The sequence below is a fragment of the Flammeovirga sp. MY04 genome (assembly GCF_001682195.2).
GTDB classification, from domain to species: Bacteria; Bacteroidota; Bacteroidia; order Cytophagales; family Flammeovirgaceae; genus Flammeovirga; species Flammeovirga yaeyamensis.
In genome coordinates, this window is record NZ_CP003560.2 from 4,487,501 (window position 1) to 4,545,171 (window position 57,671).

The 57,671-nt window shown below is 34.6% G+C and carries 50 protein-coding genes and 2 rRNA genes (1 of these 52 cut by a window edge); 28 read left to right on the forward strand and 24 right to left on the reverse strand.

Going from position 1 to position 57,671, the window contains the following annotated elements; translation table 11 throughout:
* Positions 1-1,571: ribosomal RNA gene (locus tag MY04_RS17790) — 23S ribosomal RNA — on the forward strand (it extends 1,306 nt beyond the left edge of the window).
* A gap of 68 nt (positions 1,572-1,639) precedes the next feature.
* A 5S ribosomal RNA gene (gene rrf, locus MY04_RS17795) occupies positions 1,640-1,751 on the forward strand.
* Positions 1,752-1,825: 74 nt separating this feature from the next.
* Here the strand turns inward: rrf and MY04_RS17800 are convergent.
* Together MY04_RS17800 and MY04_RS17805 are read right to left on the reverse strand one after the other, a co-directional pair.
* Positions 1,826-2,179 carry a hypothetical protein gene (locus tag MY04_RS17800; protein WP_066211903.1) on the reverse strand — a complete coding sequence of 118 codons (354 nt, stop codon included), beginning with the start codon at positions 2,177-2,179 and terminating at the stop codon, positions 1,826-1,828.
* A gap of 550 nt (positions 2,180-2,729) precedes the next feature.
* The gene (locus tag MY04_RS17805; protein WP_066211905.1) at positions 2,730-3,728 is read right to left on the reverse strand and encodes a hypothetical protein; all 999 of its coding nucleotides are present in this window, start codon (positions 3,726-3,728) and stop codon (positions 2,730-2,732) included.
* Positions 3,729-3,888: 160 nt separating this feature from the next.
* On the opposite strand from MY04_RS17805, the gene MY04_RS17810 reads away from it, so the two are divergent.
* Positions 3,889-4,461, forward strand: a complete 573-nt coding sequence (locus tag MY04_RS17810; protein WP_066211906.1) for a hypothetical protein — start codon at positions 3,889-3,891, stop codon at positions 4,459-4,461.
* A gap of 34 nt (positions 4,462-4,495) precedes the next feature.
* On the opposite strand, the gene porT is transcribed toward MY04_RS17810, so the two are convergent.
* Positions 4,496-5,308 (reverse strand): type IX secretion/gliding motility protein PorT/SprT, encoded by an 813-nt coding sequence (gene porT, locus MY04_RS17815; RefSeq protein WP_084005954.1) that lies wholly within the window; start codon positions 5,306-5,308, stop codon positions 4,496-4,498.
* On the reverse strand, positions 5,257-5,982 hold the full coding sequence (gene ubiE, locus MY04_RS17820; protein WP_066211910.1) for a bifunctional demethylmenaquinone methyltransferase/2-methoxy-6-polyprenyl-1,4-benzoquinol methylase UbiE: 726 nt from the start codon (positions 5,980-5,982) through the stop codon (positions 5,257-5,259). Before ubiE ends, porT begins: the two co-directional genes overlap by 52 nt.
* Before the next feature lie 187 nt (positions 5,983-6,169).
* Between ubiE and MY04_RS17825 the strand changes: the two genes are divergently transcribed.
* Positions 6,170-8,524 (forward strand): OmpA family protein, encoded by a 2,355-nt coding sequence (locus tag MY04_RS17825; protein ID WP_066211911.1) that lies wholly within the window; start codon positions 6,170-6,172, stop codon positions 8,522-8,524.
* A gap of 26 nt (positions 8,525-8,550) precedes the next feature.
* On the forward strand, positions 8,551-11,325 hold the full coding sequence (locus MY04_RS17830) for an OmpA family protein (protein ID WP_084005955.1): 2,775 nt from the start codon (positions 8,551-8,553) through the stop codon (positions 11,323-11,325).
* A gap of 51 nt (positions 11,326-11,376) precedes the next feature.
* Here MY04_RS17830 and MY04_RS17835 read toward each other — a convergent pair whose 3' ends face one another.
* From MY04_RS17835 to MY04_RS17850, 4 genes are read right to left on the reverse strand one after another with little or no spacing between them, the layout of a single operon-like run.
* Positions 11,377-11,790 (reverse strand): BrxA/BrxB family bacilliredoxin, encoded by a 414-nt coding sequence (locus MY04_RS17835; RefSeq protein WP_066211915.1) that lies wholly within the window; start codon positions 11,788-11,790, stop codon positions 11,377-11,379.
* Between the two features lie 32 nt (positions 11,791-11,822).
* Positions 11,823-12,173 carry an iron-sulfur cluster assembly protein gene (locus tag MY04_RS17840; protein WP_084005956.1) on the reverse strand — a complete coding sequence of 117 codons (351 nt, stop codon included), beginning with the start codon at positions 12,171-12,173 and terminating at the stop codon, positions 11,823-11,825.
* A 9-nt stretch (positions 12,174-12,182) separates the two neighbouring features.
* Positions 12,183-12,620: a SufE family protein gene (locus MY04_RS17845; RefSeq protein WP_066211917.1), complete on the reverse strand. Its 438-nt coding sequence runs from the start codon at positions 12,618-12,620 to the stop codon at positions 12,183-12,185.
* A gap of 18 nt (positions 12,621-12,638) precedes the next feature.
* Positions 12,639-13,859, reverse strand: coding sequence for an aminotransferase class V-fold PLP-dependent enzyme (locus MY04_RS17850; RefSeq protein ID WP_066211919.1), 1,221 nt, complete (start codon positions 13,857-13,859; stop codon positions 12,639-12,641).
* A 286-nt stretch (positions 13,860-14,145) separates the two neighbouring features.
* Between MY04_RS17850 and MY04_RS17855 the strand changes: the two genes are divergently transcribed.
* Positions 14,146-14,604, forward strand: a complete 459-nt coding sequence (locus MY04_RS17855; RefSeq protein ID WP_066211921.1) for a MerC domain-containing protein — start codon at positions 14,146-14,148, stop codon at positions 14,602-14,604.
* A gap of 103 nt (positions 14,605-14,707) precedes the next feature.
* Here MY04_RS17855 and MY04_RS17860 read toward each other — a convergent pair whose 3' ends face one another.
* The 3 genes from MY04_RS17860 to MY04_RS17870 are packed head-to-tail and all read right to left on the reverse strand — an operon-like array spanning position 14,708 to position 17,053.
* Complete coding sequence (locus MY04_RS17860; protein WP_066211923.1) at positions 14,708-15,145, reverse strand: hypothetical protein; 438 nt, start codon at positions 15,143-15,145, stop codon at positions 14,708-14,710.
* Positions 15,146-15,147: 2 nt separating this feature from the next.
* Positions 15,148-16,404 (reverse strand): ABC transporter permease, encoded by a 1,257-nt coding sequence (locus MY04_RS17865; RefSeq protein WP_066211925.1) that lies wholly within the window; start codon positions 16,402-16,404, stop codon positions 15,148-15,150.
* 7 nt (positions 16,405-16,411) lie between these two features.
* On the reverse strand, positions 16,412-17,053 hold the full coding sequence (locus tag MY04_RS17870; protein WP_066211927.1) for an ABC transporter ATP-binding protein: 642 nt from the start codon (positions 17,051-17,053) through the stop codon (positions 16,412-16,414).
* Positions 17,054-17,564: 511 nt separating this feature from the next.
* Between MY04_RS17870 and MY04_RS17875 the strand changes: the two genes are divergently transcribed.
* Genes MY04_RS17875 through trpC form a run of 4 tightly spaced genes read left to right on the forward strand, consistent with a single transcriptional unit; the run spans position 17,565 to position 21,356 of the window.
* Positions 17,565-18,971 (forward strand): anthranilate synthase component I family protein, encoded by a 1,407-nt coding sequence (locus MY04_RS17875; RefSeq protein ID WP_066211929.1) that lies wholly within the window; start codon positions 17,565-17,567, stop codon positions 18,969-18,971.
* An 18-nt stretch (positions 18,972-18,989) separates the two neighbouring features.
* The gene (locus tag MY04_RS17880; RefSeq protein WP_066211932.1) at positions 18,990-19,562 is read left to right on the forward strand and encodes an anthranilate synthase component II; all 573 of its coding nucleotides are present in this window, start codon (positions 18,990-18,992) and stop codon (positions 19,560-19,562) included.
* A gap of 10 nt (positions 19,563-19,572) precedes the next feature.
* A complete protein-coding gene (gene trpD / locus MY04_RS17885; RefSeq protein WP_066211934.1) occupies positions 19,573-20,559 on the forward strand; it encodes an anthranilate phosphoribosyltransferase in 987 nt (328 codons plus the stop codon).
* 14 nt (positions 20,560-20,573) lie between these two features.
* Positions 20,574-21,356: an indole-3-glycerol phosphate synthase TrpC gene (gene trpC / locus MY04_RS17890; RefSeq protein ID WP_066211936.1), complete on the forward strand. Its 783-nt coding sequence runs from the start codon at positions 20,574-20,576 to the stop codon at positions 21,354-21,356.
* On the opposite strand, the gene MY04_RS17895 is transcribed toward trpC, so the two are convergent.
* Together MY04_RS17895 and MY04_RS17900 are read right to left on the reverse strand one after the other, a co-directional pair.
* Positions 21,340-21,759, reverse strand: a complete 420-nt coding sequence (locus tag MY04_RS17895) for a hypothetical protein (protein WP_066211938.1) — start codon at positions 21,757-21,759, stop codon at positions 21,340-21,342. The genes trpC and MY04_RS17895 overlap by 17 nt on opposite strands.
* Before the next feature lie 36 nt (positions 21,760-21,795).
* Positions 21,796-22,470 carry a hypothetical protein gene (locus MY04_RS17900; protein WP_066211939.1) on the reverse strand — a complete coding sequence of 225 codons (675 nt, stop codon included), beginning with the start codon at positions 22,468-22,470 and terminating at the stop codon, positions 21,796-21,798.
* A gap of 37 nt (positions 22,471-22,507) precedes the next feature.
* On the opposite strand from MY04_RS17900, the gene MY04_RS17905 reads away from it, so the two are divergent.
* From MY04_RS17905 to MY04_RS17955, 11 genes are all read left to right on the forward strand, one after another.
* Positions 22,508-23,179: a phosphoribosylanthranilate isomerase gene (locus MY04_RS17905; RefSeq protein WP_066211940.1), complete on the forward strand. Its 672-nt coding sequence runs from the start codon at positions 22,508-22,510 to the stop codon at positions 23,177-23,179.
* A gap of 6 nt (positions 23,180-23,185) precedes the next feature.
* Complete coding sequence (trpB, locus tag MY04_RS17910) at positions 23,186-24,370, forward strand: tryptophan synthase subunit beta (protein ID WP_066211941.1); 1,185 nt, start codon at positions 23,186-23,188, stop codon at positions 24,368-24,370.
* A gap of 168 nt (positions 24,371-24,538) precedes the next feature.
* Positions 24,539-25,405 (forward strand): hypothetical protein, encoded by an 867-nt coding sequence (locus MY04_RS17915; protein WP_066211942.1) that lies wholly within the window; start codon positions 24,539-24,541, stop codon positions 25,403-25,405.
* A gap of 146 nt (positions 25,406-25,551) precedes the next feature.
* Positions 25,552-25,953, forward strand: coding sequence for a nucleoside 2-deoxyribosyltransferase (locus MY04_RS17920; protein WP_066211943.1), 402 nt, complete (start codon positions 25,552-25,554; stop codon positions 25,951-25,953).
* 594 nt (positions 25,954-26,547) lie between these two features.
* Positions 26,548-27,303 carry an HlyD family secretion protein gene (locus MY04_RS17925; RefSeq protein ID WP_169055542.1) on the forward strand — a complete coding sequence of 252 codons (756 nt, stop codon included), beginning with the start codon at positions 26,548-26,550 and terminating at the stop codon, positions 27,301-27,303.
* A gap of 19 nt (positions 27,304-27,322) precedes the next feature.
* Positions 27,323-29,518, forward strand: a complete 2,196-nt coding sequence (locus tag MY04_RS17930) for a peptidase domain-containing ABC transporter (protein ID WP_066211946.1) — start codon at positions 27,323-27,325, stop codon at positions 29,516-29,518.
* An 8-nt stretch (positions 29,519-29,526) separates the two neighbouring features.
* Entirely contained in the window at positions 29,527-29,796 is a 270-nt protein-coding gene (locus tag MY04_RS17935; protein WP_066211948.1) for an HTH domain-containing protein, read from the forward strand.
* A 2-nt stretch (positions 29,797-29,798) separates the two neighbouring features.
* Positions 29,799-31,127 carry a TolC family protein gene (locus MY04_RS17940; RefSeq protein WP_066211949.1) on the forward strand — a complete coding sequence of 443 codons (1,329 nt, stop codon included), beginning with the start codon at positions 29,799-29,801 and terminating at the stop codon, positions 31,125-31,127.
* Positions 31,128-31,284: 157 nt separating this feature from the next.
* Entirely contained in the window at positions 31,285-31,425 is a 141-nt protein-coding gene (locus MY04_RS17945) for a hypothetical protein (RefSeq protein ID WP_158297759.1), read from the forward strand.
* An 8-nt stretch (positions 31,426-31,433) separates the two neighbouring features.
* A complete protein-coding gene (locus tag MY04_RS17950) occupies positions 31,434-31,574 on the forward strand; it encodes a hypothetical protein (RefSeq protein ID WP_158297760.1) in 141 nt (46 codons plus the stop codon).
* Positions 31,575-31,622: 48 nt separating this feature from the next.
* The gene (locus MY04_RS17955) at positions 31,623-32,513 is read left to right on the forward strand and encodes a CPBP family intramembrane glutamic endopeptidase (RefSeq protein WP_084005957.1); all 891 of its coding nucleotides are present in this window, start codon (positions 31,623-31,625) and stop codon (positions 32,511-32,513) included.
* An 86-nt stretch (positions 32,514-32,599) separates the two neighbouring features.
* On the opposite strand, the gene MY04_RS17960 is transcribed toward MY04_RS17955, so the two are convergent.
* On the reverse strand, positions 32,600-34,840 hold the full coding sequence (locus tag MY04_RS17960; RefSeq protein WP_158297761.1) for a caspase family protein: 2,241 nt from the start codon (positions 34,838-34,840) through the stop codon (positions 32,600-32,602).
* A gap of 225 nt (positions 34,841-35,065) precedes the next feature.
* Between MY04_RS17960 and thrC the strand changes: the two genes are divergently transcribed.
* The 5 genes from thrC to MY04_RS17985 all read left to right on the forward strand — a co-directional run bounded on the left by thrC (position 35,066) and on the right by MY04_RS17985 (position 40,826).
* A complete protein-coding gene (gene thrC, locus MY04_RS17965; protein WP_066211957.1) occupies positions 35,066-36,388 on the forward strand; it encodes a threonine synthase in 1,323 nt (440 codons plus the stop codon).
* A gap of 118 nt (positions 36,389-36,506) precedes the next feature.
* A complete protein-coding gene (locus MY04_RS17970) occupies positions 36,507-37,535 on the forward strand; it encodes a helix-turn-helix domain-containing protein (RefSeq protein WP_066211958.1) in 1,029 nt (342 codons plus the stop codon).
* Positions 37,536-37,958: 423 nt separating this feature from the next.
* A complete protein-coding gene (locus MY04_RS17975) occupies positions 37,959-38,273 on the forward strand; it encodes a DUF3302 domain-containing protein (protein ID WP_066211959.1) in 315 nt (104 codons plus the stop codon).
* 27 nt (positions 38,274-38,300) lie between these two features.
* On the forward strand, positions 38,301-39,419 hold the full coding sequence (locus tag MY04_RS17980; protein ID WP_066211965.1) for an HlyD family secretion protein: 1,119 nt from the start codon (positions 38,301-38,303) through the stop codon (positions 39,417-39,419).
* Between the two features lie 15 nt (positions 39,420-39,434).
* Positions 39,435-40,826: a TolC family protein gene (locus MY04_RS17985; RefSeq protein WP_066211966.1), complete on the forward strand. Its 1,392-nt coding sequence runs from the start codon at positions 39,435-39,437 to the stop codon at positions 40,824-40,826.
* Positions 40,827-41,065: 239 nt separating this feature from the next.
* Here MY04_RS17985 and MY04_RS17990 read toward each other — a convergent pair whose 3' ends face one another.
* From MY04_RS17990 to MY04_RS18010, 5 genes are all read right to left on the reverse strand, one after another.
* Positions 41,066-43,237 carry a S9 family peptidase gene (locus MY04_RS17990; RefSeq protein WP_066211968.1) on the reverse strand — a complete coding sequence of 724 codons (2,172 nt, stop codon included), beginning with the start codon at positions 43,235-43,237 and terminating at the stop codon, positions 41,066-41,068.
* Between the two features lie 124 nt (positions 43,238-43,361).
* Positions 43,362-43,760 (reverse strand): hypothetical protein, encoded by a 399-nt coding sequence (locus MY04_RS17995; protein ID WP_066211974.1) that lies wholly within the window; start codon positions 43,758-43,760, stop codon positions 43,362-43,364.
* Positions 43,761-43,964: 204 nt separating this feature from the next.
* Positions 43,965-46,502 (reverse strand): TonB-dependent receptor plug domain-containing protein, encoded by a 2,538-nt coding sequence (locus MY04_RS18000; protein ID WP_066211976.1) that lies wholly within the window; start codon positions 46,500-46,502, stop codon positions 43,965-43,967.
* Complete coding sequence (locus MY04_RS18005) at positions 46,486-47,439, reverse strand: FecR family protein (protein ID WP_066211980.1); 954 nt, start codon at positions 47,437-47,439, stop codon at positions 46,486-46,488. The genes MY04_RS18000 and MY04_RS18005 overlap by 17 nt, the downstream gene beginning before the upstream one ends.
* 53 nt (positions 47,440-47,492) lie before the next feature.
* Complete coding sequence (locus tag MY04_RS18010; RefSeq protein ID WP_066211982.1) at positions 47,493-48,074, reverse strand: RNA polymerase sigma factor; 582 nt, start codon at positions 48,072-48,074, stop codon at positions 47,493-47,495.
* A 301-nt stretch (positions 48,075-48,375) separates the two neighbouring features.
* Here MY04_RS18010 and MY04_RS18015 point away from each other — a divergent pair, with 301 nt between their 5' ends.
* The gene (locus MY04_RS18015; RefSeq protein ID WP_066211985.1) at positions 48,376-49,422 is read left to right on the forward strand and encodes a hypothetical protein; all 1,047 of its coding nucleotides are present in this window, start codon (positions 48,376-48,378) and stop codon (positions 49,420-49,422) included.
* A gap of 169 nt (positions 49,423-49,591) precedes the next feature.
* Positions 49,592-50,593 (forward strand): hypothetical protein, encoded by a 1,002-nt coding sequence (locus tag MY04_RS18020; protein WP_066211987.1) that lies wholly within the window; start codon positions 49,592-49,594, stop codon positions 50,591-50,593.
* Between the two features lie 97 nt (positions 50,594-50,690).
* On the opposite strand, the gene MY04_RS18025 is transcribed toward MY04_RS18020, so the two are convergent.
* The 5 genes from MY04_RS18025 to MY04_RS18045 all read right to left on the reverse strand — a co-directional run bounded on the left by MY04_RS18025 (position 50,691) and on the right by MY04_RS18045 (position 57,301).
* On the reverse strand, positions 50,691-52,340 hold the full coding sequence (locus MY04_RS18025) for a glycoside hydrolase family 43 protein (protein ID WP_205960483.1): 1,650 nt from the start codon (positions 52,338-52,340) through the stop codon (positions 50,691-50,693).
* Positions 52,341-52,454: 114 nt separating this feature from the next.
* Complete coding sequence (locus tag MY04_RS18030; protein WP_066211990.1) at positions 52,455-53,891, reverse strand: MFS transporter; 1,437 nt, start codon at positions 53,889-53,891, stop codon at positions 52,455-52,457.
* Between the two features lie 24 nt (positions 53,892-53,915).
* The gene (locus MY04_RS18035) at positions 53,916-55,451 is read right to left on the reverse strand and encodes a glycoside hydrolase family 10 protein (protein ID WP_066211992.1); all 1,536 of its coding nucleotides are present in this window, start codon (positions 55,449-55,451) and stop codon (positions 53,916-53,918) included.
* A 51-nt stretch (positions 55,452-55,502) separates the two neighbouring features.
* Complete coding sequence (locus MY04_RS18040) at positions 55,503-56,300, reverse strand: hypothetical protein (RefSeq protein WP_066211995.1); 798 nt, start codon at positions 56,298-56,300, stop codon at positions 55,503-55,505.
* Positions 56,301-56,386: 86 nt separating this feature from the next.
* The gene (locus MY04_RS18045) at positions 56,387-57,301 is read right to left on the reverse strand and encodes a hypothetical protein (RefSeq protein ID WP_066211996.1); all 915 of its coding nucleotides are present in this window, start codon (positions 57,299-57,301) and stop codon (positions 56,387-56,389) included.
* Positions 57,302-57,671: the final 370 nt, after the last annotated feature.

Below are 57,671 nucleotides of genomic sequence, written 5' to 3' on the forward strand. Positions count from 1 at the left end.
CCCGCCGATAGACCAAGGTTTCCTGGGCGACGCTAATCGTCCCAGGGTTAGCCGGGACCTAAGGGGATTGCCGAATGGCATACTCGATGGATATCAGGTCAAAATTCCTGAGCATCCTATATCATCGACGGAGTGACGGAGTGATGAAGTATCTGCGTACTGACGGATTAGTACGTTGAATTGCGTACCTATAGGTTGTGTAGTTAAATGCGCACGACTTGGGGAAACAAGACAGTACAGAGCGGCCACGGCCAATCTGATAACGATATGAAACGCTTCCAAGAAAACCTTCTAAGATTATGTTATAGGATCCCGTACCCCAAACCGACACAGGTGGTCAGGGTGAGTAACCCGAGGCGCTCGAGTGATTCATGGCTAAGGAACTAGGCAAATTAGCCCCGTAACTTCGGGAGAAGGGGCGCCTACTTACTTTGTAAGAGGCCGCAGCGAAGAAGTCCAGGCGACTGTTTAACAAAAACACATGGCTATGCGAACTCGAAAGATTCAGTATATAGCCTGACACCTGCCCGGTGCTGGAAGGTTAAGAGGGGGAGTTAGTGGTAACACGAAGCTCTGAATTGAAGCCCCAGTAAACGGCGGCCGTAACTATAACGGTCCTAAGGTAGCGAAATTCCTTGTCGGGTAAGTTCCGACCTGCACGAATGGTGCAACGATCTGGACGCTGTCTCGGCCATGAGCTCGGTGAAATTGAAGTAGCGGTGAAGATGCCGCTTACCCGCAACGGGACGAAAAGACCCCATGAACCTTTACTGCAACTTAACGTTGGCCGTTGGCCAGGAGTGTGTAGGATAGGCGGGAGACTGTGAAGGAGCGTCGCCAGGCGTTTTGGAGTCATTGTTGAAATACCGCCCTCTCCTGTTCGACGGTCTAACGGGTTTTGAACCCGGACATTGTTTGGTGGGTAGTTTGACTGGGGTGGTCGCCTCCAAAAGAGTAACGGAGGCTTTCCAAGGTTCCCTCACGACGGTCGGCAATCGTCGGAAGAGCGCAATGGCATAAGGGAGCCTGACTGCGAGAGAGACATCTCGACCAGGCACGAAAGTGGGACATAGTGATCCGGTGGTACCGCATGGAAGGGCCATCGCTCAAAGGATAAAAGGTACTCTGGGGATAACAGGCTGATCTCCCCCAAGAGCTCATATCGACGGGGAGGTTTGGCACCTCGATGTCGGCTCGTCACGTCCTGGGGCTGGAGAAGGTCCCAAGGGTTGGGCTGTTCGCCCATTAAAGTGGCACGCGAGCTGGGTTCAGAACGTCGTGAGACAGTTCGGTCTCTATCTGTTGCGGGCGTTGGAAATTTGAGAGGCTCTGACTTTAGTACGAGAGGACCGAGTTGGACACACCTCTGGCGTACCGGTTGTTCCGCCAGGAGCATCGCCGGGTACCTATGTGTGGAGCGGATAAGCGCTGAAAGCATCTAAGCGCGAAACCCACCTCGAGATGAGATTTCCTTATGAGGGTTGTTATAGATGATGACGTTGATAGGCTTCAAGTGTAAGTTCAGAGATGGATTAAGCTGAGAAGTACTAATCGCCCAAAAGCTTTTCTTCGGTTGGTGTCCCCTTAGTGGGGCACCGACAAAGTTTTTACTGTTCACAGTCAATGATATTAAGACATTGATGGTGCCAATGACGTAGGTGTTCACCTCTTCCCATTCCGAACAGAGCAGTTAAGCCCTACAGTGCTGATGGTACTGGGTTAACCCCCGGGAGAGTAAGTCGGCGCCACATTCATTAAATATAGAAGGTTAGTTAACACGAGATGTTGGCTAACCTTTTTTTGTTTACAGTGAATTGAATAATTTTTATTCTTTTGGGTCAACATAATATTTAATAGCAGTTCCGATAAGTATTAATTCTAAAGATAGAAACATAAATAATACCTCAGTATCCGTTTGACTTATAAAATTATCATTCATATAATAGCCGATAAAAAGAATAATTGAGGGAAAGGCAACAGCTAAAAAAGCAAATATATATTTCTTGTTCTTGGCAAATAAAGAACTCAACATTACACAAAAAAATATAAAGCTTGTAGCCAGTAGAATCTCAGCAATAAAATATTCTTCCATAAAATAAGAATACGCTGCTCCTGTAAAAGAACAAAAAAAGATTATGACTATGTTAGAGATTGCTTCATGTTCAAATTCTTCGTTCATAATTATAAAATAATTTGCTTGTTTATTATAGTTTATTTCTAGACTGTATATCTAGTCTAGCTTACAGTAAATATAGAAATTTTCAAAAATATAGAAAATCATAAGGGTGTTGCTATCCAACGTATGAGTTTCTGCTAAAACTGATAGTACTAGAGAGGTCGACCTCCTTTATATAGAGACAGAGATGTAAATAGTATTTCTTCGAAAACAAACTAGAAATGTTAGATGCCATTGTTTTAGATGGAACTTCACTCTTCATTCGTATCCTCAACATTTCACGTTTTTCATTTTTAACTTTTCATTTTTAATTTAAAAAACGCTCTTCACTCTTAAAAAAAAGACCCGATAGAAAAATCAATTTCTATCGGGTCTTTTTTCCATGTAGCCAAACCTAGTTTTTAGTCTGATCTACAGCTTGCTTTGAAGCTAAAATTTCTTGTTTGATGTCGTTTTTAGCGTAAGTAGGACATGTCTTATATGTTCTGCACGAAGACAGCGCAAATAAACCTAGGCAAGAACAGAAAATTAAAAAGCGTTTCATATGATTAATTTATTGTACCATCAAATTACAACCTCTAATATCGGTATTATCAAAGCGACCTAAAACATAAAAATGATTAAAGTCTTTGCCTGGAGCACCGATGTCTTTTGTTTCAATAAAACAGCAAGATTCAATATTGCCTAAATCAACAATATTAATTCCTCCTCTTTTATTGGTAGTTAACGAAAAAGGATCATTAATTTCTCTAAAGTAGATTCTCATCCAAGGTGGAGTAATAAACTGTTCGTCACCTAAAGAGTATCCTTGAGAAAGCAATTCGGTCATACCGTATTCTGAGTGAATTTTGTCTGAATTGAATGCTTTTTTTAATTGATCGTGTACCTCACTTCTTGTCAATTCTTTTCTTCTGCCTTTCATTCCGCCAGTTTCCATGATAATCACATTAGAGTAATCAGCGGGATGTTTTTCAGCAAAATCAAGAAGAGCAAAGGTCACACCAAATAGGATCACTTTTTCACCACTATTTTGTAAATCCTGCAATTTGTGAGCCAATGTTTCTAAATTATCAAGATAAAAGTCTGAATCACTTGTAGAAAACTCCATAAAGTCAGAAACCATGCGAATTAAGGAGGCATCGTTACGTTCTAAATAGCTTGGTAAAAGGGCTAGAATATGGATTTTATCCAATGGACCATAGATTTTCTCGAAGTATGTGGTGGTAATTTTTTTATAGTGATTAAGGTCGGCTACATAGTGCTGACTCTTCACGCTTCCGGTTGTACCGCTACTTCTAAAAATTTGTTCTTCCGTTATATTTTCACAAATTACCTTTTGAGTCTTAAAAAACTCGATCGGCATAAATGGAATTTCAGTAATCTTATGTATATTATTAATAGAGATTCCTAAATGCTTTAAGTACTCAGCATAAATAGGATTTTGAACAGCTTGAAATCTAAAGGCAGCTAATGTAGCCTCTTCAAAATCTTTTTCACTTTTAATGGTGAATATTTTTTTCTTGAATTGTTCAATAAATTCTATGGATTGCATTCTGAGATACTTTAGATTTAATTATCTTGATACTTAAAAGTAAAGGAATTTACTAAAAGTGACGTAGATCCACCTAATAAATTAAGTTCATCTGTCTATGACTTCGCTAAAATATATAACACAACAAATAAAATATGTACCTTATCTGTTAATACTTCTCATGTTAAGTTCATGTTTTGGAGAACCTGAGTTTCCAAACGAACCTGAGATTGAATTTGCGTGGATAGAAAATAGGGCAGGTGGTGATGGAGATTCGGATTCTGGGAAACAAGATTCTATTTATGTAGGTCTAAATTTCAGAGATGGGGATGGCGATTTAGGATTAAGTTCTGATGAACAAGATCCAAAGTATGATGCAACTATTCCCGATCCTGATAATCCTGATACTACTATGGTAAATAAGTATCACAACAATTATTTTGTTGATATACTTTTAAAACGTCCTGATGAAACAGAATTTTCCATGATCACATTTGATGATGGAACTTCATACAATGGTCGTTTCCCATTGTTGAACAATTCAGGAAGAGATAGACCTTTAGAAGGTGAGTTGAGGTACTTAATACTACTACTTGTTGATGAAAGAATTCAAGATATATTTTCAGAAGGAGACTCTATAAAGTTTGAAATTCATATATGCGATAGAGCATTAAATGAAAGTAACTTTATTACTACGGAAGGTGTGGAAATAGGAACATCAAAAGGTAAAGACGAAGAAGCCCCTACTGATTAACAGTAGAGGCTTTTTATATAATCTTTTTTTGATATTAACCTTCAAAGTTGATCACAAACGATATTTTGTGTGTTCTAATGGCATCGACCGTATGCATAATCAAAGAGTTCTCTGGTTGAGCTGCAACGTTCATTAAACCATGTGAGATTCTAATCTCTGGAGATAAGCAGAACATACTATTGTAAATATGGAATCCAAAACCCCAAGTCAAAGACATATTAAACTCGTTTAAAGTAATAAAATACTCTTTTCTTGATGATTCATGTTTTGTAGCTACCATATATGAAGGTGTAATACCTCCTAATAAATACATTCTATGATTCTTTCTTCTATCTGATTGATATTTCAACAACAATGGAATCTCCAAATTGGTATTCGATTGAAGCTGATCAACATCTCTACTATCTAGTGTTCCTCCGTCTAATAAATCAATAGAAAATCTTCTAGAAAAAAACGAAACGTTAGGAGAGGTCCTAAAGTGCCAGTGATTATCTTGAGATAATTTGATGTTCATGATGAAGCCAAGTAAAAAACTGGCAGTCGTCTGAGGAGTTATGTAAGTAAGATATTGGTTAGTAGTTCCATCTTCATTCGGTATGATTATGTAAGGATCGCTCGATGGATCCATTCCTACCGGAGAGGAAATATACCCTATCTGAAAACCATAATGAAAAGTTCGGTTGTCGAAATTCATTAGGTTGTAAACGGTACTACTCGTCTGTTTTTTCTTCTTTAATTGAGCAAATGATGTATTTGAACAAAATGTGATCAATAAAATAGAGAAAAATAAAAAATTTATTTTGTTCCTGTATATATAGAACTTATCCCAAAAGTGAGTGTTGTACATGTGGCCGATTTGTAACCTAGTTTACTTAGAATATCAGTAAAAGCTTTTCCGTAAGGGAATTGTTCTACAGATTCAGGTAAGTAAGTATAGGCTGAGTTATCTTTAGAAACTAATTTTCCTATCAAAGGTAATACTCGCATAGAATAGAATCTATATAAATGTTTGAATAGGAAATTTGTAGGTTGTGAGAATTCAAGTACAACTAATGTGCCATTAGGTTTTAATACTCTCTTGATTTCTGCCAATCCTTTCTCCAAATTTTCAAAGTTACGAACACCAAAAGCAACTGTTACAGCTTCAAAAGAATTATCTTCAAAAGGTAAGTTTTCTGAATCTCCAATTTGAAGGTCAATAACATCTGATAAACCTTTTTTAGCAATCTTTTCACGACCAACTTCTACCATACCTGAAGAAATATCAGCTCCAGTAATTTTTTCTGGTTTAAGTGTTGCCCATGCTTGCAATGCTAGGTCACCTGTTCCTGTTGCTACATCCAAAATGGTTTTTGGTTGTTGTTTCTTTAATTTATTGATAGCTACTTTTCTCCAATAAATATCTATTCCACCACTAAGAACACGGTTAAGTAAATCGTACTTTGCCGATATGTTATTAAACATATTTGCCACCTGTTCTTTTTTGCCGTCTCCGCTATCTTTATAAGGTAATACCGTCATGTTTTTATCTAATTGATGTTTTCAGTAAATTGTACTGAATTGATCTCGGAAAATTCTGAGATTATATTTTTTGCAAAATTACAATTTTCAAAGTTTAGACCAATGCTTTTTGCATTTTAACTTATAATTGTATGATATTGTTTGCATTATCTAACTAAGAATATATTACAAAGCGACATTTTTTAACATGAAACTTCATTTACACCCACTTTTTACTGTCTGTATCATACTATTTTCTATCAATTTATCTTTTGGACAAAAAGTAAAACATACTTCTGAGTTTAAAAAGGCTATTCGATACGCCAAAGAGTACATGAAATACGAAGAATTTCATCATGCAGAAGAAGTTCTTAAACATGTAGCTGATGAAGGGGCTTCTGATACTGAATGGAATTATCTTATGGGATATGTCTATATACATTCTCAGACTTTAAATAAAAGTCATGCACTCGCCTATTTCGAAAAAGTAAATGATGAAGTGACTTACCCTGAGTTGAAACGTTTAAAAGCAGTTTCTTTACAATACAATCATCGTTTTAAAGAAGCATATGATTTATATGATCATTACTTATCGACCACAAAAACCGATAAAAAACTAACCAAAGAACTGGAGCTTTTAAAGAAACAATGTTTAAAGAGTATGGAATTAATGGATGATTCTTTAGAAATGATCATCGTTAATTTGGGACCTAATATTAACTCCGAATATCAAGATTTCGCCCCCGTGCTTTCAGCAGATGAAAAAACATTAATCTTTACTTCAAGAAGACCAGATAGTAAAGGGGGAGATATCGACCCGATCGATGGTTTATATTATGAAGATGTCTATATCGCTCACCATGATGAAGAGGGTGTTTGGCAAAAAGCAAAAAATATTGGAACAACAGTAAATACAAAAGGTCATGATGCCGCTGTAGGTATTTCCCCTTCAGGTAATTCTTTGTTTTTGTATAGAAACACAGGAAGTCATTCAGGCGATTTATATTTAAGTCAGTGGAACGGAAAGGATTGGTCAAGACCACTAGAGTTATCAAAAGATATTAATTCGGATAATTGGGAAACACATGCCTCTCTAACTGCCGATGGTAAATCGCTTTATTTTACTAGTAACCGATCTCAAAAAGATGCCCACGGCGGTAAAGATATTTATGTTATCCATAAGGAAGAGGATGGTAGTTGGGGAAAGGCTGAAAATTTAGGCCCAGTGATTAATACAGAGTATGACGAGGAATCTCCGTTTATTCACCCAAGTGGAAAAGTATTGTACTTTAGTTCTAAAGGACACAATGGTATGGGAGGTTACGACATTTATTCTTCGGAATGGAATGAAAGTACTAAGGCCTGGTCTACCCCCAAAAATATTGGCTACCCTATAAACACAGCAGGAGACGATGTTTTTTATTCAATTTCTTCTGATGGACAAAGAGGCTACTTCTCTTCTATTAGAGAAGATAGTTATGGTGGACAAGATATTTATATGGCTATTGTTCCATCGGAAACAGTACAGTCAATTGCCTTGGTAGGTGAAGTACGTGATGCAACATCAAATAATTTGGTGGAAGCAGGATTGTCGGTAGTAGAAAATGATGTGAAAGAAGAGATCATTACGGCTAGTGCTGAAGGAGGTAAATATTTATTCTATTTAGAGCCTGATCATAATTATGGATTTAGGGTGCTACAAAGTGGTTATTTATTTCATTCAAAGAATATCAATATCAAAGAAATCGATCAGTATCTAGAAATTAATGATATTGTAAAGTTGAAAAGAATCGCCCCTCAAGAAAGAGAAGAGTTAAATAACATATTCTTTGATGATCAATTGAATATTACAGAACAATCGGAGGCAGAATTGAATGATTTAGCCAACTTCATTAAAAATGTAGAGGAATATAAAATAGGTATTCACGTGCATGAAGCATTATCTGATAAAGACTCTGCAAGTGTGATGGAATATACTCAAGATAAAGCGGACAAAATTGCTAAAGAATTAATAAGTAGAGGGGTAGATGTAGATAAATTAGAAGTAGAAGGGTTCGGTTGGCAACATCCAATTGCCTCTAATAATTCTAAATTAGGTAGACTAAAGAATCAGAGGATTGAATATGTGATTCTTCCAAAAGATATAGAAGAAGTAGCTTTTGTAGAAGTGGTGGTAGAAGATACAATTCCAGTATTAGAGCCTACTTTAGGTGAAGTTTTGGATGTTATCGGAACAATCAATTTTGCTTTTAATAGTAATGTAATTACATCAGAAAGTTTCCGTGTAATCGAACAAGTTTTTGATGTAATGGATAGATATCCGGATCTATTATTAGAGGTTGGTGGACATACAGATAATAAAGGTACAGCCGCATTTAATACTATTTTGGGAGAAAAAAGATCTAAAGCTGTGGTTCAGCAATTGATCATAATGGGGATAGAAAAAAGTAGGTTAACACATAAATCTTATGGATTTAAACAGCCGATTGCTGACAATAACACGGAAGAAGGTAGAAAAAAGAATCGTAGAATTTCATTTACTCCTCTAGAATTTCGAAATTAGTAGTTTAATAATCAGATACTCTCAAAATGATCTACTCCCAAAATAAACTGTTACTATTACTACTTTTTATAATAACTTCATTGCATAGTATTGGGCAGACAGTTAGCTCAAAAGACAAAAAAGCGCTCAAAGAAGCAGAAAGATATTTAAAAATTGAAGAATATCATTTTGTGGAAGATGAAATGCTTGTTGCTACTAAGACAAGTCAGAATAACGCTTTAATGTGGTATTATTTAGGTATAGCAACTTTTCATTCACCTACTAAAAATAAGGTTGACGCTCTTCCTTATTTCCAAAAAGCGAATATTCTACAACCCGATATACGTCAAATCGATTATTGGTTGGGAAGAACTTACCATTTAGTTATGGAGTTCGATTCTGCCATAATCAAATTTGAGAAGGCAAAAGCTATTCTTCAATCAGAAACCGAAGAAACTTTAAAAGAGAAGAAAAAGTTAGCCGGTTACACTGTTTTTACAGAAGAGGAATTGGATAGATATATTGATCAATGTAAAAGGGGACCTGCATTTTTTGCTAAAGCAGATAATAAATTGATGCTTAATCTCTCTTTAGCCAATACATATCTTCCAGATTTAGCACCAATTATTACAGTGGATGGTTCCCGTTTATACTTTACGTCACACCGTCAGGATATCTCAAGTCATCATGAATTAGACCCTCACGACCAACTTCCATATCAAGATGTATTTTACATGGATAGAAGAGAAGATGGATTTTGGCATTCACCGAAAGAATTTAGTGAGATCAATACAGATGAACACGATGCAGCAATTGCTTTGTCTTCCGATGGAAATCAACTTTTCTTGTACCGTAGTTACGGAAAAAGTACAAACAATCCAGGAAACATCTACGAAGTGAATTATAGGGATGGAAAATGGTCTGAACCAACATCAGTTTCTGCACCGATTAATTCTACTGCTCATGAAACACACATGAGTATGTCTGCCGATGGTAAAGCAATTATTTTCGTAAGTGATAGAGAAGATCCTGAAGCACAAGGAGGAAAAGACTTATACATCATTAGAAAGCTACCTAACGGTGAGTGGGCTGAAGCACAAAACCTAGGAGGAGTAATTAACTCTGACTTAGACGAGGAATCGCCTTATATACATCCGAATGGTAAGACTTTATACTTTAGTTCACAAGGGCATCACAGTATTGGTGGTTTTGATGTATTTAAAATCGATATCGATTTAATGACTGGTGAACTAGGTACATTAGAACAGTTAAATTATCCAGTAAACTCACCAAGCGATGATATTTTCTATGTAATGTCTGCTGATGGTGAAGAATCATATTTTTCTTCAGTAAGAGAAGAAGGAATGGGTGGATTCGATATTTATTGTGTGAAAAACAACGAAGCCAATATTCAAAAAGTAGTTTTCTTTAAGTTTGCAGCTACCACAGAAGACGAGAAAAATGCAGCAATTAATTTAAAATTGATCAACATTAAAACTCAGGAAATAGAAAGAGAACTTGATTTTATTAATATCAATACACCTGTAGAATTTATGCATCGTTGTTATGGAAACTATGGAGTTATCTTAACTGCTGATAATTATCTATTGAAGTCTGAAAGAATTGATTTTAGTAAATATAATTCAGGAACTGTAAACTATACGAAAACATATACCTTACAACCTTTTGCTGAAAATAGATCAGAGGATCTGAACAATATCTATTTCAAAGAAAATGAATTGGATATGGCAGCCTCGGCAATAGAACTTAAATTATTAAAAGAGTTTATTGAAAAGCACCCTGATCAGAGTATAGAGGTGGTAGGACATAGTAATTACAATGATGATAAAAGTGACCTTGTTTTAGAATTTGAATCTAAAACTAGATCTATGGAGTCTTTAGAAGGTATGCATACTGTTGGATATACAGATGATGCCCTAGTGGATCAAAATATTGGTTACGGTACTAGATTTCCTCTTTATTTAGCAGATGATGAAGAGTCTTGGAAAAATGAACGTATGGAGTACATCATTCGTCCCAAGGGATATCAAAAAACATTGTCAAGAGCAGCCAATTGTCAGCATTACGATGCAGACTTAAGCTATAATGAACTGTTGGTCGAAGAAAGTAATGATGATGTGATTGATATCAATAAAGACCTTTTAAATAACTTACTTGCAGAACTTAAAAACTGTGCAGTTTTAGAATTAGTAATTACTGCAGATGAATCGAAAAAAGGATTAGCTGATATTAATGCAATTATTGATTATATGGTTGATCACGGTGTAGAAAGAGAACAACTGTCTTCTAAATTTGTAAAAGGGGCGAAGACAGGAGTGAACTTGAGATACATTGAAAATACAGGTGGTTCTGAGGATGGTTATGTAAATTATGATCCTGAACACGATCATGAGGAAATTCATCAAGAAATTGTTGGAGAAAACACAAGTAATGAGGACTTGGAATTTGAGAAACGAGTAGAAGATATGACTATTCAGTTTCCATTTGATTCAAAGGAATTCTCCACAACACATCATAAAATCTTATCCGAAATCAAAGAGTATTTAACGAAAAATCCGAAAAAATCTTTAAAGATTACAGGACATACAGATAGTAGTGGTCCAGCGGTTTATAATACTTATTTAGGTATGGAGAGAGCAAAATCAGTAGGATTTTTCTTTAAAGATATCGAAAACCCTAATCGTATTATTGTAGATAGTAAAGGTGAGGATGAACCACTTGTTAGTAATGCTACAAAAGAGGGAAGACGACAAAACAGAAGAATACATTTTAAGTTTGCCTACGTAGGAAACTCTAAATAAAAAAAATGCTGATCGAATTAACGATCAGCATTTTTTTTGTTTTCATTCTGACTAGCAGAATTCTTTATAAACAGCCGTAAGGTGTTCAGCGATCATTTCAGCAGAACGGCCTTCGATGTGGTGTCTTTCGATAAAGTGAACTAACTCACCATCTTTGAACATCGCAATACTGGGCGACGATGGAGGATAAGGTAACATTAACTCTCTAGCTTTAGCTACTGCCTCAGCATCAACACCAGCAAATACTGTTGCCAATTGAGTTGGTTTTACCTCTGATTGTTGAAGCGATTGTAAAACGCCTGGTCTACAAGTACCTGCAGCACAACCACAAACTGAGTTGATTACCAATAAAGTAGTACCTGCTTTCGCAATAGTTTCTTCTACTTCAGTAGCAGATGTTAGATCTGCAAAACCATTATCAGTCAACTCCAATTTCATAGGAGTAGTCAAATGTTCTGGATACATAATTTCCGTTATTGTTTATACGTTTGTATTCTCTATAAAAAGCCGAGTTCCAACTTTGCTTCTTCAGACATCATGTCTGTAGTGTAAGGAGGCTCGAAAGTAAGTTCAATTTCTACATCACTCACTCCTTCAACAGCTTTTGCCACTTGCTCAATTTCACCAGGGATTTGTTCCGCAGAAGGGCAAGATGGTGTAGTAAGTGTCATTAAAATATGCACTTTGTTTAGAGGAGGAATAATATTGATATCATAGATTAATCCCAATTCGAAAACATCTACAGGGATTTCAGGATCATACACTGTTTTGATCGCTGCAATGATATTATCTTTTAATTCATCTGTATTGCTCATAGTATTTACAGATTCGTTTTTATTTTCTGACATGATTGAATATTAGTTTTTCGCACTGTAAGCCAATGCATAAAACTTCATTTGTTTGATCATTGAGGCAAAGCCATTAGAACGTTGAGAGCCAATTACTCCATTCATACCAATTTTTTCAAAGAAGAATAAATCAGCATTCATAATTTCTTGAGGAGTTCTACCATTAAGCACTCTAATTAGTAAACTGATTAACCCTTTTGTGATATCAGTATTACTATCTGCATTGAAAATAACATGACCATCTACAAAATCGGTAGTTAGCCACACTTTCGATTGACACCCTTTGATTAAGTTTTCGTCAACCATGTGTGTTTCATCAATTGCAGGAAGTTCTTGTCCTAATTCCATGATATAAAAGATAGTAGACTCTCTATCTCCATCTAACAAATCGAAATCATCGATGATGTCGTTTTGTACTTCTTCTATGCTTTTTGTTGCCACTGACATATTTATATCTAATTCTATTTATCCAAACATTTTTACAATCCTTTTTAGTGCTTCGATAAAGTTATCGATCTCTTCAAAGGTATTATACACAGAGAATGATGCTCTTACTGTTCCTTCCAAGCCATAACGTGCCATTAAAGGTTGTGTACAGTGATGACCAGTTCTTACTGCAATGCCTCTAGCATCCAACATCATCCCAATATCATAATTGTGGATATTCTCTATAATAAATGATAGAACGCTTACTTTGTTTGATGAGGTACCAATTATTTTTGCCGTAGGTACTTCTTCAATCAATTTTTTTGTAGCGTAATCCAACAATTCTTTTTCTCTTGCAGCAATGTTTTCCTTCCCGTATCTATTGATAAATTCAATAGCTTCAGCATAAGCTACTGTATCAGCAATATTTGGGGTACCTGCCTCAAATTTATAAGGTAAAGTATTAAATGTAGTACCATCAAAAGATACTTCTTTAATCATTTCTCCACCGCCCATAAAAGGAGGCATATCATTTAAAATATCTTCCTTACCATACAAAAAGCCCATACCTGTTGGTCCAAACATTTTATGCGCTGAGGTAACGAAGAAATCACAATTTAGAGCTTGTACGTCAATCGGTAAGTGAGCTGCAGATTGTGCACCATCGATTAAAACTACGGCACCAATTTCGTGTGCTTTCTCGATAATACGTTCTACAGGGTTTACTGTACCCAAAGCATTTGATGCATGAACGATAGAAACGATTTTCACTTTGTCTGAAAGCATTTTTTCAAATTCCTCGAAGATAATTTCACCTTCATCAGAAATTGGAATGTTTCTAACAGTTGCCCCTTTTTCTTGGGCCACAATCTGCCAAGGAACAATATTGGAGTGGTGTTCCATAGTAGAAACAATCACTTCATCGCCTGCTTGTAAATTAGCTCTACCGTAAGTATTTGCTACAAGATTGATTCCTTCTGTAGTTCCTTTTGTGAAAATGATTTGCTCTGTTTTTGGCGCATTGACAAACTCTTTAAGCAATTCACGAGTATGCTCAAAAGCTTGAGTTGCTTTGTCTGCAAGTGCGTGTGCCCCTCTATGAACATTAGAGTTGTATCCTTTATAATATCCTGAAAGCGCATCAATGACCGATTGGGGTTTTTGATTTGTCGCACCATTATCAAAATAAGTAAGAGGATGACCGTTTACCTCTGTGGCCAATATTGGGAATTCGCTTCGAAGTTGTTCAATGTCAATCATTATCAAAAAAAAGTTATTTAGAATAAATCTATATACATATTAACTGCAAATTTGAACAAAAGTTCTACTTATTCAAAGTTCTTGACGATTTGATCATTAAATATTTGATTTTTTACATGAAAATATGATAAATCATTAATGTTTAAACGAATGTTGGAGATTTTATGGAATATATTTTCGCAAATAAATATTGATATATGCTGAATTAGGATAATTTTTGTAAATGCAACTACATCTTTGTTGCAACAAGTTTGCAAAAAAAAGAATCGAGATATAATTTTGTATCATGATCAATTCCTTACGATTAAGACTAGAAAGATATGCCGATCAAATTGGCTTTACTGGATCCTTGTTTTGTTTAATACATTGTATTCTTACTTCAGGAGTAATTATTTTTACTTCTGCTTTATCTCATGCACATGAGGGACATGATCATGCACACTCGCATACCATGGATTTTTTTGGAGTTCTAGATATCTCAATGGTTTTAATAGGAGGTATTGCGGTTTATTTTGCTTCCAGAAAATCTTGTATCCGTTGGATGAAAGTAGGAATGTGGATGTCATATTTAGTGTATGCTACTACCATGTTAGTAAAATATGCAGGTTTTGAACCTATGTGGTTAGCAGTCATCTCTTACTCCGCATCATTTTCATTGATCGCACTTCATTTTATGAATATGAAAAAAACACATGGAAAGGATCATTCATGTGATTCTGAATTGTGTGTGGTAAAATCAAATTAAGAGAATAAGGCATTTATAGTCGTTACGATAATTAAAAAAGAGTTAGCTCAATTACACTGAACTAACTCTTTTTTATATCCATTCGATAAATGAATATCAAATACTATTCGACTTTGATGAGTTCTGTATTTTTAAGTTTATAGATTAAACTATAAAAATCATCTCTGTTTAATTTTAACTGTCCTCTCACCGTCACTTTTTTATTTACCTGACTTTGCACTTTGGGAATATCCAATTCCATCACTGTTTCAGGGCCTGCATTTCCACAAAAGAAACAACTAGCGAAAGGCATAAAAGAGATGATACTTGTCCCATCTTCACTATCCACCGGTAAAATATAACCCGATAAAGTGATAAAAGACCCGTCAAGCATTTCTACTTCAGGGCCGAAAATAGGTTCTGAAACCTCAAAGCCTAAGGTTTCGTCCATGTAGGTTTTCATTTCTACATGACTTAAAGTCTTCCAAGGATTGTTATCATCTTGTGCATATGAAGTAGTCAAGAATGAAAAAAGTAGTAAGACGGAAGTGATATATTTCATGTTTATTCTGATAAAGCTTTTGATATGTTAGTACGTGCTGCTTGAAGTGCAGGGAGTATAGAAGCTAAAAATCCAATACCGATTGTACTTGCAAATAAAACAATTTCTCCCGAGTTAAATGATGTACCTCCAATATTTAATGCTAATAAAGTATCATTTTGAGTGGCCGCAATATAAATACTTCCATGACTTAGTAACATACCAAGAGCGAAACCAATAAAAGAACATAATAACCCTTCAATTAATAAAAGGCTAAATATGTAACCTTGAGAAGTACCTAAAGATCTGAGATAAGCTAACTCGTATTTTCTCTCTTTTAATGAGTTATAAAGGGAGATGAAAATACTCAAGCCAGAAACAATCATAATAGCAACAGCCAATGCTTTTAATGCTTTGATCGCATCACCTAATAAAGACAATAATCTTGATGTTTCATAAGCAGGAGAAGCGGCTTGCATAGAGGTTTGTTCGTTTACCATTCTAGGTAAAGTGATTGCCCCCATTGGGTTTCTAAACTTAATCAGAAGGTTTGTGATTTCTCTATCTTCCTCATGATCATGGTCGTGATCATGATCATCATGATGATGTTCCTCTTTTTTACTAGATAAATTCCCATAATTGGCTCCACTTGGTTTTTCGTGTTTATGCACATCCCAAATAGAAGACAAACTCGTTAATAACAATTGATCGATCACTGTTCCGGTAGGTTTTAAAATCCCGACTACTTCAAAATGTTCATGATCGTGTTCGTGTCCACCTTCTCCAATGCCATGGGCTGAATGAAAATCATCTCCAAGTTTTAAACCTAGTTTTTTAGCCACAGCAGATCCAACAGTTACTTCTAATGATTTGTTTTCATCAAACATTTTTCCTGAAGCGATTTCTGCTTTATATAATTCAGGGTATTCATGAGTAGTACCTACAATTCGATAGCCTTTATAAGAATCACCTAAAGATTGAGGGATAGCTTTTGAAACCAAAGGATGTTTTTTTAAACGTTTGGTTTCAGATAAAGGGATATTTCCGGTAGGAGTATCTACTTGATAAATGGCACAGAGAATAAGTTGTAAAGGACTTCCTTTCGCACCGACAACCATACCAATACCTGCTTGATTTTTCTTTAGTGTTTTCTCAAAATAATCTTGAGAGAGTAATAAAGCAGAAATAATACTTACCCCAAAGGCAAAAAGGATAAGATTTAATGATGTATTTAAAGGCTTATGCCATAAATTTTTCCAGGCAAACTTAAAGATATTCATAATTGGCTTAGTGAAGTTTAGATAAGGTAAGTGTTCTTTCGGCAAAGGCTTCTTTTAATCGACTGTCGTGAGTGACAATCGCTAAAGCTGAATTTTCTTCAGAAGCCATTTCTCTTAATAATTGAATTACCTCATTGGCATGTTCATCGTCTAAACTCGCAGTGGGTTCATCGGCCAATAATAATGCAGGCTTATTGATGAGTGCCATAGCGACACTCAAACGTTGTTTTTCCCCCTCACTCATATTACTTGGACTATTATCAATATGTTGGGCAATACCCAATCTTTCCAATAACTGTTTGATTCTACCACTATCTACTTTTTTGCCTCCAGCTTTCTGAGCAAAAGCTAAATTTTCTTTTACTGTTAATGCTCTAGCAAAATGCGGCTTCTGGAAAATCACACCAATATTTTTCCCACGGAATTGATCTACTTTACTTCCTGTAAGTTGAGTAATATCCGTGTCGTTGATAATCACTTTACCTGACGTTGCAGGAAGCAAACCTCCCAATACATGCAGTAAAGTGGTTTTTCCACATCCGGATGCACCAAGAATCAAAATTTCTTCTCCAGATTTAATTTCAAAATCTGGAAAACTGATTTCAACACCCTTAGGGTATTTATATATAAGTTGATGTATTTGAATCATTTATTCGATTAGCTTAGATCGTTCAATTAGTGTGATCACTTTTGAGACTTGTGAGATATTTGGCTAAAAATACTATAAACTTTGAAGAATAGATAGTGATAACTTTCGTGGAAATCTTAAACAAATCAAAATAACAGAGAGTTTTTGATAGCTAAATAGTTAATCAAATATTAATCGTTGAAAGATTGATTGGTTTTGTTTGAAAATTTTCAATAAAAAGCAATATTTGTTAATAAAATACTTGTGATTATTGTTTTTTTGTTGATGTCATCGAAAAAATCAATAATTCGTTGGGAATTAACTTTCTACTCACTACTTTTATCGCATAATGAAAAATGCAATCAAAAATATCGTTTTATCGTGGTGGTGGCGCTCAGTTAATTCCAATTGAGTGAACAGTCGCGTATAGCTATATTTTTCAAGATATATATTATAAAAAAAGCTCGCTGATCACTCAGTGAGCTTTTTTTATGTTCATACTTTTTGCAGTCAAAAAATAAATTAAAATAACATGTACCGTTTCATCAACACACACGCTGAATTACTAGCCGATACGGTGACTCCAGTAAGTATTTACTTGAGGGTGAGAGACCGTTTTGCCAATAGCTTACTATTAGAAAGTTCGGATTACCATGGGGCTGATAACAGTTACTCTTTTATCTGTTGTGAACCTGTTGCCGAGTTTTCAGTAAATGATAAAGAACTAAGAATTCAGTATCCTGGAGAAGAGGAGCAAAAGCGAAAACTCGATAATTATGAGGAAGCTTTAGCGGCATTATCGACCTTCTCGAAGTCATTTGAATACAAAAATGAGGAACACCAAAAGTTCGCTTCTCATGGTTTATTCGGATACATGACTTACGATGCGGTACAATCGTTCGAGGAAATTACTTTTGATAAGGATAAAGTAGATACAGAGATTCCTCAGATTCGATATCAAGCATTTAGATATGTGATAGCGATCAACCACTTTAAAAATGAGCTGCATATTTTTGAGCACATTCCTGAGGGGGAGGCATCAGAAAGTAATATCGAAGAAATTAAGACATTGATCAAAAGTAAAAACTACCCTGCTTATCATTTTTCGAGAGTGGGAGAGGAAACGACCAACTTCACTGATCAAGAATTTTTAGATGTGATTAAGAAAGGAAAAGATCACTGTTTTAGAGGAGATGTTTTCCAAATCGTTTTATCAAGACGTTATCAACAAAACTTCCAAGGCGACGAGTTCAATGTATATAGAGCCTTGAGATCAATTAACCCATCACCTTATTTATTCTATTTCGATTACGGTACTTACAAGATCTTTGGTTCATCGCCGGAGGCACAAATTATTATAAAAGATAAGCAAGCAACGATCCACCCAATTGCTGGTACATTTAAGCGTACAGGTAATGATAAAAAGGATGCGGAAATCGCTCAAGAGTTATACAACGATCCAAAAGAAAACTCAGAACACGTCATGCTAGTTGATTTAGCTAGAAACGATTTGAGTAGAAATGGAGATGAGGTAGAAGTAGAAGTATTTAAAGAAATCCAATATTATTCTCATTTGATTCACTTGGTATCTAAAGTGAATGGTCAGCTTACAGAAGGCACAGATCCTTTGAGAGTGGTGGCCGATACTTTCCCTGCAGGTACATTATCTGGATCGCCTAAATACAAGGCTATGGAATTAATTGATAAGTACGAAAACGTGAGAAGAAGTTTCTACGGAGGTGCGATTGGTTTTATGAGTTTTGATGGCGATTTCAACCACGCAATTATGATCCGTTCGTTCTTAAGTTTAGATAATCAGTTAACGTATAGAGCGGGTGCAGGTGTAGTGGCACAATCATCGGAAGAAAGTGAATTGCAAGAGGTGCACAACAAATTGGCAGCACTAAGAAATGCAATGGACAAAGCGGAGAATTTATAATAGAGAAGAAAAGAAGAGATGAAGAATAAGATATTAGTGCTCGATAATTACGACTCGTTTGTGTACAACTTGGTGCATTATTTAAGAGAGTTAGGGCAAGAGGTAGATATATTTAGAAACGATAAAATTACTTTAGAGAAAGTCGGTAAATACGACAAAATCCTTCTTTCTCCGGGACCGGGTATTCCATCAGAAGCAGGCATTATGCCGCAGGTGATTAAAGAATATGCCTCGTCGAAAAGTATTTTAGGCGTTTGTTTAGGGCATCAGGCCATAGGTGAAGCTTTCGGTGCATCATTAGAAAATAATTATCCATTGCATGGTGTACAAGACACGGCACAGGTAACGACTCCTGACGCTCGTTTGTTCCAAGGATTGCCTAACACATTTAAGATTGGACATTACCACTCTTGGGTGATTCAATCGGATAGCTTAGCAGGAACACCTTTGCAAGTAACCGCTAGAGACGAAAAAGGCTATGTAATGGCCGTTCAACATAAAGAATTTGATGTTCAAGGCGTACAATTCCATCCAGAATCGGTATTGACAGAACACGGTATGGAAATGCTTAAAAACTGGGTACAGGGATAAATCAAGGATTATGAAAAAGATTTTAAACAGACTTTTCGAGTACGGTTCTTTGTCGGAAGTAGAGGCAAGAGAAACCTTAACTAAACTGGCACAGGGAGAGTTTAACCCTTCTCAGATTGCTGCATTTTTAACGGTGTATTCTATGCGAAGCATCACCGTGGAAGAACTTACTGGTTTTAGAGATGCCATGTTGGAATTATGTCTAAGAATTGACTTAGACGATTTCGATGCCATGGATTTGTGTGGTACAGGTGGTGACGGTCAGGATACGTTCAACATCTCGACTTTATCATCGTTTATTGTAGCAGGTGCCGGACAAAATGTGGCCAAACATGGTAACAATGGTGTGTCTTCTGTGTGTGGATCGTCTAACTTGATGGCCCATTTCGGATACGATTTCACCAACGATGTCGATACACTGAAAAGAAATTTAGAGGAGGCAGGGATTTGCTTTATTCACGCTCCATTGTTCCACCCAGCGATGAAAAATGTAGCGCCGATTCGTAGAGAATTGGGTGTGAAAACATTCTTCAATATGTTAGGACCAATGGTAAACCCATCTTTCCCTAAGAAACAAATTGTAGGTGTATTCAGCTTAGAAATTGCTCGTTTGTATGGTTACTTATATCAGCAAACAGATAAGCAATTTGCCATCCTTCACTCGTTGGATATTTACGATGAGATCTCTCTAACATCTCCATTTAAGATGATTACTAAAGATGCTGAGAAGTTACTGAAGCCAGAAGATTTAGGATTGAATTATCAGACGAAAGAATCTTTATTTGGTGGTGGATCAATTGCAGAGTCGGCAAAGATCTTCACTGATATTTTGGAGAATAAAGGTACGGAACCTCAGAAGCAAGCGGTATTAGCCAATGCAGGTGTAGCGATTGCCACTGGTAAGGGTCTTCCATTAATTGAAGGTGTTGCCCAAGCGAAAGAATCCTTAGAATCGGGTGCAGCATTGAACTCATTCAAAAAATTAATAGCACAATAAAAGGTCGATATCAAATGACTATTTTAGATAAAATCGTTGCCCACAAAAAGATTGAGGTAGCAGCAAGAAAAGAAATTTTGACAGTGGCAGATTTACAATCAAGACCACTATTTGATAAAGAACCAGTATCAGCGAAAGCGTGGATTGGAAGTCCCACGAAATCGGGTATCATTGCTGAGTTCAAAAGACAATCACCTTCAAAAGGACTAATTAACGGTACTGCCAAAGTATCTGATGTTGCCGAAGGATATTTCAAAGCTGGAGCATCTGCGATGTCTGTTTTAACGGATCAGGAATTTTTCGGAGGAACAGTAGATGATTTATTAGCTGCTCGTTCAGTTTCTCCGGTGCCGATTATCCGTAAAGATTTCATCGTTGATGAATATCAGATTATTGAGGCAAAGTCGATTGGAGCAGATTTTATCCTTTTGATTGCTGCTTGTTTGACTCCAGAAGAGAGTAAGCAATATGCTGCAGTAGCTAGAAATTTGGGTATGCAAGTACTTCTTGAGGTACACAACGAAGAAGAGTTAAATGCACATGTTGATCCATGTATGGATTTAATCGGTGTAAATAACAGAAACTTGAAAACGTTTGAGGTAAGCATCGAAACGTCTAAGGCGTTGGCAGAGAAAATCCCTAACGAATTTGTGAAGGTATCGGAAAGTGGAATCAGTAATATCGAGAATATCAAAGAGCTGAAAACGTACGGTTATAAAGGCTTTTTGATAGGAGAGAATTTCATGAAAACGGAGAATCCAGCACAAGCGGCTATCGACTTTATTGGTCAACTTTAGTTTTCTTGAAGAAAGGCTGTTTCTTTTCAGAATGAAAGCGAAGTCGGTTCACCTGAGGGTAATAATCAAAAGGTCTGTAGAAGGTATCTCTACTTCCTGCCATGCGGTAGCTACCCAATACTTTTAGGTTATCACTTTTGATATACACTTCAGCAGGACCATCTTCAGTTCCATAAACAACGACCAAACCAGAACGATGGTGAAGGTCTATGGAATCTGCAGTAATTTCAATTTCAGGACCAATAAAAACGGCGTTTCCTCTTAGACAGAGCATGTTTTTCTTCTGATCGATATACGCATTATCGGCAGTATAATCGAGAGAACGCTCTCTGTCGTAGAACTGTCGGTTGCATCCGGAAAGAAACAAAACAACGAAAAGAAGAAGGAAACTGATGTTTTTCATATATCAAAGATAGTAGTTGCCTCCTTCTTTTTGAAATTATTTTAAGGGGCGGAGAATATTTGTTTCACTGTTGTAAATACAGTCTTGTTTCAAAATTAGGTATCCGTTTTTATCGATCTTTGATTTAATTTTTCCTTGGATCGAAATAATTTCAGGGTTTGTGATAATTGTTAGAATGTCTTTTGAAATGTAAATGGAAATATCTTTTGTGTAGAAGTTATACTGAATTTTATTTCCCTTTACCATAAATAATTCAAATTTGATTTTAGCATTTTCAGACAGTGTGATAATTTGTTCTTTCATTAAGAAATTAATAGAATCAGCTTCACATTGAGGAAAAAATTCTAGTTTCTTTTTACTGTTTTCTTTTAAGGTTAAAGAATCGATAATGATAGAATCTAATTCAACAACATAAAATGCTTTTTTAGAAGGTATTATTTGAAATTTTTCTTTCCGTGTATTTGGGTGATTGGTAACAAAAATATTATTGAAATAAGTGGAAGAGAAAAAGATAGTATCCATGTTTGAATTGAATCTTATTGTATCAGTTTCAAATAATCTTTTTGAAATACTTATAGAAGCATTTTTAACTAATGTAGTAATATTTCCTTCAGTAAAAGTTTTGATTGATTTAAATTCAGGTTGCTGAGAAAACACCATCAAAGGAGAAACAAATAATAAGGAAACCAGGATTAGTTTTTTTATAGACATAGTTTTGTGATAGATAGATTGAGTTAAATTTTAGTTCATGATCAAAGACAAACAAAATATCAAAACCGTCAGTTGGAAGGTTTGTGGAATGAGAGATCAAAAGAATATTTATGATGTCTTAACATTGGAGCCTGATTATATGGGCTTTATCATGTACCCTCCTTCATCGAGGTTTATAGAAAGAGAAGACGTTTCTTTCTTGGAAGAAAAATGGTCGAATGATATTCCAACGAAAAGAGTAGGAGTGTTTGTGAATGAAGAGGAACAAACCATTCTTGATTTCGCTAAAAAATATCATTTTGATGTCATTCAACTGCATGGAAAAGAGACTCCCGAGTTGTGTCAGTCATTAAAAGAAAAGGGATTTGAGGTGTTTAAAGTTTTCGGAATTAAAGATGAGTTTAATTTTGAAGTACTAAAGCCTTATGAAGCATTTGTGGATTACTTCCTTTTCGATACGAAATCGCCTATACATGGTGGAACTGGAGAAACATTTGATTGGGGAGTTTTAGAACAATACAATTCAACAAAACCTTTTCTGTTGAGTGGTGGACTTTCACTTGAAAATATTAAGAATATCAGAAAGTTAGATCACTTACCTTGCAAAGGAATTGATGTAAATAGTAAATTTGAGATATCACCGGCATTAAAAGATGTGGAGCAATTGACTTCCTTATCAGTGTGGGTGAAATCCATCAACGATAAATAAAGAAATATGACTTATCAAGAACCAGATCAGTATGGCTATTATGGTCAATTTGGAGGAGCATATATTCCAGAAATGCTTTATCCGAACGTTAAAGAGCTGAAAGAAAATTATGAGGCAATGATTGCCGATCCAAAGTTTAAAGAAGAGTTTGATGGATTATTGAAAGACTATGTAGGTCGTCCAACACCTCTATACTTTGCGAAAAAATTATCTGAAAAATACGGAGCGAAAATTTATCTTAAGCGTGAAGATTTGAACCACACAGGTGCACATAAAGTGAACAACACTATTGGTCAGATTTTATTAGCGAAACGATTAAACAAAAAGAAAATTATTGCAGAGACAGGTGCTGGTCAACACGGTGTGGCTACAGCAACAGTTTGCGCTTTGATGAACTTGGAGTGTATCGTTTATATGGGAGAAATTGATATCGCCCGTCAGCGTCCAAACGTAGAACGTATGCGTCTTTTGGGAGCCACAGTTGTTCCAGCAAAAAGTGGTTCTAAAACATTAAAAGATGCGACGAACGAAGCGATGCGTCACTGGATCAATAACCCAACAGATACACATTACATCATTGGATCTGTAGTGGGACCTCACCCATATCCTGATATGGTGGCTAAATTCCAGTCGGTTATTTCTGAGGAAATGAAATGGCAATTAAAAGAGAAAGAAGGTAAGGAAAACCCAGACCATGTGATTGCATGTGTGGGTGGTGGCTCAAATGCTGCAGGTGCTTTCTATCATTATTTAGATGCTTTGGATGTGAATTTAGTAGCAGTAGAAGCGGCAGGTTTAGGTGTTGAGTCGGGTGAGTCGGCAGCGACAACAGCTTTAGGTACACCAGGCGTTTTACACGGATCAAAAACTATTTTGATGCAGACGGAAGATGGTCAGGTGGTAGAACCTTATTCGATTTCTGCTGGTTTGGATTACCCTGGTATCGGACCAATCCACGCACACTTATTTGATTCTGGAAGAGCTCAATTCAAATATGTTACCGATGATGAGGCAATGACAGCCGGAGTAGAATTATCGAGATTGGAAGGTATTATTCCAGCGGTAGAATCTGCTCACGCTTTTGCTGCACTAGGTAAAATGGACTTTAAACCAGACGATGTAGTGGTAGTCAATTTATCGGGTAGAGGCGATAAAGATTTAGAAACGTACATTAAGTGGGGGAATTATTAATTCATTTAATTCAAAAATATAGAAGTCATGGGAATCCGTTCTCATGACTTTTTTTGGCTCTTTTTCGGAACAATAGGAGAAAAATAAAGAAATACTACTTCGTTTTTTCAACGTAAATAAAGAATGTAAAACGCTAATTAAAACTTAAACTTATAATACATTCTAAAAATGAAGCTAAATACTATTATTTCTATTGTGATGATTTTCTTCTTTTCATCATCAATTTATGCTCAGCTAATTCCTGTTGAAATTGATTTATCGAAGAAAAACCCAACTTATCCATTTAAACCTTCGGATATGCCACATTTCACTAATAATACAGACGATATAGAGTTATCCTCTCCCGTTTCTGTACTTACAGAGGAAGGTGAATATGTCAGCGGACAGATCAAATTTGTTTCTGGTAGTATTGATAATATTATCACTCAAATTCATGTAAAAGATCAGGCTACTGGTCAAAAAGTGAAACTAAAGCTGGAAAATATTAAATCCGTTTTTATTGGGACCTCAAAAGATGTGAAGGTAAGTGATCTTGTCAATCAACATCAATCAATTAGTTATGTAGGTGATAAGGATTTATCTAAAGTGATGATTTCTAAATCTCAGGTTTCTTATTTTGAGAAAATCGATATCACAAAAGGTAAAAAAGTAAAGCCTGTATTATTACAAGCCATCAATTATGATTCGAGTAATGAGGTGACCGTTTTTTATGATCCAAAAGGAAAAAACACCCAAGTGAAAGTCCATCTTCAAATAGAGGAAAAAGGGTATAAGTTTAAAGGAGCTGTAATGGAGTTTGTTCCTAATTCATATTATGTGAAGAACAATGCAAACAATGAGGTTGCCCAAATTTCTGAAAAAGAGTTTAAAAAATCGGGAGGAAATTATCCTGAAAATATATTCATGAATCAAGCAGTAGTGACAAGATTAAGTGAAGGAAATGAAGCTTCAGTAATCAAGTACTCTAAAGACAATTGGGCATTCTTTTTAATGAATGCAATCAATTATAACCAGCACGTTCAAGTAGAACTTTAAGCTAGCATAATATTTTGATGTAAATTGTAACGCCACTATTAACTTTAATTGTTGATAGTGGTTTCTTTGTTAAAAAAAAAGGTAGATCAATCTTGAATATCAAATTTTTATATAGCTTTAGACTTTAGATTAAACTCAATTTTAAAATGAAAATATATTTCTCTGGTTCTATCCGCGGAGGACGTCAAGATGCTCAATTATATCAAGAAATCATTTCCCATTTAAAAAAATATGGGGAGGTGCTCACAGAACATATCGGACAAATGGATCTCCAAGAAGATGCAATTACTGATGTCGAAATTCATAATCAAGATATGGCTTGGCTTATCGCCTCAGATGTGATTATTGCAGACGTGACTGTTCCTTCTTTAGGAGTAGGTTATGAAATTGGCAGAGGTTTAGAAATGAAAAAGCCGATTTACTGTTTCCACAGGGGAGAAAAAACTTCTGCGATGATATCGGGTTGTAAGGAGATTAGCACCTATAAGTATGAGACTTTGGAAGCGGTGAAGGGGTTGATTGATGGGGTGTTTGAAAGTATGGGATAAAAATGGTTTTAGTCTTTATAGAATAGATTTTTTATGTAGTTGTAAAAAAGTAAGAAAAAATAGTATTTAAGCTGTAGTGTTATATAATACTTTATTCTTTCTTTGATTTATTTAAATTCATTAACAAGTTTTGATTTTGTAATAAATTATACTGTTTAATGATTTAAATATGAAATTCTTACCTTCTGAGCTGGTTAAGGTAATGATGCCCAACTATTATTCTGAACTAAACAAAACTTCAAAATCAATTTATTTCGTATTGGTTTTTTTGTTTGTATTTTTTTAGGGTGTCTACCTATCATTAAAGTACCAATAACGGTACAATCTTATGGCATTGTACGTCCTGTACATGAAAAATTTCAATTACAATCTCCCTTAACGGAAAAAGTACTTGATGTTAAAGTTTTTGATAATTCTAATGTAGATAAAGGTCAAATTTTACTTGTATTGGACACTATGGAGCTACACTTCAAGAAAAAATTTTCTCTAAAGCATCATCAATTATTAAAAAAGCAATCTCACGATATTCAATTATTATTGAGTTTAACTGAGAATAAGTTAATTCACAGAGGAGATTTTCTGACTAAGAATTATTTGAAAAAGTATGAAGATTATTTGAATGATATTTCTTTTTTGGAAGAAGAAGTTAAATTAGCCTCAAAAAATCTAATTCGAAATCAAAAATTAGCTAATGCTAGAGCTATCTCCCAAAAAGAATTGGATCAGTCCGAATTACAAATTAAAAAGGCTAAAAGTAGTTTAGGTCAAAGACAAAAGAAAGCACAAGCTGAGTGGGCATTAGACCTTGATGAACATCATGTGAAAATAGAAAATCTAAATGCAGAAATAGCACAGATTGACAAACAAATTCAAAAACATTTTGTGTATGCTACAATAGGTGGTGTACTACAAGATTTTAAAGGGATTCATGAAGGAACAGTGTTATTTGCTAATCAAAAAATTGGAGAAATTACCCCACAATCTGATCTAATCGCTGAATGTTATATTACACCTAAAGATATTGGTTGGTTAAAAGAGGGCATGTCTTCTGTTTTTCAAATAGATGCTTACAATTATAATGACTGGGGGACACTTAATGGAAAGATTAAAACGATTTACCATGACGTTACCTTAATTGATAAACAACCTATTTTTAAAATAAAATGTCAATTGGATCAAGACTATCTCACTCTTTCTAATGGTTATAAGGGGCAAATAAAAAAAGGAATGACATTAAGGGCTAGATTTATTGTTACAAAAAGAAGCCTCTTAGATTTATTATATGATCAAACTGATGATTGGTTAAATCCGATTCGAAATCAATCTTCAACAAGTATTTCTAAAAACTAATTATACTAATAACTATTTCATGAAACTGACAAAATTAAAAGTCAAACAAAGAGACATTACAGATTGTGGTGCTGCTTGTTTGTTGTGTGTGTCCCGATATTATGGTGCAGATTTTTCAGTAGCCAAAATAAGACAATTGGCTTCTACTGATCAAAAAGGAACGAATCTTTTAGGTTTAATTGAAGCAGCAAAAAAAATAGGATTAGATGCGAAAGGAGTTAAGGGTAATATTGAAGTTCTCCCTGAAGCTACTTTTCCTGCCATTGCACATATGGTTTTACAAAATGGTTTACATCATTTTGTAGTCATTACAGAAGTGAAAAAGGATAAAGTGACCGTAATGGATCCAGGGGATGGACAATTTCATTCCTATTCTAAAGAAAAGTTTACTCAGTTATGGTCTGGAGTTTTATTACTCATCACACCATCAGTTAATTTTGAGAAAAAAAATGAGTCTGTATCAATTGGGCTAAGATTTTGGGATTTAATCAATGTACATAAAAGCGTACTCATACAAGCCATTATTGGAGCATTAGTTTTTACAATATTAGGATTAAGTACATCCATTTATATCCAAAAAATTGTGGACTATGTATTGGTAGACGGAAATAAAAATTTACTGTGGCTTTTAAGCATAGGTATGTTTGTTATTTTAATTTTTCAACTCATTATAGGAGCCTTAAAAAGCCAATTAGTACTTAGAACAGGTCAAATGATTGATGCTCGATTGATATTGGGTTATTATCAACATTTGATAAAACTGCCCCAACGTTTTTTTGATACAATGAGAGTTGGTGAAATTGTATCTAGAATTAATGATGCAGTTAAAATACGTGCATTTATTAATGATAGTGGAATATCTATTGTAATTAATGTATGTATTTTAATTTTCTCTTTTTTTGCAATGTTTATCTATTCTTGGAAACTAGCAATTATTATGTTTGCTATTTTACCTATTTCGGGAGGACTTTATGCTTTTGTTAATTATCGAAATAAAAAATATCAAAGAAAATTAATGGAAAGTAGTGCTGAATTAGAGTCTCAATTAGTAGAATCCATTGATTCTATTCGGACAATCAAACGAATGGGAATTGAAAATTTTGCCAACCTAAAAACGGAAATCAAATTTATTGATACACTTAAAAATGTTTTTAGTACTGCACAAACACATATTTTCTCTGAGAATGCTACACATTTCGTATCTGTATCTTTTACTATTATTATTCTAGGAGTTGGAGCCCATTTTGTGCTAAATCAAGAACTTACCCCCGGAGAATTATTATCTTTCAATGCTTTGTTAAATTACTTAACAGGTCCTGTCGGAGCATTAATTAGTATGAATTCACAGTGGCAAGATGCTAAGATTGCAGCAGATCGATTATTTGAATTAATGGATTTGGACAATGAACAAGTGAGTGATGAGAGAGAAAAAATCACACTAACTGTAGAGAAAGTAGACACTATTATTTTTCAAAATGTTCACTTTCGTTACGGTTCAAGAGTTGATGTATTTGAAGATTTAAATTTATCTATCCCAAAAGGGAAAATGACTGCAATAGTAGGAGAAAGTGGTTCAGGGAAATCAACAATTGCTGCTTTATTACAAAAAATATATCCAATTCAAAAAGGACAAATTTTATTAGGTGATACTAACTTAAATTATTACACAAAATCTTCAATACGTCAAGTAATAGGTGTAGTACCTCAGAATATTGAGCTTTTCAAAGGTAGTGTCTTAGAAAATATTGCTTTGGGAGATTTACAGCCTAATGTAGAAAAAGTAATAGGTATTTGTAAAGATTTAGGTATTCTTTCATTCATAGAATCTTTACCTAATGGTTTTCAAACGGAAGTTGGAGAAAAAGGAGCATCTCTTTCAGGAGGACAACGTCAACGACTAGCAATTGCAAGAGCTTTATACCGTGATCCGCAAGTGTTGATATTGGATGAACCTACGGCATCATTAGATAGTAAATCGGAACAATATGTTCAGGGAGCAATACAGTTTTTATTACAACAAGGAAAAACTATCATTGTTATTGCACACCGATTATCTACCATCCAGCATGCTGATAAGATTATTGTATTAGATAATGGACATTTAGAAGAAGAAGGTATCCATTATGATTTATTGTCGAGAAATGGTAAGTACAAAGAATTATGGGCTTCCCAAATACCTTCCAATATTCAAGAATTACTTCAAGTACCAAACTAAAATAAACTATGAAACTTCAAGAACAACTATTAAGGATAAAAAGAATTGACGATTTAATCAGAAGAAAAGCTACAGGTACTCCTCAGGAATTAGCAACAAAAATGGATATTTCGGATAGAACTTTAAGAAACCTGATTTCTATGATGAAAGATATGGGTGCGGAAATTCATTATGATCAGTTAAGAGGGAGTTACACTTATACAAGGCCGTTTTACTTCTTTTTTGGATTTTATCATGAGGATATGGCTTCCTCTATTGCTCAATATAAAATGAATTAACAATGAAAAAAATACATTTATTAAGTTGGTTTCTTTTGTATGCTTTTTCAGTTAAATCCCAAGAAAGATTGTCTTTAAAGCAAGCAATAGAATTTGCATTGATTCATAATTATGATTTACAAATAGCACATCAGGACATATTACAAAAACACCAACAAAATACTTGGGGTAACGCAGGAAGGGCACCTCAAATTTCTTTATCAAATAGTAATAGAGGTTTACAGCAAGTTAATCAACCTGCAACACCTTTTTCATTAGAAGGACAGAATAATAATTTAACAATAGATGCAAGTGTTGATTTAAGATGGGTTGTTTTTAATGGAAATAAAGTAGGTTGGCAAAAAAAACAATTGAATACACTCGAGAATTTGGCAATAATATCATATCAGATAAATGCTGAGAATACTATTGAAAGTGTGATGCAACAATATTATAAAGTTGTTGTAGAAAAGGAGAAATTAATTCTATTGCAAAAGGTATGTCAATTTTCAAAGTTAAGGGTACATCAATTTCAAAAAGGAATAGAACTTGGAGAAAATACTTATTTTGAGTTGACAAGAGAACAATCAAATTGGTATACAGATTCATTACTAGTATTGCAACAAGAATTAAATTTATCCAAAGCCTTCACTCTATTAAATCAAATAATTGGTCAAAATTTAGTTTCAAAAAAATACCATTTAACAGATACATTAGACATTCATTTTATGTCATTAGATGAGCATACGATAAAAAGTAAAACCTTATTTTTTAATTCTAAATTGAAGGAAGCAAAAGAACAATTGGTAAAAAATACAATTGAAACAGAGATTTCTAAAACAGAAAGGCAGCCTCAGATATTATTTGAGTCTGGCTATCAACGTAATTTAAATTGGTTAAAAGCAGATTATCCTATAATAGATGGAGGAGTAGCTACACAAACCAATAAAGGTCATTTGTACGGAGGTTATATTGGAGTAATGTTAAGTTTACCATTGTTCAATGGTGGACAGATTAACAGAAAAATACAATCGAGTAAAATCAAGCAATATCAGGCTCAACTTGGCATTGATAAGCAACAATTATTGTTAGAAAGTAACATCAATCAGTTGATGGACGAATATTATTATCATCAGCAAAGACTTTTGGTATTACAACAAGCTAAAACAGTTACAGAAGATAATCTCAATTTATCAGCACAACAGTTGGATTTAGGAGCAATAAATATATTTGATTACAGACAAGTACAAAATGCAACATTATCAGCATCTATTAATTATTTGGACGCACAATATCAAATGATATGTTCTCAAATAAATATTTTAAAAATTAGTGGAGAAATTTTAAATTAATTTTTTCACGGCAAAATTTTTTCCGTGACAAATCAGATATTTGAGTTATCAAAATAAAGCTAGCAACACTTTGATTATCTTTCTTTTAAGGGTGCCGAAAATTAGAGGATTGATATAAATAAATAGAGTAGGTGACAAACTGAAAAAACTAATTATTATGAAATTTCAGGAAATGGAACTTGAGGAAGTTCGAGAGGTTAATGGTGGATACCTTTGGGTATGGGCTGCAGCAAATTTAGGGTTAGCCCTTTCTAGTTTTGTACAAGGATTTAATGATGGTGTAGAATCAACTAAATAGATAATAACATGAAAGAATTGAATAAAAAGGAACTTGTAGAAACAAGTGGTGGTAATTTTTGGTATGATTTAGGGTATTTTATTGGAAGTCTACACACGTCCGATAGACCAAACTATAGTGTTCGTCATAGAACTAAATATGGTGAATAAATTCTCATTAAGCCTCAGTTTAGAACTGAGGCTGTTTAATATATTACTATGAAACACCTCAAAAAGCTATTTTTCCCCTTTCTAATCATCTTTCTATTTATCATTGTTGACTTAATACTAATTTTTTTATCAAATGTTATTCTGAAGGTAGATTTAAGTTTTACGGATTTTAGTTCCATTTACAGCATTTTGGTAATAAACATAAAATCAATCATTGCAGCAATTTTGGCATTCGTACTTATGTATAGACATCAATTAAAGAGATGGTATAAAATGAATGTTGGAACTTTAAATTCAATAAAAAGAAGAGATGTTTTTACTGGTATTCTTTTTCCTTTTATTGGTATTACAATTACAATAATCAGTCTAAAACTATTTTCTCAAATTGAACTAAATCAAGCATTTCCAAAATTAAGCGATCTATTATTATTAGGTTTAGTTTGTGTTTTGGTTAGTATAAAAGAAGAAATTTTATGTAGAGGATATGTTCTTAGAGAATTGATGAAATCCTATTCAAATAAGTATATTCCTTTGTTTATATGTTCTTTTGGTTTTATGGCACTTCATTGTTTTAACCCTAATTTATCTATTTTGGGTATTATTAATTTATTCTTAGCAGGATTAGTATTAGGAATAAGCTATGTGTATACTAAAAATTTAATCTATCCTATTTTTTTGCACTTCAGCTGGAACTTCAGTCAAATGTTTTATGGGTTTAATGTAAGTGGGTTAAAAATGCCTACTAGTTTTTTCAAAATAGATTATATTTCTTCAAATGATTTTCTGACAGGCGGTGAATTCGGTTTAGAAGGAGGTTTAATCGGTATTATTTTGAATCTGATACTCATTTATATTTCATATGTACTTTATCATAAGAATAGAAGAGTAAAAATAATCTCAGATGATTTGAAAATACCTAATATTTCATTTGATCAATAAAATTAAAAAAAGCCATCAAGCAATCTAAAAATCACTTAATAGCTTTCCTTATTAGTTATTACCTATTACTTATTCCCTAAAAAAACTTACTGTGCCTCACAAGACTCAAATACCTTCGAGCTGATACTCCATACCGTCTCCACACGTCTAGGTTTCATACTCAAACCTCTAGTGTTGGTATTGATACTACCAAGAAGTTCAGTAAGAGCATTAGGTGCTTCTCCTCTCGATTGACTTCTCACACCGTCAACATTAAATAGCATTTCAGCATTTGGAATGGCTTCTTCGGAAGCAAGTAAGAACATTTTATCTACTCCTGTTCCGGATACCGTAAAATCGATATAGTTTCCTTCTAAGTTTACAGGAACTACATCTTTAGCATATCCTTCTAAGATATTATCTGATTTATTGTCCGAGAATTGATAAGGGAGTACCAACTGCATTCCTCCAGCATTGTCGATAATGAAGACATACAGGAACATGTTTTGTTTTTTCCAGGCAGGGAAAAGTGTTTTATCCTTTTTAAAAGCCAAACGCATATTTTGACCTTCATACACTTTGCCCTCATCAATTACTTCATTGTTGTCTAAATTGATCAAGCAAAGCTCGTAAGGGAACGTCATCTTTACAGGAGATCTTAACGTCATCCACTTTTTAGCGGCACCTATTTTTTGTGCTTGGCTTTCTAGGTTAAATATAAAGTTGGATGATGTTGAAATTTGAGGATCGGCATATAATGGCAGCGTTCTTAATTCATTATTCTGAGAAACATCGGCAGAGAGTAAGACCCATGAGTAGGCTAATTTTCCTTGATGTGAAATCCCGGCTAAACTATACAAAGCTTCATTCTCATTGTTTGTTACTTGAGTGGCCGTCTCCTTTAATGTTGTATTTAATTTATTACTTTTCTCTTTTGATAATGGAAGAATAACAGATAATGAACTTGTTTTTGTTCCTCCTAATTCTTTTAGCATTAACTCAATGCTCTTTTTATCAAGTGATTTGTTCGACCTTTGGTTGCCATCATGAGAAGTCATGACCCATAACTTTTCGCTTTCTTGGTAGGCCACAGTAAATTGATGACTATCCCATGGTTTTACCATATTAAAATCACTAGAAAGTGAGGCAACTGTAGTGGAAAAAACTTTTAATTGATCATCCGATAAAGAGCTAACCGGAAGATATACCTTTAGGTTGACCGTTCCTTTATGAATGAGTGTTTTAATTTCAAATGCGTCACCCTCTTTAATATCAGACAGTTGACCTTTGGAAACTTTACCATAAGAGTTGGTCATCCCATCGAGTAAAGTGATTTCTATTTCATTTCCTTTGTCATCACTTAAAATACTACCTTTGGTCAATTGTAGGGCAGCACCTCCCAATATTTTTAATTCACCGTTTGCAGAATTTATCTTCTCCACAAAGAATAATGGAGAATCAGAAGAAGATACTACCTCCCCAAAAAGTGAGCTCGACATACGTTCTTTGTCACCTTCAAAAGTAGGCGTCTGTGTTTTACCACTGAATCTTAAAAGTGAACGGATTCTTTTTTCTAAAGTAGCCGCATCTTCATGAGCAGGTGAAGCATTGATCGCCTTTAGAAAAGCATCTGTAAAAGCTCCTTGTGGAAGACCTTCTTGGTTGATCGTCTCAGAAGCTAATTCGTTATTTTGTGCAGCCGAGATCACTAAAGCTCCCTGTGTTGAAGGAGGAATAGTTTTCTCCACAGTCGTTTTGATGTCGGGGAAAGTATAATTCAAACTTCTTGTTACAGGTTCAGGAGATGTTCCAGAACTTGCACCTCTAGTGACAGATCCACTATGGCAACTATCAAAAATGGTGGTTAATTTTCCTTTCTTTTTAGTGATACCCAAGAAGTATTTATTAAGTTCTATATCTAAAATATAATTTTGATCACCTTTATAAGCATCCGAAGGAACAATACATTCTTGCATCTTATCGGCCTCGAAGTGCATGGAATTTTCTACCTGTGAACCATGTCCTGCATAATAAACGAATACAATATCACCGTTCTTGGTCTGATCTACTAGCCATTGAAAAGATGATTTTAATTCCTGCATTGTGGTCTTTTCTGGTGAATCTAGCAAACGAATCTCATCAAATTGATATTTACACTTTAGTACATTTGCCATCGCATTTGCATCACGCACTGCACCATTTAAATTCTTCCATGTAATTTTTTGATTGACCTGTTCCTTAGGAACGTAAGTATCTATTCCGATCACTAAAGCAATCTTTTTTGCCTCGGTTTGGAATGATAAAAAGGATAATAGAGTTATAAATATTAGGGTTGATAAGTTTTTCATAGTCATTAGAGGAATATCACAATTTATGTTGAAATTGTATCAAACCACTAAAATAAAAAAAAATATAACAAGAATGTGGGTGATTTTATTGTAAAATGATTATTAAACTACATGTTTTATTGAAATTTTTTAGAAAATACATATCTTTGCTTGAGATATTTTCAATAAACACCCGAACATACTTATTGAAAATCAAAAATTGTAGGAGTGCGAAAAGAGAGAACGATGATCTATTACAGTACTAAACGACAAGCCGAAGAGGCCAGCTTAAAAAAAGCCTTATTTAAAGGATTACCTGAAGATAACGGGTTATATATGCCTGAGAAAATTGCAAAATTACCTCAGGAGTTTTTTGATAACATCGAAAAACTATCATTTCAAGATATTGCTTATGAAGTGACTAATGCTTTATTAAGCGAAGATGTACCGTCTGAAGAAATTCGTAAAATTGTAGACGATGCAGTAAATTTTGATGCACCTATCGTTAAAGTAGTGGATCAGATTTATTCTCTTGAATTGTTCCACGGACCAACCTTAGCATTCAAAGATTTTGGTGCAAGGTTTATGGCTCGACTAATGTCTTATTTCTTAGACAAAGGTGAGAAGTTACATATTTTAGTAGCCACTTCTGGCGATACAGGTAGTGCTGTGGCACAGGGTTTCTTTGGGGTGGAAGGAATTCAGGTGACTATTCTTTATCCTAAAGGTAAAGTAAGTCCTATCCAAGAACAACAATTAACAACCAATGGTGGTAACATCAAAGCGGTAGAAATCGAAGGTACATTCGACGACTGTCAGCGATTGGTAAAAGAAGCATTCCTAGACAAAGAACTTGCAGAGACGTTGAATTTAACATCAGCGAACTCTATTAATATTAGCCGTTTAATTCCTCAATCATTCTACTATTTTAACGCATTTGCTCAGTTAAAGAGAGAAGGATTTAAGAAAGTCATCTTCTGTACGCCATCAGGTAACTTCGGTAACTTGTGTGGAGGTATGATTGCCAACAGAATGGGATTAAAGGTAGAGCACTTTATTGCAGCAACTAATGCGAATAAAGTTGTTCCAGTTTATTTAAGAACGGAGATCTTCCAACCTCGTCCATCATTAGCTACCATATCAAATGCTATGGATGTAGGTAACCCGTCGAACTTCCCACGTTTATTGGAGTTGCATAACAATGACTTCGAAACGTTGAAAGAAAGGGTAACAGGTACTTATTTCACTGACGAGGAAACTCGCGATACAATGAAAGAAGTATACGATCAAACGAAATATATTCTTTGTCCTCACTCAGCAATTGGTTACCAAGCGTTGAAGGATTATATGGACAAGGAAGAAATCGGAAAGAAAACAGCAGGTGTATTCTTAGCAACAGCTCACCCAGTGAAATTTGTTGAGATTGTTGAGCCTGTCATCAATAAAAAATTAGAAATCCCTCAAAGGTTACAGGAGATCATTGATCGTCCTAAGAAAGCGACTTTATTGGAGGCCGATTTCAAAAAGTTCAAAAAATACTTGTTGGCTGAAGTAACAGCAACAGTTTAGCATAGTATTATCACATCTATTTTGAACTCCTTTTGTGTTTACATAAAAGGAGTTTTTTTTTGTGCTTTCATTTTTATTTGATGAGATTTAAGGTATCAATATACCAAAAACCATCTCAATGGAGAAAGATCAGATTGTAGTCGAAATACATGATAGGGAAAAATGGATACTTCAAGCTTTTCCTCAAATAGGTCCTTTCATAGAAGAAAGCGATAAACATCTTGTGATGGATAATGAACTTGGTAAGGCAAGGTTTGAGGTAATCCACATTGAAGAAGGTTTATTTATTCGATATTCTGATGTGACACTAAATAAAGATGTTCTTTTTAAAGAACATGGATCAAAAAATAGATCAAAATTTCTCGTTTTTGAATTTGCCTTTCATGGATATCCAGAAGGAATGGTACTAAGTAAGTTTCCAGATAAGTCCTTATCTGAAGAAAAAAACATTCTTATTTATTCGGATAACTCTTCTATTTATGGTCGATTTCCTGCCAATTTACACCATACATTCTTAACGATATATGTTTCCTACACTTGGTTAAAAAGGAATTTCAAGGATTTTTTAAAACAACATCCCTATTTTGATATTGACCTAGATACCAATAGAACATTTTTTAATAGAATGGAATATGGTATACATTTCGAAAAAACGTTAGAGCAACTGATGTCTAGAAGTTATCCTTTAGATCTAAGAAAGCCTGTATATAAGGGTGTCGTACTTATGATTGTTTCCGAAGTATTCTACCGATTGACAGAATCTAATATGGGTAAATTCTCCTTTAAAAAGGAAATACAATTAAAATTGGATGATCTGGAATCGTATATCAAAGAGCATTTAGACGAAGAAATAACAGTAGAGCAACTTTGTAAAAAAATTGGCTTTTCTAAAACTAAACTACATCATTTATTCAAAGACTATTTTAAATACTCTATGTACGATTACATCAAATACCTTAGAGTAAAGAAGGCAAAATCTCTTATTGTTGGAACTAACTTGTCTATAGCAGAAGTTGCTCATCAGGTAGGATATAATTCTGTAACACACTTTACAAATTTATTTAAAAAAGAAACAGGTGTTACACCAAGTCAGTTTAAAAAAGGAGGATATACAGATATTTTTGAAGGTTTGAGAAGTTCTGATTAGATAATGATTGATATTAAACAAAAATTAAATTATGTGTTTGTGCATTGGTATTTATAATGTTATCTATTTTGTTTAAATGATGATTTAACTTCTTATTTATTTTAAATATCTATTTTACTGGTGTTTATAAAATAATATGTAAACATTAATCACTAAAGCCTAATAAAAATAAAATGAACAATCGCATAATATAATTTGATTTTTTGAATAATTATTTTGTTGGTTGTTGTATTAAGTTTGTAATGAATCAATTGCTAATTCATCCAATATAAGTATTGAATGATTATTACATGAAATTGTAAAGCACAAAATGTCAGAGTTTACGCTTTACCAAAAACTTAATTAACACCACTTGATATGAAAAAGATAACTACCTTATCCTTTATTTTATTCACAATACTGTCTACACTACCTAATAACGCAATGGCTATGATTAGTCCAGAGAAAGTAAATTCTTTCGCAGACATTATGGCTTGGGTAGTAGTAACAGTTGTTCCAGTTATAGGTGCGTGGATTTTTTGGAAAATACATATTATTCCAGAAGAGATTGCGAAAAAACGTAATCATCCACAAGCAGATTCTATCCACATGATGTGTTTATTGTCATTAGTGATGGGTGGAATGCTATGGCCATTAGCTTTGATCTGGGCCTATTCAAATCCTTTACAATTTTTCCAAGCTGACGAAGCTTCTTTCGGTGAGAAAAACACTAAGGAAGAAGTCAAAGAAGTCGCATAACTTAAACCTATTTAAATTTATTTTCTCATGTTAGATTTAATATTAATCGTTTATGGTCTAATCGTTTGGTTGGTTTTTATCAAGTTCAAACTTTTAGCTTGGAATACTACATCTAAAATTATTGTATTCTTAATCCCAGTTATCGGTGTGACAGGTGTAATCTTAACAATGAACGCCATAATGCCATCATCAGATGATGTTAGGGTATATAATAAAACAGTACAAATTAAGGCGAATGTTAGAGGTCGTGTAGATGAAGTTTTCGTTAAAGAAAATAGCAGAATTGCTAAAGGCGATACTTTATTTACCATCGAACAAGCTCCTTTTAAAGCACAAATTGAAGGTATCAAAGCTTCTATCGAGAAAGCAAGAGCTTCAGTAAGTGTACAATATAGAAATGTTGATGCCATTAGAGCCAATAGAAAAGCAGTAGAGGCGCAATTGGAATTAGCAAGAACCCGTCAGGCACAATTTCAAGAACTAGTTGATGCAAACGCTGGTAACCGTTTTGACTTGGAACAAGCACAAAACAACGTGAAGCAATTAGAAGCACAATTAATGCAATTAAAAGCACAAGAAGCTTCTATTTTAGCAACAATTAAAGCAGAATACAATGGTGAGCAAGTATCTGTTGCAGAACTTGTAGCACGTTTGGAAAGAGCAGAATGGGATTTAGAGCAGACAGTGGTAAAAGCACCAATTGATGCTACAGTGGTTAACCTTCAGCTAAGAAAAGGTGCTATGGCATTGCCTTTGGCAGATCTTATGACTTTGGTAGAAGGACGTCAGAATATCATTGCTTCTTTCGATCAGAACGAGTTGCATAAGATGGAAGAAGGTAACGAAGTAGACATAACGTTTGCTTCTAAGCCAGGTGTAATCTACAATGGAAAAGTAGAATCTATTGTATGGGCTTCGAGTAGAGGTCAATTACTTCCTTCAGGTATGTTACCAACGATCGATCAAGGCGTTCAAAAAAGAGGAAAGTATTTAGTGAAGCTTGTTTCAGAGGAAGCAGACATCCCAATGGGTGCGAATGGTTCAGTAGCTGTGTATACTTCACAGACACAACCGTTCTACATCATTCGTAAAGTAATGATTCGTATTTCTGCGAAAGTAAATTACTTGATTTTAAAAGCCCACTAAAATCCACCAATCATCATGAAATTATTTAAATCATTGATGTTCTTCTTTGTGGGATCAGTCACTCTTAGTAGTTGTTTAAACTTAAAAGAGGCACCCACTAAGGAAGCTATCAAACAGGACAATACTGCCCTAGAAAACATGTCTATCCCAAATGATTGGGTATTTAAAGAGATGGATTCTACCCAAAAAATGGAAATGGATTGGGTAAAAGAATGGGAGACAGAAAATATTGATACACTAATTCGAGAGGCATATAAATACAATGCTGATGTTCAGATCGCGTCATCCAGAATTGAGCAAGCAAATTTAGGTCTTCGATTAGCTGAATCAAGAATGAAACCACAAGTAGGAATTGGAGCTTCAGCTGCTTATTTGCCAGCGCAAAATGCAGCAGGTCCTTCCTACGGTATCGTGAATGCTTCTTGGGAAATGGATCTTTGGGGAAAGTTGCGTTATGGAAATAAGGCAGCAGAAACGATGATCTATTCTGCGGAGTATGCACAGAAAAAGTTAAAACAAGTATTGGCGGCTTCTATTGCAAGAGCATATTATACTTCGGTATATATTACTGAGCAAAAGAAGTTAATCAAAGAGGCTATTGAGACAACAGAGTCCATGTCTGAGTTTAATCAAGTTCGATTAAAAGTGGGTATGGCAAAAGAATCTGATGTTCTTCAAATGGATGCTCAAATTGCCAAATACAAGGAAACTTTGGTAATTCTTGATCAGGTAGAACAAGATACTAAAAGAGCGATTGAACTATTGATGGGACGTTATCCAAAAGGTGAGTTAGCTGTAGAGGAAGAGCTTATGATGTTGTCATCAAATATTCCGGCAGAACTACCATTAAGTATGTTGGAAAACAGACCTGAGATTATGATTTCTCAGTATGCAGTAGCACAAGCATTCTACAGCAAAGAGGTGGCTGAAGCTTCAAGGTGGCCATCTGTGAAGTTAAATACATCATTTGGAGGTGTGAATCAAGCATTACAAAATATGTGGCACCTTTCTAATCCAATTTTAACTGTTGGTGCAGGTTTAACTACACCAATCTTTACAGGAGGAGCTATCAAAACCAACATTGCTATCCAAAACGAGCAACAAAAACAAGCGGTTTTATACTATGCTAAATCCTATTTAAATGCTTTAAGTGAAGTAGAAACAAGTTTGAATGGAGTAGCAGCAGTAGAAGGTCGTTTCGAACAATCGAATGTAGCTTTAGAAAAGCTGCAAAGAACCTACGAATTGTCTGAAAAGCAATACCAAGTAGGTAACGAGAATATGTTTACCCTATTACAGAAGCAACTTCAATTGATTGACGAATCTACCAACCAATTGAATTTAAAATATGAGAAGATTTCACAAAGAATAAACCTTTATATGGCTTTAGGTGGAGACTACTTATAATTTGAGTGTAAACTCGTGTATATAATTTATGATGTTGATAATAACTACTTTTAATTGATGAAAACATCTGAGGTAGTAAAGGGATTTTCTTTTTACTACCTTTTCAAACGCCCTATTTGAATTGATTTTTCTTCAAATAAAAACACCACTTTCGAAGTCTGTTTAGACCTTAAAAGTGGTGTTTTTTTATTTCATGCTCGCCCTAATTTATTGATGATGTTTAAGGCAAGACAATATCATTATAAATTATTCTCCACAAACTCTGTCATCTGAGTGTACAAGTGCAATCTTGTATTACCACCATAGATGCCATGGTTTTTATTTGGATAATAGAATTCTCTAAACTGCTTATTCGCTTTGATTAATGCTGTTGATAAATCAAATGAATTTTGTACGTGAACGTTATCATCGCCAGTACCGTGGATTAAGAAGAACTTACCTTTCAATTTATCTACGTGATGAATAGGTGAGTTATCATCATAACCACTTGCATTGTTTTGAGGTAATGCTTGGAAACGCTCTGTATAAATAGTGTCATAATATCTCCAGTTCGTTACAGGTGCAACGGCAATGGCCATTTTGAAATGATCAGCTCCAGTAAATAAACATAACGATGACATATATCCACCGAAACTCCATCCCCAGATACCAATTCTAGAAGCATCCACATAGTTTTGCTCACCTAACCATTTTGCTGTAGCAATTTGATCGATCGCCTCGTATTTACCCAATTGCTTGTAGGTAACATGTTTGAAATCTCTACCTCTTGAACCTGTTCCTCTTGGATCGACCACGGCAACTATATATCCTTTTTGCGTCAACATCTGATGCCATGCATAGTTACTTCCACCCCAAGAATTCGCTACTTGATTAGAACCCGGACCTGAGTATTGGAACATCAAAACTGGATATTTCTTGTCAGCATCAAAATCTGCTGGCTTTAGCAAATAACCGTAAAGCTCAACATCATCTTCTGTTTTGAAAGTGAATAATTCTTTGTTTACAAAACCATATTCTTCAATAGTACCTTTAAACTGAGCATTGTCTACCAATACTTTTACCAACTCATTCTTTTTCGTTTTGAAAAGAGAAGTAGTAGATACCTCATTTGCCGATGAATGAACAGTAATATAATAACTGAAGTCATGACTCATATTCACTCGAGTTTGACCTGCTTTTGTAGAAAGTTTTACTTTCTTCTTACCGTACAAGTCGATAGAGTAGAAGTCACGGTCCAAGTCATTTTCCTCGTTAGAGATATAGTAAATAACCGGCTTTTTTACATTCTCATTAATACCCACTAGAGAAGTTACTTCCCACTCCCCATTTGTAATCTGACGTACCAACTTACCGTTGATATCATACAAGTAAATGTGCTTGTAACCACTTTGTTCAGAAGTGTAGATAAAATGCTTACCGTCTTTTAAGTACGTTAAATCATCATTGTAATCAAGATCTACGTAAGTTTTTGATTCTTCTGAAAGTACGACTTCACTACTACCTGTTAAAGCACTAGCATGAAGAATTTCCAATTTATTTTGAAGACGATTCATTCTGATCATCGATAAGATGCCTGAATCTTGTGTCCACTGAATTCTAGGAATGTAAATATCAGTTTCTTTACCAATATCCATTTTTTGATGCTTACCCGAAGTTAAATCCACCACAGAAACTGAAACGATAGAGTTTTTCTCTCCCGCTTTTGGGTATTTAAATCTGTAATCTTGAGGGTACAACTGACCCCAATACTGCATATTGTATTCAGGAACTTCTGTTTCATCAAATGTTTGGTAAGCAATTTTCTTACTGTCAGGCGACCAAGCAAAAGCTTTCGCCATAGAGAATTCCTCCTCATATACCCAATCGGCAGAACCGTTGATGATATGATTGAATTTCCCATCTTTCGTTAATTGCGTTTCTTTCATATCAGCCAAGTCCACAACAAAAAGGTTGTTTTCTCTAACGAAAGCTACTTTTTTACCATCAGGTGATAGGGTAGCATACGATTGTTTTCCGTTATCAGAAAGCTTCGAAAGTTTCTTTGATGAAAAATCATAGATATAATATTCCGCCTTAAAAGATCTTCTGTAGATAGCTTCTCTGTCCGTCATTAATAACATCTGAGATTCATCTGCAGAAAAAGAATAGCCAGCGATTGCAATATTTAGATCATTACCATTTAAGATAGTTTCCACCGCCTCTCCAGTAGCAACATTGTTTTTCACAATCTGATTCTTCTCTAAGCTAGAGTAAAACCCGCCATCGTTCATCCAACGTACAGAACTTACAGAACGAGGGTAGAATTTGTATTCAGACCATATGTTTTCGAGGGTGATGTTTTTGGTTTGAGCAAATGCACTTAGACAAAAAAGTGACATCAGAAAACCTATTAATAAGGTAGTTTTCTTCATTCCAGTAAAATTGATGATTCTTTGAAAGTTTAAATTTCCCCTAATTAAGTAAAATCACCACATAAAAAAAAGAGGTTATTCCATAACAATGAAATAACCTCTTCTTGCTAAATATATTTTATGACTAATAAGCCAAGTCTCTTTTAATATCTTGTGAATCCTCTTTATGCATCATATCATAATTACTCTGTTCATCAGAATAGTTATCATTCTTGTGCATTTCAAACATTTGATTTTGATCTTCTTGACCTTCAAAGTTTTCCTGAGGTTGGTTCGTTAAATGATACAGTTCATCTTCAAGAAAATAGATGTGATTTTGCATATCCTCCATTTTCTGATTCTTATCATACACTGTTTTGTGTAATTTGTCAATGTATCTTTGACTGTCTTGCAACATTTTCTTTAACCTATCAATGTAGATGTCTGGAGATTCGTTCCATCCTTGATCAAAGAGAGTTTGTTTCTTTCGGTTAAGTTCTGCTTGCTTTGAATTCTTTGGATATAGATTGCCTGAATTTTTCATATTTAGTATCAAAAAAAATGATAAGTAGTAAAAGGTATTTACAAGTGTGTTACATTAACGACCAGTTTGTTTATGATTTAAAAAATTGAATTAGGTATAGGTAATTATGAAACACGTTTGCTTATTATATTCACAAATTTAATAGTTATGTGAACATTTGCAAATAATAAATTGTGTTTTGTTTTATAACAATCCTTAAAATCATTAAAAAATTAGATTAAAAGATAGATTTGGCAAAATACCTAATTGAGAAATATCTGTAAGTATAAACTCCAAGCTATCAGAGCCTAAGGATGTGATTTGTCTTTCCTCTGTATTTTTTTGATTGTAGAGGTCATATACTGTAAATACAATTTCACCCTTCGAGCGTTTGCCAAGACGGAACCCATAAGAAGAGGTGAAATCTAATCGATGGTAAAGAGGAACATCATAGGGTGAATAAGTGGAAGGGTTATCAGTGTTAGAAGTACGAGAAGCCAATAAAGAATTGATATCGTAATTTACATCTCTAAGCAACCATGTTAAACCAATTTTCCAATGTTTGTTGGTGTACACGGAAGCAAGCTGAACCAAATGTGTCGTTTTTTTCTCCTGCTCTCTTTCAGTATATGTTTTCACGTATTGGTTGTAGCCATAACTGATGTAGTTATACCAATTTTTATGATTGTACTCGTAGATCATATCGACACCATACGACTGACCTGTTCCAATATAATCCCTAAAGAAAACGACATTTCTAAAAGCTAGATCCGACATTTCTCCGTCACTGTTTTTCAAATAGCCTTCTACGTTAAAAGTATGACTTTTTTGTCGTGCTTTAAATCCACCTATAAAATGATTTGCAGTGATTACTGGAATACGATTTCCATCAGAAATAATCCAATAGCTATCATAGGTCAACTCATCAGATAACTCACGGATAAACTGATAATACCTACCCATAGAGAAGGTAAAAGCATATTTATTCTGAGGATCCAATGCCAATTCACCTTGTAACCTTGGAGCAAAATAAGGTTTAGCTGTCGGTTGATAGTACCAAAGTCTTCCTCCAGCTGTTAGCTTTAACCTCTTCAGATTAAAAGTATATTGAGAATATAAACCGAACTGATGTGATTGGTGTGTGCTATCTACGTAATAGGAAAAATACGATTCTGGTTTGAGTTCTTTTTGCACATTAAATGAAGAGTAGACTGCACCAAAATCAAATACACCTTTATTAAACTTTATCGACTGATCGGAATGAATACTAAAGTCTTTCAGCTTTTGATAGGTCTCCAAGGTTCGTTGCTGTGGCAATACCCGAGTAGTATCTCTTACATGAAATATCTTTTCTCTATACCTTTCATTTTCAGAATAAGAAGAATAGACGGATGATGTGAAGTTCTCTTTTTCTTTTTTCCACTCTAAGGTAAATGCATTGTTTTTCCAGAATCGCTCATCGCTATTGGTAAACTTTAATCGATTAAGACGTTTTGGTCGAATATCATAAGAGGTATGATAATTATCTCTTGAGTTTAAAAAACTAAACGATAATTCATCTGTTTCACTCATCTGATACACCATTTTTGCATTGGCATCGTGGTAATCAATTTCAGGAGAAAGTTGTTGTTGGTAAAGTGCCAGCTGATCCGGGTTATAATCCGAATTTTCTATATCTGTTGATTTTGCTCTATCGTACAACCATTTTTCAATAGCTCCATGGTATTTTCTATAAGACCCCAAAACGGCAAGTTTTCCTTTTACGATAGGTACAGATAAATATCCTTTATAACCTAATAAACTTACGCCTACATTTCCTTCTACATAATCTAAAGGTGGGTTTTTTAAACGGATATCTAAAATACTGGATATCCTAGAGCCATATTGACTATTAAACCCTCCAGCATAAAAAGTAGCCGAATTGGTTAAATCAGGATTAATCACATTCTCCAACCCGAAGTAATGATCCAACTGATACATCGGGAATTTATCCACCAAAGTGAGGTTCTGATCCTCCTCTCCACCTCTTACTTCTAAAGCAGAAGAAAATCCAGTATTACTCACACTAGGAAGCAACTTCACCGCATAATATAAATTATCATTGTCAGCAGTGGAGAGATTGCCTATTCCTGAGTTTTTTACCTCTTTTCCCATACCAGCCACTTGGTTGATCTGACTGATTTCATTCAGCTGTTTTTCATAGACCAATTCCGGAAGTTCCTGTGTATTTCTATATAATTTGATGCTTCCTTTTTTATCAAGTACTTTTTGTATAGATAATGTTTGAGGATAATACCCTAAATAAGAAAAGGTCAAGCTATCGTTTTCAAATGCCACAATATGATATTTACCTTCTGCATCAGAAGCAAGCCCAGCGTTTTTGATTTTGATAAAAGCATAGGGTAGAGGTTCATTATTTTCATCAGTGACTCTTCCTTCTAACTCTATTTTAGCATAGACTTTTGTTTTAATCACAATAAATTTATCGTCCACTTCCTCAAAAACTAATGAAGATCCAGCCAATGTTTGCGTTAATGTAGTGTACAGATTCGCCTTTTGAATTGAGGCTGTTACCTTATGTTCTTTTAGAGTTTTCTCGCTATAAGAAATATAAACATTGAATGTCTTTTCTATTTCTTTAAAGACGTGTTGAACAGACTCCTCATGAAATTGAGCAGTGAAAGTGACTTCCTCTTGGGCAATAATGTTCGTAGTATAAAGTAAAGAAGTCAGAAAAATAAAGTAATTACATAGAGATCTCAACCTCTTTTTTCTCCTTGTTAATTTGATAATTGATACCCATTGTTTTCGAAATTACTTCTAAAGTAGTTTCCAAAGATTTGTTGGTAATTGTTCCTGTAAATCTTAAATGTTGAACCTTAGGGTTTTTATATATGATGCGGACATCAAATTGTCTTTGCACTTCTTGGAATACCTCTTCCAAAGTTTCATTTTGATAAGTAAATATACCTTGTTTCCAAGACGGTAATTTTCCTTTCGTATGTAAAGAAACGAAGTCACCATCCTTATATGCCACACCTTCACCTTTGGTTAAAGTGACCGATTTACCTGCTCTATCTTCTACTAAAACTTTACCAGAGAAACATTCTACCGTCCATTTATCGTTTCTAGAATAAATATTGAAACTTGTACCAAGAACGGTAACATTACCTTTTTCTGATTGTACTTGGAATAACGTACCTTTCTCTACTTCAAAGAAGGCTTCTCCTTTTAGTTCGATAAGACGTTCCTTAGAAAACTCGGATTTATTAAATGATATCGTTGATTCAGCATTCAATGCGACCTTAGATCCATCTGGTAAATCCACATCTTTTGTATAGCCTTTGTGTGCAATTTCAACATGATTACTTGGCACAAAGTACTGAAAATAGAAAGAGATCATAAACCCTAAAACAACCACAGCGGCAGCATATTTCCACCATTGCATAGAAACAGTTTTGGTCGTTTTACTAGGAACTACTTTGGCAGAGATCTGATCCCACAATTCTTTTTCTCTCTGAACGGAGAAATAAGGATCTTTTACAGAAGTTTTCTGCACAAAAGATTTGGCAGCCTCAATATCTTCAGATTCTTCAGGATGCTGATCTAAATATTGTTTCCAGTAGTCATTAAAGGAGTCGTCCCCTAACGCCCAAGCAACAAAATCTTTATTCTCTATATATTTATCAATTGACGGCATTTTTTTCTAGTTATATTCAGTAAAGTGAACAGAATGAGGTTTGTACTCAATTTTTAATAGAAATTTTCAATAAAAAATCCGAGTAAGACCAAATTGATACCATCACCCATATTGTTTCTCATTTTTTTAAGGGCAGAGGCTTGTAAATTTCTTACCGATTGATTGCTAATATTCATTACCTCGCTCACTTCTTCTGGAGTAAACCCATTATAAAATCGTAGATAAATCACTTCTTTTTGTCTTCCAGAAAGCGTTTCTAAGGTCTTTAATAGTTTGTCTTTGTTGATCTGATCCGTTTCTGAAGAAATAATAGATTCCTCCATGGTAAAAGTAACATCAAAAGTATCTTCGATTTGTTCATCGGTAGATACCTTGCTTCCCTTCTTCACTTTTTCGAAGATGCTTCTTTTTAAGGCAACCATCAGATAGAGTTTTACATTATCAGTATCACCTAATGTTCTTCTTTTTTCCCAAATCCGTAGAAATAAATCTTGGACACAGTCCTCCACTAATGCGGCATCCTGACAAAAATGATAGCCGTATTTATAGAGTAGCTTAATGTATTGATCATAAAAATACTTTAACGCCTTCTCGTCGTCCTTTTCTTTTAATGCTTTCCAGTGTTGTTGATCCATTTAAAAAATAGTGAAGCTTTTCTGCTGAAGAGTAATTGTCAACAGTGAAAATGATTGAATCAGTAAATGTGTTCAAAAGTAATATTTTTTAAAGATAGAGAAAATTGAATTAGAATAACAAGTGTTCTTTGATTGATAATTTATGTATTACTAAAAACAAAATAAGATAGGATTGATTTATAATCAGAATAATTTGATGTATCTGATTGTCTGATTTATGTGTAACATTGAGAACATTTACTTTATTCAGTATATCCAGCAAAAGAACTGAAAGAATTATTATTTACTTATTAACACCAACATGAAGACGACACTAACTTTACTATTTACCACGGTTTTTTATTTGGTAAGTTTTGGACAAGATGTCATTTACCAAAATACATTCGATGCAAAACAAGAGGGAGAAAATCTACTTTTGAACAATGAGTATAAAGTAGAAGCCTATTCGAATGCTACCGTGAAGAGAACGATTTCTGTAGTAAAAGAACATGGGAATAAATTTCTAAGATTTGATATTCCCGGTATGGATTCCAAAACAGAATACAATTCTCTGATTAGAGATATGAAAAAGATTCATTTTCATAGAGGGGCAACCTATACTATTACATTAAAGACAAGAGGACCGTTTGAGAGAGGTCTGAGATTAATTGATATCAAAACGATGAAAGCGGTCGTAAAAGGGGCCTCTTTTAATGCCGCAAATGATAAAGATTACTCATTGGAATGGCACGAGCATACTTTAGAATATTCACCTACAGATAATTTTGTGGGTCAAATTGCTATTCTAAGAAATTGGAATGGAGTATTAGATGTAGATGACATTAAGGTGTCTACCGTTTCTAGAATAAAAAATAGATATGCCCAATTGCCACATGAGGTGTACAAATGTGATTTCTCAGTGATGACATCAAGTAATGTGGGCGAGCACTTTAAATTTAAAGCATTCCAACAAGAAGGCCTAGCTAGAAGTTTGTCTGTAAATAATCAATATGGAAATTCATTTCTTCAGTTATCTATTGAAGAAACTAGACAATCGGCCAATACTATAGTGTTTTTAAAGAATGAATTTCAGTTTAAAAAAGGGGAAAGTTATACGATTAGTGTAAAAACAAGAGGGAAGTTTAAAAGACAAATCAAATTACTTGATGTAGGAAATGATGAATCTATTATTTCTTCTAATGATGCTGAAGCTTCAAAAAATATTGCTGAATCTGATTGGTTTACTCATCGGATAAGTATTTCTCCAAAGTATGATTTTACAGGTAAGATTGGAATTCTGAGGTTATGGTATGGCGATTTAGATATAGATGAAATCGTGATTAGAAGTACCGACGAAAATAATTTGTAAAAAAATATCTTCAAAAAAGTGCCTTTACATATATGTAAGGGCTTTTTTTTGTGAAAAGTAAAAAATATTTCAAAAAAATAGAGTACAAGTTTTAGGTACACCTCTTTATTGGATTGAAACCGGGATTCGAAATTGAATTATTGAACGCATTCTAAAAAAAATAAAGATTATGAAACTTAAAAAATTTGCTCTTATCATTTCTGTTTTAGCCGTATCGGCAATGTCATGTGACTCGTTAAAAGATAATGACTCAAGCTCATTAAATACGACTCTTGACGAGACAAGCTCTGACCTGATTTCTTCTGCTTTAGAAGCACAAGACTACACAGACAACATCTCAGAAGACATGATGGAATCTAGTACTGCTTCATCATCATCTTCATTCAGAACCACATCAGACAGTGAGGGCGATGTACAAAGAAGACCGTTTAGACCTGGTGCTCGACGTTTCTTTGCTCGTCATCACGCTGATTGTGCGGACATCACTATCACAAATGAAAACGATACAAGAACTGTCGTAATGGATTTCTCTAATGGTTTGTGTGAAAATCGTGAAGGGGAAACAATTAGTGGTGTGGTAACAAGTACGCATACATTTGGTGAGTCGAGCATGGCACATTCTACTACTTTCCAAGACTTTTCTAGAAACGACAATACAGTAAATGGTACTTCTTCGATTACTGGAGAAAATGTGGTTTTTGAAGAGGTAGTAGAGGAAGGTAAGAAACCAAAAATTGCTTCTGCTACATTAACAAAGACTACAAATGTGACCATTGATCATCCGGCTACTGAAGATGTAGCAGCTTATACGGAAACAATTGTAAGATCTTTACAAGAAGAAGTGGATAATGGTACAAAAACAGTTACAGGTACTTTAACTGTAACATCAACTGGAGAAAATTCAGGTTTTACTTCAGAGATTACTTCGGCATTGGTATTCTCGCCAAGATGTTCTGGTGAACGTCCAGTATTTGTAGCACTTCAAGGAACTGAGGTGATTACAAGAGGCGATGATACAATTACGGTAGATTATGGTAGTGGTGAATGTGATTACATCATCACAATCACAACTGCTGATGGAACAGAAAAAGTAGTAGACTTGTCAGAAGGTTATGACTACTATGGTTTCATTGGTGTAAGAGGAGGCTTAAAAGTTCGTAGAGAGAATTAATATAATAAGAGAACTAAATAGTTGGATTAAAATTTAGTCAAACTATTTTCCATCAAAGTAAAGTGGGGGATGCCTTTTTGCGGGCATCCCCTTTGTTTTATTCTAATTCTTGATGTGGCTTTAAATCAAACCAATCGAAAGAAGCTTTGGTTTTACTTGGGAGTTGCTCCGAAGTGGCATACATACCGATATAGACTCCATTAAATTTTAAAGTGGCTTCATCAGATAGTATGGTATAATCTTGTTTTTCCCCAATAGGTTGAAGTTGACCTTGTGTTTCCCCATAGTAGAACTGAGCTGAAATTCCTTTTACTTCAATATTCAATACTACTTCTTTTTTGGTATAAGGCACTCGGGCGATAATCTCTGGAGTTACATCACCTTTATTGCCTTTTTGAAAAGTCTTCACTAGTAAAATCTCTTTCTTCGATTTCACTAACTGATAATGATTTCCATGTCTTCTATAGATTGCTAATCCTGCTTTTTCATTTTCCTTCTTAGAATTAAACAATAGTTTAGTTGAGGCAGAATAATTAAAAGAAGTAGTTCTTTGTCCAATAAAAGAAGGATTGCTTAAATCAGTTAGGGTGGTTGGACGCAGTTGAATTTGTAACTGATCGTCTTTTAACTGATACCATTCTTCCTGAGGTGATCGTAAGAAGTTCCATCTCAATGCCAATTTATCAGAGGTGAACTCGTCTTTTTCTTCTAGTTTTTTGACAGGTGTCCAAGGCAAATCAGGTCTTTTTTGTTCTTCTTGAAGAAGGCCAATTCCTGGGTTATAAATGGGTGTAACTCCACTTTCTTGTTTAGTCATAATTACTTTTGCCAAGAAAGTTTCTCTAGCTAAAGTAACGTACCCATCCACCAATCGTTTTGCCAAAAGAACACTCCACCATTCACCGTTTTGTGTTTGAATTAAATCAGCATGCCCAGGTTGAATAATCGGATACGTTTTCCCTAAATGTCTATGTGTGATGATTGGGTTGGCATGATTTGGAATGTAAGGTCCCCAAATATCTTTACTGTTGAAAATGGTGACAGAATGAAATTCTCCAGTTCCACCTTCTCCAATAAGAAGTACATATTCTCCATCAATCTTATAAAGGTGTGGTCCTTCTGCCCATCGAGCATTTGATGCGTGACCGTAAGTAAGTTGTTTTTTCTCGCCGATTAAAACTGCTTCATCAGGATCAATTTCTTGCATCCAAACACCATTTTTGCCTGGCCATTCTTTTTCAGTCCCGTCAACAATTCCTGCACCAGTGTAGTAACATTTTCCATCATCATCCCAAAATAAAGAAGGGTCGATACCAGGAGCATCTTTTATCCATTTAGGATCGCTCCAAGGTCCGGCAGGGTCTTTAGCAGTAATAATAAAATTACCATTTTGTCCGACCATTGTGGTGATGATATAAAAAGTACCTTCATGGTAACGAATACTTGGAGCAAAAATACCATTCGAATCTCTTAAGCCGTCTTTGTAAACAATTTGATTGGGTCGGTCTAAGCCATAGCCAATCAACTCCCAGTTGACTAAATCTTTACTTTTATGAATGGGCAATCCTGGATACCATTCGAAACTAGAGTTGACCATGTAATACGTATCACCCACTCTACATATGGAAGGATCGGGGTGAAATCCCGGTAGGATAGGATTTTTAAATGTGGTTGGAGCATTTTGCCCCCAAAGCGTTTGTAAGCTTAGCGTTAAAAAAAGGAGAGTAATAATTCTTTGTTTCATCATTTCATTCAAATAAGTGATCGTTGATGATCAAATTACGAATTGAAAACCCATTACTATAGGTATTCATTTTAAAAAGATGATATAGAAAAATTACTCCCCTCTATGTATAAAATTTTATTCTTCCTTCTTAATCCCAAACTCAGGATCAATCTTTAATCTTAAGGCCCAAAGTAATCCAGGAATACCCGATAAAACAACGATTAAGAAGAAATCTGTGTAACCAAAGTACTTCTGAATAAAGCCGCTTACCATACCGGAAAGCATCATTCCTAAAGCCATAAAGCCCGTGCAAATGGCATAATGAGAAGTCTTATGTTCCCCTTTGGATACATAGACCATGTACATCATTAATGCTGTAAAACCGAAACCATAAAAGAATTGTTCTATAGCGATAACGCTTCCAATAGCAATCTGACTTTCGGGTTGATATGACGATAATAGCCAATAGCCGATATTCGGTAGGTTGATAGAAAGCACCATTGGAATCAACCAAAATTTAAGTCCTTTGGCATAAATAGCAATACCGCCTAAGATTCCTCCTCCAATAAGACAACCTAACCCAATTGTTCCATAAAGAAAACCTAGAGTGTCATTGTCCAGTCCAATTCCACCTTGTGCAACATCGTCTAATAAAAACGGAGAGGCGATTTTTACCAATTGTCCTTCTCCTAAACGGAATAAAAGAATAAAGCCAATGAGCTGTACTAAGTCTTTTTTATTGAAGAAATTTCGAAGGGCAGATTCTTCGTTTGATGAACTTTCTTGAGCTCCTTTTTTAAACTTGAATATCAAAATGCCTAAGCCGATAATACCTAAAAGAATATAAGTAAGCGTGGTGTTTTTCGGTTGCACATATTCATTGATACCCCATCCAAAGATGGCAATCGAAATTAGAATAACCATCATTAAAACTCCTTCAGTCACCCCTTCTTTTTTCGCGTCATCAGAACGTTGCTGTTCTGCATCGGGTAAGATAAAACGATGGTACAAAGCAAATCCAACCATGATGATACCTAAACCAAAGAAAATGATACTCCAAGCTGTTTTATAGTTACCATAATATTCGAATAACTCACCACTGATCATCACAATTCCTCCTTGTCCAGCCCACATAGCCAAACGGTAAAAGATACTTCTAATACCTACAAATAAAGATTGTTCTTCTTCTTTTAAGGCAATCATGTAAAAACCATCAGTAGCGATATCGTTAGTGGCAGAAGTAAAAGCAACAAGCCAAAAGGCGGCCAATGAATACTGAAAAAACTGATCTACAGGCAGGGTGAAAGCGACACAGGCAAATGCACCTCCAATGAGGGTTTGGGTAATAAACATCCACCACTTTTTAGTTTTTAAAGCATCGACTACCGGACTCCAGAAAGGTTTAATTACCCATGGTAGGTAGAGCCAAGAAGTATATAGTGCTATATCTTCGTTAGGAATGCCTAAGTTTTTATACATAATTACCGCTACGGTCATCACCATGGTATAAGGAAGACCTTCGATAAAGTAGATACTTGGAACCCAAAACAAAGGGTTTTTCGTTTTATTCATTTCAGTGTTGTTATCCGGTTGATGTTAATGTAAGACCTTGATTTTTTTACTCAAAAATCCTCCCGCTTTTACAGTGATAGCATTGCTTCGGTTACTTTCAATTTTGTTATTGCTTAATGCCGTGATGATATAAGTATATTGCTTTCCTTTTTCTAATTGATCATCAATAAATACTTGTTCCTTATAAGGTGATCTGTTGATGATTTTATGAATAAACTGACCATCTAAAACACCAAACCCAAAATCTTCATATCTATAAATTAAATATTTCTTTGCATTGGTATCAAAATCAATATCCTCCCAGGTAATCTTAAGTCCAGCATCGAGTTGTCCCTCAGTACTTGATATTCTCACTTTAGAAGGTGGAGTTTGATCCATTTTATTACCAGAAGGAGGTAAGGTAAAGTAAGGGTAGTTTCTCTGTAAAGTCTGCACTATTTTTTTAGGGTTACTAAATAAGAATTTAGCACTAAAGAAAGCACTTCCTTGTACATTTTTATATTTCTTATTGATATCTAATTGAGCAGCAATTTCATCGTTGGCTTCCCATTTTTCCACTTTATAGAGTGCGTGACCAATATATAATTGTGTTCCATAGGAGTTTTTATCCCACCATTTAACCACTTCTTCATAAGGAGCAGCACCTAACTTTCTGTGCCAATATACTTGAGGAATAACATAGTCTAACCAACCTTTTTTCATCCATTTTACCACATCGGCATATAGGTCGTCATAATTGGTAATTCCCGCTCTTGTTTTTGAACCTTTTGGATCAATATCACTGTTTCTCCAAACGCCAAAAGGACTAATCCCAAATTGAACATCGGGACGTTCTTGTTTTATCCGTGAAGATAGATTCTCAACAAAGTAATCAACATTGTCTCTTCTCCAATCTTCGATTTTATCAAATTGCTTTGGATTATTCTCAGCAAAAGTAGTGGAGTCTGGAAAAACTTCACCTTGTACTTTATAAGGGTAGAAATAATCATCGAAATGCACGGCATCTAAATCGTAATGTCTCACCACTTCCATAATCGCATCCAACACATATTCTCTAGCATCAGGATGTCCCGGGTTGTACATATATTTATTGCCATATTTCACAAACCAATCTCTATGCTGATAAAAAGGATGTTCTTGAGATAAGGCAGTGGTGTCGGAATTCATTGTTGCTCGATAAGGATTAAACCAAGCATGAAAATCTAAATCTCTTTGGTGGGCTTCTTCAATCATAAATTGAAGAGGATTGAAATAGGGGTTAGGAGCAACTCCTTGTTTACCTGTCATATATTTACTCCAAGGTTCAAACCCAGAAGGATAAAAAGTGTCTGCCACTGGGCGAACTTGTACAATGACTGTATTTAAACCTGTAGATTTTATTTTATCGAGATAACGAACATAATCTGCTTTAAGGTCGTTCGGACTCATCGAATTATTGGTAGGGAAATCAATATTATTTACCGTAGCTATCCAAACCGCTCTTAATTCTCTTTTCTGAGCAAAGCTGGAAAAGCTAAAAATTAGGCTAAAAATGAATGTAAAAAAATAACCACTTTTCATGAGGCTAATATTTAGTTTAAAAAGTTATTTGTGAATTGATATCCAATTGGATTATGAGTTGAGATGATGCATATGATATTCAATTAAACCCTCAGAAGGGGAAGCCACTATTTCAGGTTTCTGTAATTGATTTTCATGAAAGGCATCTTCAATATATGATTTGAAGTGATACGCAATACTTCCTGTAATACTAATACGTTCTTTCTTAGATCGAACAAAAGGCAAGACATAATAGTCAACAAACATCATCATTTGTTGCTTTAACATCGAACTTAGTGCAGGGTCAAGTTCAACTGATTTAATAATAAAAGGAGCAAAAGAAGCACAAAATGCATTCGGGCGTTCTTCCTTATATAATCGACTTAGAATGTAATCTGTGCTATAATCAAATTCTTCTATGAAAGAGTCGATCGTCGTAATGTTTAATTTATTTGTTAGTAATAGCTTTAAAAAAGCAAGTCCTATCGTTGCTCCACTTCCAAAATCACTTAATAAGTAACCAAGAGAAATGGGGCGGTTCGCTATTTTTTTTCCGGTATAATATCCTGAGTTTGCACCTGTACCTAAAATACAAGCTATACCTCTATAATTTAGAAGCAAACCTCTTGCTGCTCCGAAAAGGTCATCTTCAACGAAAATATTTTTGGAGTAAAATACTTTTTCTAGTGCTGATTGAATAGTTGATTTGTTTTCCTCACTACCTAAGCCAGCACCGTAGAAGAAGATCTCGAGATCAGCATTTTTTATATAAGGGGCAATTTGTTCTTCATCATTAATAAATGAAGTCAGCAAATCTTGTTCAGACCAAAAAAATGGATTGTAACCAGGTGAGGTTAGTTTAAAAATCACCTTTTTTTCAGATGGATTGATTAATGTCCAATCTGTTTTTGTTGAGCCGCTATCTGCAATTAGATGTAAAATACTCTTAGATTAGTTTAAGTAACTTCGTCTTTCCTTTGTGATCGACTAAATAATATAAAATCATTATCTGATTTTTGTAATGCGAACACTACAAAAATAATCAAGGCAATGACCAAAACAATACTTGTCACAGAAATCAGCTTATAAAGGTCGGTATTTGCCTGTGTTTGTAACTCTTTTTCTTTGTATTGTAGTTGTTGCTGTTGAAGTTCCTTCTGCTGAGCCAACTGTAATTGAAGATCTTTATCGTTTGCTTGTAAAGTAGCGGTATTTAAATTGGCACGAGTTGTCGCTAATTCTTGCATTAAATTAGAGTACAACGTTTTTTGATTACGTAAGGCCTCCTGTGCAGCTATTTCAGACTGTTCCGCTAATTTTTGATCTTTTAAAGCAGCAAGATGTTTAGCTTGTATTCTTTCTAACTGAGCTTGTACATCTTTTAATTGATTTTGAGTCTGCTTGAGTAATTCATTTTGTTCTTTGGAACGTTGACTCATTTCTTGTATCACTCGATTGTTCTCATCGATATTTCTTTGCATTCTATATTTGTCGTCTTTTAACTCAGAAATACGAGATTCCAACGATCGTATCGATCCTTGTTTCATGTCAAGTGTTTGATCATGAGTAGTTAATTCCGCTTCTTTTAAGTTGAGCTTTTTCTCAAGTCTTAAAACATCATCTTTAAGATCTAGAATCCGATCATTTTGATGTTTGATCTTTGATAGGTAAGCACTTCCTTCTGCTTCAATCTGTGCATTTCTTTTTTCCAGTTCATTAATACGCATTCGTTGTTGCTTACTTCCATCGCTTCCATTAAAAACGGCATAAGTTATCACTGTACCACAAAGTACAATTCCAGCGATACCCATTCTGATCCAGCTTTTCTGTTGTAATAGTTCCTTTTTAAAATCTGAAGAGTGATTTCTCATTTATTTATAAAAGTCAATTTAAAGTTTAGGGCACTAAGAGAATAGTATAGAGTATTAGATATTTATATACAAATTATTGATTTTCTGATCATTTCAAAAGAATTTCATCTGAAAAACAGATTGTTGAACACTTTTAGGTCTGGAATATTAATGTGATAGTGGAGTTATATGTACACTTAATGTGATGAATTTCGTGTCATAATAGAGAAAACTTACGTGTTATTTTAAATAAAAGTTAATTAGGTTAAATTTTTTAAGAATATTTCATCATCATAAAGTGCTATGCTATCTCGGTTTTTTCTTAAAAAACGTGGTCGTTTATAGTGTTATGTTAGAATAGTACAATTAATAACTAGAATAGTTAAAATTA

Excerpts from the sequence above, each read along its gene's own strand:
- MY04_RS17855 (WP_066211921.1), top strand. The coding sequence starts at position 14,146 with ATGATCAATTCCTTACGATTAAGACTAGAAAGATATGCCGATCAAATT.
- MY04_RS17835 (WP_066211915.1), bottom strand. The coding sequence starts at position 11,790 with ATGTATCCAGAACATTTGACTACTCCTATGAAATTGGAGTTGACTGAT.
- MY04_RS17875 (WP_066211929.1), top strand. The coding sequence starts at position 17,565 with ATGTACCGTTTCATCAACACACACGCTGAATTACTAGCCGATACGGTG.
- MY04_RS18045 (WP_066211996.1), bottom strand. The coding sequence starts at position 57,301 with ATGAGAAATCACTCTTCAGATTTTAAAAAGGAACTATTACAACAGAAA.
- MY04_RS18025 (WP_205960483.1), bottom strand. The coding sequence starts at position 52,340 with ATGATGAAACAAAGAATTATTACTCTCCTTTTTTTAACGCTAAGCTTA.
- MY04_RS17940 (WP_066211949.1), top strand. The coding sequence starts at position 29,799 with ATGAAAAAAATACATTTATTAAGTTGGTTTCTTTTGTATGCTTTTTCA.
- ubiE (WP_066211910.1), bottom strand. The coding sequence starts at position 5,982 with ATGACGGTATTACCTTATAAAGATAGCGGAGACGGCAAAAAAGAACAG.
- MY04_RS17960 (WP_158297761.1), bottom strand. The coding sequence starts at position 34,840 with ATGAAAAACTTATCAACCCTAATATTTATAACTCTATTATCCTTTTTA.
- porT (WP_084005954.1), bottom strand. The coding sequence starts at position 5,308 with ATGTACAACACTCACTTTTGGGATAAGTTCTATATATACAGGAACAAA.
- MY04_RS17830 (WP_084005955.1), top strand. The coding sequence starts at position 8,551 with ATGATCTACTCCCAAAATAAACTGTTACTATTACTACTTTTTATAATA.
- MY04_RS17900 (WP_066211939.1), bottom strand. The coding sequence starts at position 22,470 with ATGTCTATAAAAAAACTAATCCTGGTTTCCTTATTATTTGTTTCTCCT.
- MY04_RS17990 (WP_066211968.1), bottom strand. The coding sequence starts at position 43,237 with ATGAAGAAAACTACCTTATTAATAGGTTTTCTGATGTCACTTTTTTGT.
- MY04_RS17915 (WP_066211942.1), top strand. The coding sequence starts at position 24,539 with ATGAAGCTAAATACTATTATTTCTATTGTGATGATTTTCTTCTTTTCA.
- MY04_RS17860 (WP_066211923.1), bottom strand. The coding sequence starts at position 15,145 with ATGAAATATATCACTTCCGTCTTACTACTTTTTTCATTCTTGACTACT.
- MY04_RS17920 (WP_066211943.1), top strand. The coding sequence starts at position 25,552 with ATGAAAATATATTTCTCTGGTTCTATCCGCGGAGGACGTCAAGATGCT.
- MY04_RS18015 (WP_066211985.1), top strand. The coding sequence starts at position 48,376 with ATGAAGACGACACTAACTTTACTATTTACCACGGTTTTTTATTTGGTA.
- MY04_RS17825 (WP_066211911.1), top strand. The coding sequence starts at position 6,170 with ATGAAACTTCATTTACACCCACTTTTTACTGTCTGTATCATACTATTT.
- MY04_RS17945 (WP_158297759.1), top strand. The coding sequence starts at position 31,285 with ATGAAATTTCAGGAAATGGAACTTGAGGAAGTTCGAGAGGTTAATGGT.
- trpB (WP_066211941.1), top strand. The coding sequence starts at position 23,186 with ATGACTTATCAAGAACCAGATCAGTATGGCTATTATGGTCAATTTGGA.
- trpC (WP_066211936.1), top strand. The coding sequence starts at position 20,574 with ATGACTATTTTAGATAAAATCGTTGCCCACAAAAAGATTGAGGTAGCA.
- MY04_RS17995 (WP_066211974.1), bottom strand. The coding sequence starts at position 43,760 with ATGAAAAATTCAGGCAATCTATATCCAAAGAATTCAAAGCAAGCAGAA.
- MY04_RS17930 (WP_066211946.1), top strand. The coding sequence starts at position 27,323 with ATGAAACTGACAAAATTAAAAGTCAAACAAAGAGACATTACAGATTGT.
- MY04_RS17980 (WP_066211965.1), top strand. The coding sequence starts at position 38,301 with ATGTTAGATTTAATATTAATCGTTTATGGTCTAATCGTTTGGTTGGTT.
- MY04_RS18030 (WP_066211990.1), bottom strand. The coding sequence starts at position 53,891 with ATGAATAAAACGAAAAACCCTTTGTTTTGGGTTCCAAGTATCTACTTT.
- MY04_RS17810 (WP_066211906.1), top strand. The coding sequence starts at position 3,889 with ATGTTAAGTTCATGTTTTGGAGAACCTGAGTTTCCAAACGAACCTGAG.
- MY04_RS18010 (WP_066211982.1), bottom strand. The coding sequence starts at position 48,074 with ATGGATCAACAACACTGGAAAGCATTAAAAGAAAAGGACGACGAGAAG.
- MY04_RS17805 (WP_066211905.1), bottom strand. The coding sequence starts at position 3,728 with ATGCAATCCATAGAATTTATTGAACAATTCAAGAAAAAAATATTCACC.
- MY04_RS17800 (WP_066211903.1), bottom strand. The coding sequence starts at position 2,179 with ATGAACGAAGAATTTGAACATGAAGCAATCTCTAACATAGTCATAATC.
- MY04_RS17935 (WP_066211948.1), top strand. The coding sequence starts at position 29,527 with ATGAAACTTCAAGAACAACTATTAAGGATAAAAAGAATTGACGATTTA.
- MY04_RS17865 (WP_066211925.1), bottom strand. The coding sequence starts at position 16,404 with ATGAATATCTTTAAGTTTGCCTGGAAAAATTTATGGCATAAGCCTTTA.
- MY04_RS17950 (WP_158297760.1), top strand. The coding sequence starts at position 31,434 with ATGAAAGAATTGAATAAAAAGGAACTTGTAGAAACAAGTGGTGGTAAT.
- MY04_RS17970 (WP_066211958.1), top strand. The coding sequence starts at position 36,507 with ATGGAGAAAGATCAGATTGTAGTCGAAATACATGATAGGGAAAAATGG.
- MY04_RS17840 (WP_084005956.1), bottom strand. The coding sequence starts at position 12,173 with ATGTCAGAAAATAAAAACGAATCTGTAAATACTATGAGCAATACAGAT.
- MY04_RS17895 (WP_066211938.1), bottom strand. The coding sequence starts at position 21,759 with ATGAAAAACATCAGTTTCCTTCTTCTTTTCGTTGTTTTGTTTCTTTCC.
- MY04_RS18035 (WP_066211992.1), bottom strand. The coding sequence starts at position 55,451 with ATGAAAAGTGGTTATTTTTTTACATTCATTTTTAGCCTAATTTTTAGC.
- MY04_RS17880 (WP_066211932.1), top strand. The coding sequence starts at position 18,990 with ATGAAGAATAAGATATTAGTGCTCGATAATTACGACTCGTTTGTGTAC.
- MY04_RS17985 (WP_066211966.1), top strand. The coding sequence starts at position 39,435 with ATGAAATTATTTAAATCATTGATGTTCTTCTTTGTGGGATCAGTCACT.
- thrC (WP_066211957.1), top strand. The coding sequence starts at position 35,066 with ATGATCTATTACAGTACTAAACGACAAGCCGAAGAGGCCAGCTTAAAA.
- MY04_RS17850 (WP_066211919.1), bottom strand. The coding sequence starts at position 13,859 with ATGATTGACATTGAACAACTTCGAAGCGAATTCCCAATATTGGCCACA.
- MY04_RS18005 (WP_066211980.1), bottom strand. The coding sequence starts at position 47,439 with ATGCCGTCAATTGATAAATATATAGAGAATAAAGATTTTGTTGCTTGG.
- MY04_RS17975 (WP_066211959.1), top strand. The coding sequence starts at position 37,959 with ATGGCTATGATTAGTCCAGAGAAAGTAAATTCTTTCGCAGACATTATG.
- trpD (WP_066211934.1), top strand. The coding sequence starts at position 19,573 with ATGAAAAAGATTTTAAACAGACTTTTCGAGTACGGTTCTTTGTCGGAA.
- MY04_RS17870 (WP_066211927.1), bottom strand. The coding sequence starts at position 17,053 with ATGATTCAAATACATCAACTTATATATAAATACCCTAAGGGTGTTGAA.
- MY04_RS18020 (WP_066211987.1), top strand. The coding sequence starts at position 49,592 with ATGAAACTTAAAAAATTTGCTCTTATCATTTCTGTTTTAGCCGTATCG.
- MY04_RS17905 (WP_066211940.1), top strand. The coding sequence starts at position 22,508 with ATGATCAAAGACAAACAAAATATCAAAACCGTCAGTTGGAAGGTTTGT.
- MY04_RS17845 (WP_066211917.1), bottom strand. The coding sequence starts at position 12,620 with ATGTCAGTGGCAACAAAAAGCATAGAAGAAGTACAAAACGACATCATC.
- MY04_RS17955 (WP_084005957.1), top strand. The coding sequence starts at position 31,623 with ATGAAACACCTCAAAAAGCTATTTTTCCCCTTTCTAATCATCTTTCTA.